Consider the following 57671-nt stretch of genomic DNA (forward strand, 5'->3'; position numbering starts at 1 on the left):
AAAAAAAAAAAAAAAAAAAAAAGCCTCTATGTTTGTATATAAACGTGTTTTTTTCATATTTTTCGATTCCATTTTTTCTTTAATTCTTAAAAAAAAGAGATCTCTTTTCAAAAAATTTTAAGTTTCAGCTACAAAAAAGTGTGAAAACCTCATTTTTATTTTTTGGGCAAAAAAATTTTTTTTGGTGAAATCGATTTATTTGTTTTTTTAAAATATTGATTTTCCCTACACTGTGAGGGTATTTTTAAAATTTTTTTCTTTTTAAAAAAACAAGGCCTTTTGGTCTCAAATAATTTTTATTACAAAAAAATGTTGCACAATATATTCAAAGTCAAATATTGAGTAAATTGTCATGAATCTCTAACACCTTGGAGGAATATAGACATGGCTTTAAAAGATACGATTAAATCATTAAGAGGTTTGCTTGATCAAATCACAGCAGATCTTCCAAAGGCTGAAAATGGCAATAAAGCTGCTTCTCAAAGAGTACGTACTGGTACAGTAAGACTTGAAAAAGTAGCTAAGCTTTATCGCAAAGAGTCTATCAAAAACGAAAAAGGCACTAAAACAACAAAAAGAAAAGCGAGCTCTCCTAAAAAAGCAGCTTCTGCAAAAAAACATGCGGCTCCAAAAGCTCACGCTGCACCTGCAGCTCATGCTAAAAAAGCTACAAAATCCGCTGCTAAAAAACCTGCTGCAAAGAAAAGCGCCGCTAAGAAAGGCTCTTCTCATAAAGCAAAAAAGCACACAACGGCTCATCATCCTAGCGCATTAAGCGTAAGAAAAAGCACAGCCGGAAAGCGTCCAACAGCAAAACTTTCTAGAAAGTCAGCTCGTTAGTCAAGAGATGCGGCAGCTCTTCTTGATAGGTAAGAGCTGCCCTATCTTTCTCTCCTTCCTCTCAAAGCTTCCCTAAAAATTTTGAATAATAAATGAAAGAAAGAAATTCTTTATTCCGAGATGGGCATTAAACGGATAAAAAATTCGGGCAAGCAAAAGTTTATCCACTAGAAGAGAATTCAAATTTTCGATTTGAGAATTAAGATTTTTTAAGCTAACCTAGTTAAGTCCATCTTTTTTTTGTGAATGTTTATGAAAGAAAAAACTTTGCGCCTCGCGTCTGTCTCTATAGATTCTATTGATAAAAAAGGCAATGGAGTCGGGTCCTCTCTTTTAGACGATACAAGAGAAATCGAGGTTGTCGTTCCTTTTGCTATTCCGGGAGATATCATTAGGGCTAAACTTGGAAAAAAGAGGAAGGGCGCTTTTTTTGGCAGCATCGATGAGATTGAAAAAGCTTCCTCAAAAAGACAAGAAGCTCGGTGCAAACATTTTGGCGTTTGCGGTGGATGCAGATGGCAACAGATGCCCTATAGTGAGCAGCTAAAAATAAAAGATGAGCTAGTAAAACAGATTTTTGAGCCTTTGATCAATGATAAAACATGCGTTCATTCGATCATTCCTTGCGACCCTAATTGGGGCTATCGTAATAAAATGGAGTATAGTTTCTCAGAAGATATTAAAGGAAACCGTTACTTAGGACTCATTCAAGATTCTTCTCGGGGAAAAGTATTAAATTTAACAGAGTGCCACTTAGTGCCGCCTTGGTTTACAAATTGCATGCAAGAGGTAAGAGAGTGGTGGAAGAACTCAAATCTTAAAGCTTATCACCCCTATTCAGATAAAGGCTCTCTTAGGACTCTCACCTTGCGAGAAGGTGTGAGACTTGGCGATCGGATGGCTATCTTGACTGTTTCCGGCAACCCTGAGTACGTCTTATCCTCGTCTGATATTGAAGATTTTGTCAATGTCATCATCAATTCTTCTCCTGTCGAAAAAAGAGGCGGCAATTGGAGCATATTCCTTAGAATCCAGCAAGTCGCTAAAGGGATGGCAACAAACTTTTATGAAATGCATCTTTATGGAGCAGACTATATCAGGGAAGTTTTATACCTGAAAGAAATACCCGAACCTTTTCTTTTCCATATTAGCCCAACCGCTTTTTTTCAACCGAGCCTTCTGCAAGCTGAAAAACTTTATAGCCGTGTGATAGAACTTGCAGACATTAAAAAAGATTCTATTGTCTATGATCTTTATTGCGGAACGGGAACTCTTGGAATTATTGCAGCCAAAAGAGCAAAACATGTAGTTGGAATTGAAGTTTGTCCGGAAGCTGCCCTCGATGCCAAAACAAATGCGAAATTAAATGAGATAGACAACACTACTATCTTTTCCGGTGCAGTACGGCATGTTCTTTCCCAAATTAAAGAGGAAGAAAAAATAGGACTGCCGGACATTATCCTAATTGATCCTCCAAGACCTGGCATTGACCCTGTAGCCATGCGGGAAATACTTACCTTGTCTACCGGTAAAATAGTTTATGTCTCATGCAATCCTTATACTCAATTTAATGATGTAAAAGAATTCCTTCAAAATGGATGGAAAATTGAGTCTTTGCAACCTGTTGACCAATTCGCTCAAACACCGCATGTCGAAAACATATGCGTATTATCAAAATAGATTTTTTTTATCTTAGGAGGCATACCCTCTTTTTTCAAATAATAATAAACAAAATAAGACTATGGAATTTACACTTTTAAAAGAAGATAGCTCTTCCAAGGCCCGGCTCGGAAAATTAAAAACAGCTCATAGCGAATTTGAAACTCCTATTTTTATGCCTGTTGGAACAAGAGCTGCTGTCAAAACTTTAACTTCAAAACAGCTTCATGCCCTAGAGGCTCAAATCATCCTTGGAAACACTTATCATCTTATGTTGAAGCCTGGGGCTGAAATTATTGAAAAAGCGGGCGGTCTCCATAAATTTATGAATTGGGATAAATCTATCCTTACCGACTCCGGAGGCTTCCAAGTTTTTTCACTCTCATCCTTAAACCGCGTCACAGATCAAGGCGTCCACTTCCAATCCCACATTGACGGTTCCTCTCATTTCCTAGGTCCAAGAGAAAGCATGGCGATTCAAAAGTCTTTGGGTTCAGATATTGTGATGGCTTTTGATGAGTGTCCCCCTTACCCTTGCAGCCGTATTCAGTTGGAGGAATCTCTTGTTAGGACAGAGAAATGGGCAAGAGTTTGCCGGGATTATACCCTACATCCAAATCAAAATCTTTTTGGAATAGTTCAAGGCGGAATTGAAGCTGATCTTAGACGAGAATCTGCAAAATCTCTAGTCAGTATGGACTTTGATGGGTATGCTATAGGGGGTGTGTCTGTTGGCGAACCTGAAGAATTGATGTACCAGGCAGTAGAAGCTTCCATTCCATTCCTGCCAAAGGAAAAACCGCGTTACTTAATGGGTGTTGGAACGCCTAAAAACATGATAGAGGCCGTGATGCGGGGCATTGATCTTTTTGATTGCGTCATGCCGACAAGAAATGCAAGGAACGGCATGGCCTTCACTTGGGATGGAAAAGTTCAAATTAAAGCTGCTCGATATAAGGAAGACTTTTCACCTCTTGATCCTCACTTGGATAATGAAGTTTCCAGCTATTCAAAGGCTTATATTCGGCATCTTCTTAATGTGGATGAAATCACAGGACTTACCCTTGTCACCATGCAAAACCTATCCTTTTATCTTGATTTGATGAAGAAGATTCGGCAAGCTATCGAGAACAATACCATCGATGAATTATACAAGAAAATCGTATCTCTCTATCCCAATTAAGAAGGTGACTTAAATGAAAAACTTAACTGTCTTTTTTCTCGCTTCCTTTTTTTCTTTTGCTAACTTATCGGCTGAGGATCTTGGCAGCCAACCTCCAACACAGTCGGTTGCCCCGATGATTGTAACTTTCACAATTATTGCTCTTTTCTTTTATTTTGTGGTTCTTAGACCTGAAAAAAAACGTCGAAAAATCATGGAAGATTTACGTAAAAGTTTGAAGAAAGGGGATAAAGTTATAGCGGTTGGCATTGTTGGCACTGTGGATAAAATTGAAGAGGAAACCGTTGTTTTAAAGATGGTTGACGGCTCAAAAATTGAAGTTGTCAAAGCAGCCATTTCAGAGATTCAAAGTCCAAATACAGGTGCTGAAGAAAAACAAGAAGGCTAATTGTGGCAGAAGATAGTGCTTTTTTTAAAAAGTTGCAAAACCATATGGTGGAGCATCAACTAAAGGCAAGAGGCATTAAAGATAGCCGAATTCTCTCTGCTATGGGAGCGATTCCAAGACATTTATTTGTTCCGGAGCCACTAAAAGAGCAGGCCTACGAGGATCATCCTCTTGCTATAGGGTATGGTCAAACTATAAGCCAACCCTATATTGTGGCAAGAATGGCGGAAGCTTCTTTAATAACCCCATCTTGCAAGCTTTTGGAAATCGGTACGGGATCCGGCTATAATGCCGCGGTTCTTTCCGAATTGGCAAAAGTTGTCTACACTATTGAAAGGATAGAGCCTCTTGCAGAAGATGCAAAAAGTCATTTAAAAGAGATTCAAAAATCAAATGTTTTCGTCTTTCTCGGAGATGGATCCTTAGGACTTATCGATAAAGCGCCTTTCGATGTTATTATAGTGACAGCCGCCTCTCCCGAAGCTCCTAAAAGTTTACTTAATCAGCTAGCAAAAGGGGGTAGGCTTGTGATTCCAGTTGGCGATGCTTTGACCCAAAAGCTTCTTCGGTACACAAAAAAAGCGGAAGGGGACTTTGAGGTCGCTGTATTAGATTTTGTTCGTTTTGTGCCCCTGATTGGCAAGGAAGGCTGGACTCTTTAGAGCAATCTTCAAGAGATATCTAACTCTTCTTTTCCAACACGTATCATCTCTTCTAAAATGTCGATAAATGTTTTTTGACCGCTGCCGACAAGCTCAATTGGATTGGTGTATAGGTCAATAAATAAAAGGGAGAGTCCTAAAATGCTTGTGATAATTCTTTTTTCCATTCCTTTTTTGGTGGTAAAAAGAACATGTCTAAAGTAGGCTTTTTCTTCGACCTCATCAAATTGGAAACCGGGTAAAGCAATCGTTCTATTAATAAAGTGAAGAAGGGAGGAAACATCAAAAAGAGCGTGTTCTTTCAACTTTATAGGTAGCTCGCACTCAAATTCTAGAATAAAAGCGAGATTTTCTTCTTCGCCTTTTTCAAGCAATTTTTCACCGAATTCTTGAACTTTCGCTTCAACTTTATAGATGCGCTGTCTGCCTTGAGCATCTTTTCCTAAATCAATTAATAGAAAAGGTTTTGGATGTTCAGGCGTGCTTTCATAAACTTTTGAAGGAAAAGTTTCTTCATCGGCAATCTTGGCCAGAGCCTGCAAAATAGTTAAGTTATTCATGAAAAAAGCTCCCTCACATTCACAAGTTAACATCCTTTAAACACTTCTTTTCTTAATGCCGCCTATAATAGCGCTAAGGTCTTCCCAATCTGCCCCAAAGAAGGATAATTCTTTTGATTCCACAAGATCGCTTAAATCTTTTTTCTCATCTTTACTTCTCTCAACAAGAGATTTAATGTTAAGCCCTGTTGTCTTATAGAGGACGCTGTCTGTCTCCTCATCTATCCCAGTCACTTGATGCAAAGACTTTCCTTCATGGATTTGCATGATGGCTTGAATAAGATTCGGTTTTGCTTGATTTTCCATCGAAGCATCTAATTCACTGAAAAGTAAATTGGCAGTTGGAACCTTGCTTGCAAAGTCTTTAGCTCCGCTTACTCCAAGGGCGACTCTATGCTCTTCTAAGTTTTTAGAAGCATAGGACAGGTTTTCATGTCTTTCTTTAAACTTCTTTTGAATCTCTTGCGCTCTTTTTTCCAGACTCTCTAATATGTCTACCAGCTCTTTTCTTTGTTCGGGTTTTTGACAATCTTTTTTGAGAAGTTCATAAACTTTGGAGCTAATATTAGGTCTTAGTTTTTCAAGATCTTCCGGTTTTAATGAACCGTTCACCTTTGCTGAAACGGCTGTTATTTCAAGCTCGTTTAAAACTTTTTGCAGTTTGATTCGATTAAATTTATAGCGTCTGAACTTATAAATCCCTGATCGGAAGCCTTTTCTTAAACCCCTTAATTTTAAGAATTCTTCCTTAAACCTATTAGGAGCTGTAAAGTAACCGTAAAGAGTTCCGGAAATCATGCTCCCATAGGAGATAGCGCCAAGGAAGATTCCGATGGCGGCGCTTGCGGCCCCCGGGATGCTTAAGACACCTGTCAACGTTAAAATCGTCCCCACAATTGAAAACATGGCACTAAAAAATCCAATGACCCCTGTGACAATAGATTTGGCGAAGTAAAAAAGCTGATAGCGCGATTCGATCTTTTGCTTTACCTCGCTCATGGTCTTAAGCCCATTTCGAATACTTGCAGATAGGGTATCTAAGTGCCGTGCATGCCCTTTTAATAAAGGAGTTCTAGTGGATAAGATCCTTTTAAGCTCGCCCATAGCTTCTTTCCATTCTGTAAGATCTAAATCCCGTCCTTCTAAAGCAATTCTAAGCAACCTCGCTCTTTCCCAATCCTCATCGGAAAGTGAGTTGTCGGCCAGCCTTTTGTCTAATTGATCGTGGATCGATTCCAGGAGGTCCAAATCTTCTAACTCTTCTTTAAAGAGCTCAAAATTATGGCGATAATCATTTTTGGTTAGCAGGTTTTGAGAGTGATCCACTTTTTCAGTTAAAGAAACAAGATCCCTTTCACTAGTTAAAATACTTAAAAGACCCGAATAAGCTTTGCCTAGAGCTATTTCATTTTCTTCATTGGTTCTATCAGTCTCGAAAGCTTTATCGACTTCATTTAAAAATTCTAACTCGGGATCCGGCCCATCAGGAGTTTCGTTTTTTCTCTTTATGCCTTCTTCTAAAACTTTTTGAAGAGCTTTTAAATTAGGGTCGTTTTGAGACCCTTGTTCGATTTTTTCTTGAAGGGATTCAAGAATCCCAAGCTCTCTTATTTTTAAAAGAAGCGCATCAAAATCCTTATAGGAGGTTTTGTCTTTAGCAAGGTCGTTTTCTATTTGATCCGTAAGTCCTTTTAAGGCCGTCTCAAAGCCTTGCCTTGCTTGATCTTCTTTCGAAAGAGCCGCTTTTTTTCTCCTTTCAATCATCGCTTCGAGCTCAAAAACTCGAGCCATTTTTTGGATATAGGCATGATCGATGTCATCTTGAAAGGTTTTATCTTGGGTTAAGTGAGAGATGAGATCTTCCCGTCTATAAACAATGTAGGAGAGACACTCTTCTGTTAATAGGTCTTTTCTTTCACTAAGGACAGTTTCAAAAAGTTCGAAAGGACTTAGCCTATCTCTTCTTTCGATAAAAGATTCGAAAGTCTCTAGTTCTTCACCAAGAAGTGAAGGACTTTCCTCCGGAATCATATCATTGGAAGCTTTATCTAAAAGATCGATAAAGGTTAGAATTCTTTCCCTTTCATCAGCGCTTAAAGCGGGTTTTTTCGCTTCCATATACCCTAGAAGTTGAGCTTTAGGCGGTATTAATTGAATTTCGACCTTTTCAAAATTTGCCACTACTTCTTCTAAGGGAACTCCTGATCTAAGTTCTTCTAGCCGCTTATTTCTAAATTGTTCGCCAACATGATGCACATACTTAAGCCATAGAGCGTCATTAAATTTCTCATTGGAAAGTTTTTTTAATAATTCTTCTTTAAGAGGGTCTCCTTTCATATGCTTAAGGTCTAAATCCTCAATGGAAATCCCTCTTTCCTTTAAATAATCAGAAATATCTTTATCGTCCGTTCCCTCTATTCTTACGAATTCTTTTAAGCCTTCTATAAACTTAAGTTTATGCTGAGTTTCAAGAGAAGGCGATCTAAAGGCTTCAATGCTGCCGCCAATTAAAGAACGCTTTTGCCATTGGCTATAGATCGATTGTGGAATAAATATAAGGTCCATTGCAGATGAAACAACCCCTAAACTTGATTCGACCAAAGGTAGTTTCTTAAAATAATCTAAACCTTTAGCTGTATAGTCTAAGCCCGTTTGAATCATGGAGGGGATTTCTGAAATAAAATTACTAAATGTTTTCAATTCTGTTAACCGAACCTTGTTTCTTAAGCGATCGGCTTCTGCATCCAAGGTGGAAAATTCATCAAGGAGGTCTATTTCCTCGTTAACAAAAGCCTCCTTATCATTTTCATACAAATCAACGGAAGAAAAACTTGTTATCTTACCGGGAGCTAAGTCAACAGGGGTTGGAAAAACAAGGCTTTCAGGCTTTCCCTCTCTAACAGTTTCCACAATGGATTGAGAAGAAGGGGGAGGAATAAACCCATAGTCAGGAAAATCACTTGCTGGTTTTATATTTCCTTTTTCAAGAGGACCGGGATTATTAGTCTGCATTTGTACCCTTTGTTTACCGCCGATTTTTATTATTTTATTTTAGGGAAGGTTCTTTCCTTCGAAGTTCAATTATTTTTGCCTTCCAATAAGCAAGATAAGCAATAAATCCCTCTATTTCAGATTCCAGGGTTTTTAAATTGAAAGTCTCGTTTTCCAGACGTAAAAATAATACAAGTGATTTAGTATGAGGATCATATCCAAATGTGGCTTTACCGGTTTCATTTCCGAACAAATTGCCTTCGAGGGCTGATACCAAAAGATCCTCCCCTTCTTTACCTTTAGGGATGACCTGGACTATGGAGTAGATAAAGATAAAACGTTGATCCAGGGATTCTTCAAAAGAGATGATGAATTCATCGTTTACTCTAAGCGTTGTGATGCCAAGATCATTTTTTGAGAGAGTTTCGCCATACTTTTTACCGTATTCAAAAAGCACATCTCCAAGTTTCATAAACAATCCTTGTTTATTTACACCTTAACATTATTTTAAATTGTTTAGTTTATACAAGTCAAATTTATTGTTGGTTAAAAAATAATTAAGATTAATTAAATATTAACAAACATAAATTGACTGTTTGAAAGGGTTTTACTCTTGATTTGAAGATTTAGCGACTCTAAAGCCTGTAAATTGATCGGTGTATTCGGGAAAAAGCGGCATCCTTTCAGCAACTCTCACCCCGTCCTGGAAACTTGCATAACACCCGCCCTTTGCCACTTTATACATGCCTTTAGCTTTCCCTTTAGGGTTGATTTCACCTTCTTTGGGCGGGTTTTCACTATACCAATCTGCTGTCCATTCCCAAACATTGCCGCTCATGTCATAAGCACCTGAAGGGCTTTTAGCAAGCGTTGTTTTAACTTGCTCCAAATCGTTTGGATTAAGGGGCAGAAGATTTAAGCCATTGTAAAAGCCGACAGGCGTCGTTAATACGCTGCTCTCGTTTTTGAAAGGAGTATTAGAGTAGTTATAATTGCCAAGGCTTCGGTCGATATTATTTTTTTCAAAGCCGAATCGGTATTTTACGACAAAATCTTGATTGTAAGTGACGCTTGCAGCTTTCTCCCATTCAGCCTCTGTTGGCAGCCTTGTTTGATTGTCCTTTGCATAAAAATTTGCTCCAAACCAGGAAACATGAATTACGGGGTAAGAACTTTTTCCTGGAATAGGCTGAAAGGGTGCGTCTTGATTTTTTGAGAAGGTTATTTGGCTTGTAGGCTCGCTTTCAAGGGTTTTGAAAAGCAATTTCGCTTCTTTGTCAAAGATTAAACCATTTTCAATGGTAATGGCATTTTCTTTAAAAGCCTTATTCAAAAAAGCGGCGTACTCGCCGTTTGTAACTTCAAAGACGTTAATCAAAAATGAGTCCACTTCGACAAGTGTCGGCGGCCAAGTATTGCCTTTATTATCGTTAAAGGTGTCTCCAAGCTGAAAAGTTCCCCCTTGAACCTCAACAAATTTGGGGGAGTTTATAGCAATGGCTTCTTGGGCAGCCGGAAGCTCTTTTTTCGCTTCCTGGCGTTTGGACAATCTATTTATAGCTTCTTCACCATATTCTCCGCGGATTTCTTCGGTGGAATTTGCCCTAATGGACACCTCTTTAATAGAAGGCGATTCTTTAGGGTTTGAGCCTTCAAGCGGCAAAAATAAAACCCTCCAGTTACCCTCAGGCAAGAAAATCGTTTTAATTCCATTGTTGACCCATTCTTCACGCGACCCTTGACCGCTTTTCAAAGGATCGAGATGAACCTTAAAGCTCGGCGCATTAGAGGATAAGGTCAGTTTTCCGGCAAGCTCGTATTCCTTATGTATATTTTCTTCTTGTGTCCTAAAGCGAGAGAGGGAAAAACGTTCGGGATTCGGAGGAATATAGGCATTTTTGTCATTGGATGAAAATGTAAGGAGGTAGTTGCCAGGCAAGAGCTCTTGGAATTGGAATGAGGCCCCTTTTCCGAAAAAAGTTTTGCCGGAATCCTCATTTTTTAAGGCATATTCCGCATCATTTATATTTGTGGATACATTGACTTGATGAGCCCCTTTAAGGACCGGCCTAAGTGTCGGGTTGTTATTCGCCTGAAGCTCCACTTGAATTGGGGGAATGGGTTTAATATAAGGAGGCGCTCGAAAATTTACAGTATAAGACCCAAGAGGGAGCGCCGGGCTTACATAGTGAACCAAACCATCTTTTGGTGTAATGTGTTGGATGGTTGGGGATTTTGTTTCATTGCCTTCAATAAAAAGAGTCACCCCATCCCCTTTAGGTATTTCTAATTCTACTGAAATAGTCCCCAAAATTTTCCTGTAAATAAGATCAAAAGTAGAGGTATCTCCTCCTTGAAGGTTAATAGGGTTTTTAGGAAATACTTTTAGCTCATAAGTTGGGAAATCCTGAGCCCTTATTATAAACCCCGGCCCGCTTGGAACCTGAATGTCTGTTACGCTTCCCTGCCCTGAATAAATTCTTTGGCCTTCTTGAAAAATGGTCCAGCGAGCTTCTTCTAAATTGCTTCTCACATTCAGAAAAGAGGGCTCTTGATAAAAAGCATCTCTAAAAGGGTAGTAGTAAATGGTATTTTCCTGGCGTCCCGGAATAAAAATTTGAGCGATTTCTTTATTTTCATTCTCTTTTTCTGTCGGATTGTTTTCAGTGAATGCCATCTCCCGTTGTTTGATTTCTTGTTCTATTTTAACAATCCCGTTTGGAGGAAGTGAAAGAGTTCTTTTGGGGACTTCTTCAAAAAAATGATCTGAATTCGGGTAGAGAAATTCCAGATGATAGCGGCCAGGAGGGAGGTTTTCAATTAATACGATTCTTTTTCCCTTTTCGGGATCATCGACAAAGCTTTGGTTTCTTGGAAATAGTTTTCTTTCGTAGAGTTCATTGACAAGCCAAAAGCGAACCCGATCTATTCTTGATCCCTCTTTTCCGGTGCCATAAGAGACGACAACTGTCCCGCCTCTATTTTCATCGACGGTATTAAAACTTTCCGAAAAAAGCGGTGATATTAATAGAAGCCAATAAACAAGGTGTTTTAGAAAGTTGCCCAAGAACATCTGAAATTCCGAAAAAAAAGTGTAAGATCTTTTTATAGCAAATCTTATAAATAAGATTACAAATTCATTTTCGTTTTGGGATAATTTTTTTTTAAATAGGGAGTTTTCTAAGCTTTTAAACCTCTGATTGAGAAGAAATCTACGGATGGTTTTGTCTTGCGCTTAAGATGCTTTCAACTAAGCTTTAGCAATCTAACTTACGTTAAGCTCCATTAACCTGCAGGCGAGATTTGGAAGTCTAAGGTTAACGCTTTGCAATGAAAATTGAATAGAGTTTCGAAAGAAGTCTAATATTTAAAAATTATCTTGTGACTTCATCAAAGATAACCCCGTCAGAGTTAATGCCTTTGTAGTTTCTTACACATCCTTTCAAGGTCACTAAGAAAAAATGTCTTTCGGGAAGGGATTTTGCAATCCACCAACGAGGCTCTTTTGTTTTGGGAAGCCTCGGTTTTTTTACTCCCCAAGCACCATCTCCAAGATAAATGACGCCTTTATTTTGATCGATTTGGCCTTCATAAATCGGATGAGATCTTTTATAGCCATGGTCATGGTGTTCAAAAGCTGCATTTAGATGGTATTTTTCAAAGAGAGGAACCCAATTCGCTCTAATTTCCTTACTGACCTTATATTCGAATTTTCGAATAGAGGGCCATGCCGGAACGTGGTAAACGGCAAATTTATGGGGGACGCAAATTCGATCTTTTAAGGATTGCTCAAGCCATTCGGTTTGTTCGCCTGAGATATCAAAGGTGTGGCCTGAATCCAGAATGATTAAGCTTAAATAATTGCCGAAATCAAGGGTATAATTTGTTGATCCATTGGGTGTGGCAAAAAAGGCATAGTAAAAAACAGCCTCAGCTTTTGATTGACCATATCGACCGATGACCTCGTGGTTTCCAATGGCTGTAACCATAGGAATAAGGTACCCTTCTTTTGTGATCATCGTTTCTTTCCAGGCTTTTAAGAAATCGACCCATTTTTCGAATTCTTCCTTGAAATGACCGACTTTTGGGGCAGAATAAGCCAAATCTCCGCCTAAAATAGCAAAAGATGGGGAGTTTGAAGCGGCCGCTCTTTGAGTTTCTCTTACAACTTCGATATCGTCATGGTACATATCCCCCCCGACGACAAACTTTATCGGAGTTGCAAGCGAGTTCGGGAGGGTTTTAAAAAGGTAGGTCTCTTTATCATCGATGGTGAACTCATAAACCGTATTGGGTGTAAGCCCTTTAATTTCAACATAATGAATAACATACGGAAGATCGTAGGGCATCTTTATTTCTTGAACAAGAGCCCCTTTCCAAATAAGTTTATTGACTTCCCTATATTCTAGATGGCTATTTCTATCTTCTTTTTTTGTAAGCCATTTGATGTTCATAGTCGTTGATGGATCTTTATGCCAGGAAAGCCAAAGCCCTATCGGGGTGTCGCTTTCGTTTGCAAACGAAAAAGCATTACCCCAAAAGAAAGAGAGACTTACTAAAAAAATTACCAATTTTGACTTGAACATCATGAAATTAGAGCCTCTTTACCTTGCCTTTTCTTCTTTTAGTATTTTAAGAGAGAGACTTTCCAGTAAATGAGTCGTGTTTTCAATAAAAGAGTTAAATTGTTTAGGCGGCATCTCTTTTTGTGAAACAAGTGAAAGCTCAAAAATTTGTTTAGCAATTGCTTTAGCGAGCTCCGGCTCTTTTTCGCTTAATTGATCAACCGTCAGAACAAGCGGGTTATTAGTGTTAATAACAAAGGTTCGCTTTTGCATCAAAGAATCAATTTTATCCTCAAAAGCGCCATTATTAAAGGTGGCCATATAGTCTCTAAGACGTCTTTCTTCCTCACTCATCACAAGAAAGCCCGGGAGTTTGTCGCCCGCTAAACTTGTGGCTACCACTTCTAATTTATCGTCTTCTCCTAAAAGATTTTTAAATAGGGAAGAGAGCTTTGTCGATTGGGAGACACCGCTTTCGTCTAGAATCGATTTTTCACGGGAGCGATCGATTAAATCTTCATGGATCAAGGCGTCGACTCTTTCAAACTTAACCCCTGAATTTTTTCGCTCTAGCGTTTGCATTAAGGGTAAATCAAGGGGGCTTGATGAAATTAGGACTTCGATGCCTTTTTCACGATATAAATCGACAAGATGCGAAGAGGCTTCTTCGCCGCGTAAATAGAAGACTTTATTTTTATAAGTTTCTTTATATCTGGATAGATAATCATCAAAGGTTATCCACTCGTTTTTAAGGGTTTTAAAAATTAAAGCCTCTTTAACTCTATCATAAAATTTATCGTCTTCCAGGATCCCGAGTTTGAGCATAATTGAGATATCATCCCAGGCCGATATAAACTTATCTTTCTTATTCTTAAAGAGCTGTATTAGACTGTCGGCCACTTTCTTTGAAATATGAGCTCCGAGTTGCTTTACGGTTCGGTCAATTTGAAGAGAGCTTCTTGAAACGTTTAAAGGAATGTCCGGGCTGTCAATCACCCCTTTTAAGGTCATAAGATAGTTTGGCAAAATGTCCTTGCAACTATCGGCTACAAAAACCCTATTGCAGTAGAGGGCAATATGACTTTTTGTGAGATCACTGTCTCTTTTAAAACGTGGAAAGTAAAGGATTCCTTTTAAATGAAAGGGATAATCCACATTAAGGTGAAGCCAGAATAAAGGCTCTTCTTCAAAAGGGTACAGGTAACGGAAGAAGTCGAGATAATCGGAATCACTTAATGAAGAAGCAGACTTAATCCAGAGAGGTTCCTTCTCGTTGGTTCTCTTGCCATCTAAGTAAATAGCATAAGGAAGAAACCGACAGTAGCGGTCTAAAACTTCGCTAAAAAAAGTCTCCTCCAGGAATTCAAGATGCTCTTCATCAAGATAAAGGGTGATCTCAGTCCCGCGGTCCTTTTTTTCACTTTGCTTAAGTTCATATTGCGAGGAGCCATCGCATTCCCAAAAAGCACCTAAACTGCCAGGTAAATAAGAAAGAGTATTGATTTCTACTTTTTTCGCGACCATATATGAAGAGTAAAAGCCAAGTCCAAAGTGGCCGATAATCGCTTCGCTTTCTTGATTTGCTTCATATTGTTTTACAAAATCTTCCGCGCCTGAAAAAGCAATTTGCGAGATATAGCGGTCTACTTCATCCAGAGTCATCCCAATGCCATTATCTTTAAAGGTAATGGTTTTATTTTCTTTGTTAAGGACGATTTCAATTTTAAGCTCATCTGATCCCGATAGATCAGCTTTTCCCTGATCTTTCAAAATCTTTAATTTTTGCAGCGCATCGCAAGCGTTGGACACAAGCTCCCGCACAAAAATATCACGGCTTGAATAAAGCCAGCGTTTGATGATGGGTAGTATATTTTCGCTATGAATCTGAAGATTTTTCTTTGTCATTTTGGAGGCCATTTTTAAGTTAATACTGTCCATGAGTTGAAAAAATTAGTATCTAATTATAACCTGTTTGCCCAATAAAATCATACACCAAATGGAAAGAGCAAGTCATAGTGGAAAATGGAACCGCTTCCAAGTTCAAGTAAAACAACCTCTCTGTCACCGGCTGACCTTTGAGGGACAAAAGGAATTTTTAAAATCTCTGTTTGACCCTCTTTTGATACGACTTTATAAATTGAAACATAGAGACCCATATTTATAATGATGTCTTTAAGAGCTTCAATGCTTAAGTCATTCCGCGTATTTTTTTGAAGAAGATCAAAAAGAAGTTTATCTACAGCTGGGTGGGCTTTTTTTAAGTCATAAAGGGAAGTTCTTGCCGTTAGCCCAATTCCGCTTAAGTGAGGCAAAGCTTGGCTAACCTCTAAAATAGGAGCATTTACAAGTCTCATACCAGCTTGAAGGGCTTTTTCAAGGTTATGGCAAAAAGCCGGTTTTTCTCTTATTTCGCCTTCCTCTTCCTCCTCCAATGGTTTAGGGTTGAGCACTTCCCCATGAACGCATAACGGAAGAATCCACCATTTTTTTCTCTCAAAAGGAAGGGTTGTTTCAATAATTGAGTCTCTTATAATTTCAGAATTAAGATGAGACTTTAAAAGGAAATTTTCTATTTTCTTTTGTTCTTTCTCTTCTAAAGCTCTCTCTTCTGCAAGCTCGTTTAAAGATTTTCCAACTTTTTCTTTCCCTTTTGCTGGTCTGCTTGGAGCGGCTCCCTCATTTAGGGTGCTTTCAGAATCGCTTTCATTTAATCCGAAAAGGCTTTCTTCCAGGGGATCACTGATAGAAACTCTATCAAAGGTCGGCTCGTAATCATCTTGTTGTCTTTGAGGGAAAAAACTCTCCCGTCTGACTTGGCCTAACGTCATAAGAGCTTCTTGAGCTTCCAGCTCTAAATCTTCTTGAGGGTTTTCCTCAAGCGCGAGGTCTTCCTCAACCCCTTCGCTTGGCTCGACCAAAAGAGGGTTTTTTTCCTGGATTTTTTTAAGGTAAAGATTTTTGCCGGATTCTATTTCCTTGTTAAAGAAGGCTTTAAGATTTTGTCTGACTCTTTTTTTAGTTCCCTTGTAGAAAGGAAAATTTAATGATTTGTAAAGCCCATGATATAATTTCATGAAAAGTTCGGGAAGGTTTTCACTTGTAAGCTCGTTCAAATAATAGCCTTCAAAGGTTTCTTTTTTGGAACGATGCCATAAGATTCTTTTACCGACAGGAGGGATATCAAATTCATAAAGTACGATAAATTCTTTAAGGGAATTCAAACGGTTGATTCGGGACATGCTTTGCTCTACTTCGGCACTTCTAAAATCCCCACAAAAAAAGTAGGCAAAGGAGCCATTTTTGGAAATATTATAGGCAAGACCCGAGGATTGTATTAGAAGAATAAGGGCACGCCTTTCTCCTTTTTTCATCTCTCTTTCAAAACCATCTATAATGATTTTTCGGTATTCGGCCTCATCCTCGCCTGTGATAATGTGGGCTTCTGCATCAAATAAGCCTGAAACCAAGTTTTTAAAAGCATAACCTATGGCTTTCTCATCTACAAAGAAAACCACCCCCTTTTCAAGCTTTTTTGAAAACTCTCCATTATAATAGTCTTCATTAGCAAGATCAAAAATTTCTGTAAGAAGGGCGCTTTCTTTTGCGAATTCTAAGAGCTCTCCTTGCGATTTCCTTGAAAGATTGGCCGATAATCGATTCCTTTCTTCCAGCTCAACTTTCATTTTTGGATGAAAGGCCACTCGCCAAATTCTTTTCACATAGGCAATAAAAAACTTAAGAGAGCCATCTATGGATTTAACTTTTGATTTGAGCTTTTCGTGATAAGTTTTTTCGATTTCATTGATGCAGTTTTTTTGCTCTTCAAAGTGTTCCAATGAGGGGGTAATCATAGACGGTATGATTTTTGGAAGTTTTTCTTCATAGCGTTTGACTACTTCTTCTCTTGTCACTCGAATAGACACAGCGTTTAGAGTCGTTTTGAAAGATTCGGAAAGAGAAAACAGGGCGAGAAGTTCTTTAAAGAGATCTTCTTTGGCATCTTTCTTTTTACTAGGCTTTTCAAAATAAGACGAAAGCTTAGTTAGAAATCTGCGTTTCTTAATTTCCAATTGGTTTGCGATAGCCACCATGCTCAAAATTTCAGGGCTTTGGTTTCTTTGCCTTTGGGGCGCAAAAAGATTTAAGTAAGTCGTTAATTCGGAAACGTCATTGATAAATGGCGTCCCTGTAGAGAGCAGCACGAAAGGTCTTGAAAACTTCTCTTTCGTTGAAAGAATTAATTCGTTTACCAATTTGTAGTGTTTGGTTGTTGCGTTGGCAATTTTTTGGGCCTCATCGACTCCAATGGCTTGCCAAGGCATATCAGCAAGTCCAAGCTCTTTTTTATCAAGAGTTTCAAGATTTAAGAACACAATGCAGCTTTTTTCAGAAAGCTCAGCGCGCTTTTTTGAAAAGCAATAATTTTTTTCCCAAGTCGGTTTATCTATAAAATCATTGAAAATATCAAAAGAGATTAGCGTATAGCACTTATTCCCAAAGCATTTTTCAAAAATATCAGGGTCGTTATCCAATTGAAGATTAGATGGCTCCAAAATATGGCTGTAATGGTTATCTCTTGAAAGTTTTAAAATGGAATTTTTATAAGCTTCCAGTTTATCCAAACTCGACCCAATTAATGCGAGAGTCTCTTTTAATGCGACTAGTTTATAATCTAGAACTTGCTTCTCTTTTTTTGTTTTTTCTGAAAGAGCGACTCGCAAAGACTCGATAAGGGCAACTCTTTCTTCCCCCTCTTTAATCTCTTTTTCAATTTGAACTTTTTTTAGGCTATAGGAAGAAATTTGTTTTTGAACACAAGAGAAGAAGACTTTCGAGGATAAAAAGCCATCGAGAGCTAACTCTTCAAATGTAAAAGAAGGCAAGGTTTTAATGATCTCATCTAATAAATCAAGGATTGATTCAGAGAAGCTTCTTTGAAATTCCTGGATAGATTGCAAAACAGTGGCAATCGGTCCTAAATAAAGAATAGGGCCTGGTGTCTCCTTTAAAAGGTACATGAAAAACTCCGCCATCATACGGGTTTTCCCAAGGCCGGGTTGAGGAGCTAAAAGGACGCCCGGAATACCCCTTTGATGCAGATCAATCATTTTCGAAACGCAAATCTGCTGATAAAGCTTTAAGCATCTTTGAAAGTAGGATACTTCCCCTAAATCGCTTGGGCTTAATCTTAAAATTTCAGAAAGCGTATTGTGGAGGGGGCTTGGAAGATTAGATCCTGAGACGGCTTCTCTAAACTGTTGTTTATGGATTATCTTTCTAGTGTCTTGGATGACGGGAAAATTCAAAAAATCTAAAAGTTCGCATTTAAACTTGTCTTTAAAAGTATCTATATCCGTGTAATTCATAAAAAGCAATTTGGTTCGCCCTTTTTTGCTTCTTTTTGTCTGAGGCTCATAATCAGTTTCGCAAGTTCTGTCAGATTCACTTGCAGCGCCAAGACCATTCTCTTTGGATCTTAAAACAATAAAAGGGATAACGTTACCGTCTTCTTGGAATTTAAACTGCGATCGATCTAAGGCAAGTTTAAATTGAACTTTTTGCTCAAGGTTGAGAAACCCGCTTTGTACGTCAACTATGGAAGCATCCTCACATAAATGGGAAAGAATTTTCTGAGAAAGATCATTTTGAGAAATGAAGGAGACAGGCCAAAAACCGTTTTGAAAATAAAGGGTGCTTGCTACACATTCCATGCCGTTCTTATTTGATTTTAATAGAATTACCGGCTGTTTTTTTTGGAACCCTTGTTTTAAATTTATAAATTTCAAAGGATTTTCCTGAATCCAGGATAAGATATTCCTTCTTAGGCCATGAAGCATTTCAATATTTGATTTAGAGACCAATCTGTCTTCAAGGTCTTCATCTATGGCTTCCTCTTCACTTTCTTCTTCATCAATACCGCTAAGAAGGGCTTTAAATTTTCTTGAATTGATGAATTCTAAATTATCTCTTGCGGAAACTTTAACCCAGGGTATTGCCTTTGTTATAAAATGCATGAAGCAGCTTTCAATTATTTTAAAAGCCCCTTCTTCATAGCTTGCGAAGCACTCTTCCAGTCTCGAAAATAAAGTTTGCACCACTTTTTGATCTAAGCTAAAGGGGGCAACCTTAAACTCACCGCTTTCAAAGTTGTCTCTAAAGCATATTTGAATGGCTTCTTTTTCTTCTTCAAACCATGTTAAAGTCAGGCCGACAAGCTCTTTATAACAAGATTGAATGGTATCGAGGGTGATTTCAGAGGCTTGCTTTAATAATTTTGTTAACGCGATAGGTTTTGTTCTTCCACTCAATACCTCTAAGCCAGAATATCTAGTGGCAGGTATTCTTTTGGTACGCTTTCTTTTTCTTGTAAGAGCTGCCGGAATAAGCTGAACAGGATCGCTGTTTGTTAGAGAAGTGCCAATAGAATCAAGGGTTTCAAGCTCCCATTTTAATATGGAAGCAATCATCTCTTCTTCAGTACCCTCTCTTTTAAAATAGGTAGAGAGCTCAAGGGCAAGAGATGAAGCAAAAACATTGGTAGCATCGTAGAGTTTAAGAGAACAGATTGAACTATCTGCAGAGTCTAAGCTTTCTCTAAAAACCGAAGTCATATTTTTTAGAATTTTAATTAATTCTATTTGGTGCGAATTTTTGACAGGCTGTTCATCCAAGCGCTCAATTTTTGAAACCATTTCTTTGAGCTGTATTAGAATCGATCCGTAGTGTGTTCCGTTTTTTAAGCCAAGAATAAGATTGGACAAGGATTTGGAAATATAATTTAATGCTACAAGATTGCTATCCAAAGAGAGATTTGCATGAAAAATTGCAGATCCGAAAAAAGAAAATTGCGAATGATTATTTATGTTTTGAAGGATAAAACCATAGATCGCTCTTACAAAATTTTGTTTTAATATGATGTCCCCGCTATAGGGCACTTTTGTAAAGCAAAGGCCGTAAAAGATAAGAATTTCTAATGGAGGGGAGGGTTCCTGGCTAACTATTTCATTTAGCGTATAAAGCGCTTCAATAAAGGAGTGTGTTGCCATTAAAGAGTGGGCTTTAAGTAATTTTATGTACTTGCTATGCCCAAAGGATTCAAGGTTATGCAAGATCGCAAATCCTTTATGAACTTTATTATTTAAAAAATAGGCGATGCCAAGGCTTGCAAGAATTTCCAAATCAGATGAATTTGAGCTATCTTTAAATGTTTTGATGTAATCAAGAGCATTTTTGTACTGAAACTTGACAAGAAAATTATTGAATTTTTGAGAGCTGAACTGAGGCCTTGTTCTCTCAATATCCATAGGGGTTGAAAGAGTGTCTGGAACAAATTGTTCAGGATAAATTTGAGGTAAGGGGTCACCTGAGGGGAAAGTGCATTGCATAGGATTAGCGCCTTTTTAGGGAATAATTAAATTACATGAAAACTCAACCTATAGTAACTATAGGTTGAGTAAAGGTTATTTTTATGATTCTGGGTAAAGCAAATCAAAGTGATAAGTGCCATCATTTAATTTGGTTTGAAGAAGCCTGATTGTTCTTGTAGACTGCATGTCGTGTCCCGGAATCGTGATAGGCTCATAAGGCTCACCTTTAGAACGAGCTAAAGCGACATCTTCAGTTCTAAAAATTTTAATAACAAAACCCTTGTTTTTAAGAGCTTCAAGAAGGGGGCCGTCAATCAGTAAATCGGTATACCCTGGAAGAATGTGATTTTTTTGTTGCAATCCTTTCCAAAGCCATCTGTAAACGTAGTAAAATACCCCGCCTGAGGTATTGTGCGTTCCCTCTTCTTGCAGATTCGAAACCTGAATGGATTGGGTTTTAAATCGAATTTTGTTTAAAGACTGATCAGGACTCAATCTTGCGATCATGTGAGGGGCGGGTTGGCTATAAGTCCGCATGTCTTTTTGATTTAGCAAGTCCAATTTATCATTCGCTTCACGTACGTTTCTTTTTATAAAACTTCTAGCTTGTTCCGAATTTTTTGGAAGAGTCGGGTTTTTTTTATCGGGTACACCCCGCATTTCCGTTTTTCTTGGCTGAATGAAAAACTCATCCAAATTAAACCCTGCAATCAAAGATTCACAGAAGTTTGATTTATCTCCCTGCCAATCTACCGGATATAGCTTTATACTTCGCCATTTTAAGGGGACTATACGATAAGAAACATTCTGAATAACATCTTTAGATAAAAGCTTAGGAATGCCTATACGACAAGTCATTAAAGATTCTTCTGACAATCCGTTACTTAGAAGAGACTTGGTTAAAAAATCCGCCCCTGACCTTAAAGTTGGAAAAATATCGGCAGGTGTTTTTGGATCTTTTCTCTCAATCATTTGAGAACTCTCTGAAGATGAGACGCTTCCCGCATCCAATTGTTTTTCTTGGTGGGCAACACTTAACGATCCCACTTCTTCATCTCTTGATATGGGTCGCTCATCCTTGTTTGTATGGCTTGCCAATCTTCTTTTTTTGCGCGACAATTCATCTTCTGAATAAGGCCTTGGCTTTTGAAACTCTTTTTCTCTGATAGATTTTTCATCTTTAGAGTCTTCTTTCGATCGATATGAGCTGCTTGATTCATATCTTGAGCTATAAGATCCGCGAGAACTTGGAGAGGAGGATCTGTCGTTTGATCTTTCACCTCTGAAGTAAGAACTATCTTCGTAAGAATTGCTAGATCTAGAGTAATGACTGTCTCTTGAATGATCTGATCTTGAAGTTGATGAATCTCTTAAGCTTTCAGATGATCTTTTCCTTGAGCTTCTTGATTCTTTTTCTCTAGAGGAACTTTGAGAATTTCTTTCATGATCCCTGTCCCTGCTTGAAGAATGCGAGGATCTTTTGTCTTCTTCCCGCTCATTTCTAGAGGATCTCGAGTCTCTTCTCGATTCTTGGGAAGATTCTTTTTCTCTTGATGAACGTTTTTGTCTAGAAGAGGAAGCCTCTTCATTTTTTTTAGATGAACTTGAAGAGCTTCCGATACCCATATTTTTTTCGTGCGAGCATAAAGGAGAGACTCTATCTTTTAAAAAAGAAGTTGTAGGAAGAACTTCCTCAGGAGAGGATTCTTCTTTTTCTTGAGGAGCTGGGGTTGGAAGAATAGAGTTTAGGGGGCTGCTTAAATTATCTTCAAGCTCGCTTGAGCTTAAAGGAGTGATTCTGCCTTGTAAAGAAGGAGTTTCATGAAGAACCGCTTCCCCGGAAGATTCTTCTTTTTCTTGAGGAGCTGGGGTTGAAACTTTATCTTCTAAAAGGTTTTTTTCAGGGCGATCCGATTCTTCTTCTTCTGCAGCTTCCTCTGATGAAATAGAACTTAAATTAGACTTTGGGCCTGAAGTACTGATTTCCGGTTCTTCTCTTGCAATTTCTGCTCTTTTGGCGGCGAGCTTGTTTTGTTCTTCTTTCGCCTCTCTTTTACGTTTCCTGCAAGATACAAGGAGTTCTCTTGCCATTTCATTCGGGTTTCCGATCTCCTTTAAGTAGTGGATAGCTAATTTATTTAGACCTTGCGCAAAAAGGGTTTTAGCATAGAGATAATAAGGGGTATCATCAAAAATATTTTTTGAAAAAGCCTGGCAAAGAAGGTCTTTTGCCTTCACATACTCTCCGGCTTCGATATGAGATTCAATCTGACGGATAAGATCTACAGGAGTTTCTGGAGTATTGTCTCCTATTTCGCCTTCTTCAAGCTCAAAGGATTTAGGAATTATTAGATCAGTGGGAGGATACTGGGTCATCCCAAGGAAAAGACAAGGACTTAATGGTTGTTGCTGCATTTTGTATTCCTAATTTTATTACATGATAATATAATTATTTCTAGTAATGATAAAGAATTGTTAAAATTTAAAAAAGAGTTAATTTTTACTAAAAAAATTATTCTAATCATTATTAAAAAATGTTTAACATCTATTTTTCTTTAATTAAAAAAAGATCTTCGGGTTTAATTACAATTTCGCCTAAAAGTGATTTATTAGAAATTTTTTTTGACTCGGGGGCATCTTTTTTTCTCTTCTTAGACAAAGTTGCGATTTTCTGAGATAAGTTTTCTAAATAGTTTGTATCTGAAAGTGTTTGATTTGGAATAGGTCCAACATGCATTCTTTTCTTGCTTCCGCTGCCTTTAAAATCAGAGGGCAATGCATAATTTGGTTTTTTTAAATCTAAAATTAATTGTTTTGCATCTTCTTTTATAAATGAATGTAAAATAAAGATGGTTTCTTCAAAAAAGATAATACGGGGTTTTTCTGATTTTAGAAAATATTGATTGATTTGTTCTAATAAATTTTTGAAGCGCACCTGCACTCTCTCTTCCTCATCCCTGTATTCGATTTCTTTTAAGCCATCAGATTCTTCTGTAAATTTTTGTTTCTCTCTTAAATAAGTCTCATTCATTAAAAAGAGCACCTTCAATAAAGAATAAGTGATTTTTAAATCATAATTGTTACTGACGGTATCGACAACATTATTTAAAATTTCTTCGAAAGTGGATTTGAAAGATCTGAATATAGGGGGGGAGGCCCAGGAGATCTCCCTGAATGTCAGCTTTTCGATCAGAAAAAGCTCCTCCAAAATAAATTCTGTTTTTTCCTGTAAGTAGAGAGTTGGATAATGAAAATTATTTTTATTAACTTGCCATTCATTGAATCCCAAAATAATGACTTTTGTTTCCGTAGAGTCATTCGGACATGGGGAAAAACTTTTTAGAAAAGCAGTAAAGGTAGGGATGGGCTCGTCAAGCTGGGTTGGAAACATAAATAAATTTAAATTTGAAGCCCTTTCCTCGATAATTATTTTAACTCGGCTTAAGAGATCAATTAAATCTTTCAATTCTTGAAATTTAGCTTCTCTTTGTTCTTTTTCTTCCAAAGTTAAATTTATATTTTGAAAACTTTGTTTATATTCAATAAGCTCTTCTTTAAAAAAGGCCCTAATACTTTTATAATCAGAATTAAAAACATTTATTTTATAAGAATTTAAATCAGTTAAAGTACTCCATGTATTCAAGAAATGAAGTATCGCTTGTTTTTTTAATTCTTTAAGGAAAGCGCCTTTGATGTTTTCATCAAGGACAAGCAAAAAAGGGCTTTTTAACGAATCGGTTTGATTTATTAAAATCGAAAATAAGTTTGCGGCTCCTGTTCTAAGGTTCGATTTTAGAAAAAGAGGCCTGCTTTTAAAAGTTTGTTCCAAAAGAGGGGGAAGACTTGGTAATTTTGGGAAGGAAAGGAACGAAGTTTCAGCAAAAGTTCGATTTAGGGCGGAAAAAGCTTGGGCATTAACAAGGTTGAAAGAGTTTTCTTCCACTTTGAAAGTAAAGTCATTTACTTCCTCAATTAATGTAACGCCTTGCAATCTCACAAAGACTTGATTTTTTTTTTGAGATATAAAATTTAAAAGGCATGAAAGCCCTTTTCGATTAATTCCTAGTAGTTCATGAAGCTCTCCCAAACAAACGTCTGGTAAAGCAGTTTTCTTTATTTCAATATTTGATTCTTTAATCGAGATCGCAAAAGGAGAAATAAAAACCACATTTTTTGGGGTAATTTTTAGGGAGATATAGAAAATTGAAGGAGGCAGAAGGTCTTCAAATGGCGTTCCGAATTGGATATGTCTTAAAGTCACATAGTAAACAAAGTCTAAGAGTTCGTTTATAGGAAAGATGGGGTGGCAGGCCTCTAATCGGCTAACAAGTACTGAAAACCGAGAGGTTTTAAAAATAGGGATTAGCTCCGGGTATTTTTCGTAGATGCTATAAAAGCTTTCACCTATTTGAGGTGAAAGGGGGAGAAAATTTGAGATCAAGAGCTTTGAAAAATAAAGCGATTCAGATTTTCTTTGCGGATTAGTCATTACAAAATTATAGAGCTTTTCTAAGTATTCATCACTTTTTTCGCTTGGAAAAGGAATGCCGAAAATCCCATACTTTTTAAAAGTTTCCTCTAAGAGGCTTCTAAGATCAGGGTCAAAAAAAAGATTCTTTACTAATAGACCTGCAGATTTTTTAAATTCTAAAATTTCCTCTTCTTTTGATAAATTTAAAGGAATCTGAGGGGATAAAAAAGGAAGATTTGCGCTTCGAGGCATAATAGAGCCGATCTCAAGTTCTTCCTCCTCCTCTTCATCATCTTTAAATTTTTTTTCACTTAGGGTGGGTTCAGAAACAGTCGACATAAGTCTTTCGTTATAATATTTAAACTTCCCGCCATATTCTTTTTTTTCAAAGTCTGAAAATAGTTCACTTCGATTCAACATCATTAAAGCAAGTTCTGAATATCCTAAACTGCCGAATGCATCAAAGATAAAAAGACACTCTTGCTTATTTAAAAGATTTCGAGAAAGCATTTTAGAAAAAATAATCGAGGCTTCTAGCGGCATGGCTTTTTTTAAAGCAGAAAATCCCCAAGCCATTAAAACTTCCTTTGATTCGCATTTGGTGTAATCTAACCCTCTAGACGCTTCAAAACATTGGTTAAAATTTTTTTCTGCATAATAGGCAAGGATAAGGCAATACTTAGCAAAAGTTGGGTCCAAGAAAGGCAATCTATCTAACATCTTTTTAGAAAGTTCGATGACAATTTTATATCGTTCAATCCTTCCAAGATACCGCAGAACTTGCCTGTAAGGTTCTAAGAGTTGGACTCTCTTTCTGATCAAATAATTGAAACAGGCCTTTAGAGGTTTAATTGTATCTTCCTTGCAATAGAACTGAATAATATCTAAAACATGAAAACCAGCTTCCGGCAGGTCATTAGGGTATAGTAATTCCCCATAGGTGAAGGCATCTGCTATTTTTTCAAGTTTAAGGCTAAGAAAGTAGAGTTTTTCCAAAGCTTCTTTTCTTTCATTCTTATCGGCATCTCGATGAAAGTAAGCGCGAAAGTAACATTTAAGACTCTCATCAAAGCTATTTCTTGAAAATTGCAACCCTGCAATTTGTAATAAAATAGAAACCTTAGGGCTGCTAATATGTTGAAAAGCCTCTATCGCAAAATCAGCCATATTTGTTTGAAGGTAAAGAAACCCTAAATTTTCATAGGCTTCTTCTCTCGTAGAAGGGTGTGATGCCGCCGCAAGCAGGGCATTTTTCGAAAGGGTGCAATAATCAGCCTCTTTATCTTCTAGCTGAATTTCTTTTGCAATTATGCCAGTCAAAAGAATGGCTTCAGGAGAATCCGTCTGATTTGTTTGAGCCTTAAGTAAAATCTGCAAGGCTTCTTTTTTCTTCCCTTCCTGAAACAAACGTTTTGCTTTCGTAAGCATAAAACTTGGTAGATCGTAGTACAGCTCTACTTCTTCTTGACTTTGCAAAGTGAAACTTTCGCTTAAAACCCTTTGGTAGGTGTGGGTTGTTTCCATAGTTGGTCTTGCAGTTGGTTCAACAGTACTTCGTCCAACAGTGTCTACTACAGGACTTTGTATATTTAATTCTGTGATAAATGTTTTTTTAAAATCGTATTGATTATGCATACCGACCTTTAGATAAAATCAAGGATAGGGTTTTTTCTAAAAAAACATTAAAGAAAGATTAAATTCCAATCAACACGCTAATAATAGGAAAAGTCATTAATTAAAAATTAATGTATAAGTTCTAATCATCTTGGGTTATAATTTTAAAATTAGTTTGAATAAATTCTCGGAACTCATTCAATGTTTTTGCTAACTTCTCATTCCCTTGGGCCTCTTTTAGAAGTCCATCATGGAAATATTGTAATTCTTTTTGTAAACTAATTAGATGGCTCTTTGCTAAGTCGCCTTGACTTGCAGATACAATGTTGTATGGATTTGTCAAAGTTATTTCGTTATATGTTTTTAAATGTTCCATCTTTTTAGTTATGGCGATTCTTAGTTCTTTCATAAGATAAAGTTTAAAATTTATTTTAAGATCTGATCTTTTTCCCGTTTCGGATGCTAAAAGGGGTGAAAAGTTTGAGTAAAAGTGAGCTACTAGCTTTGAGATTTCACGGTTTTGATTTCTTAATTCCTTTACTTTTCCCTCAGGTTGGGTCAAGTTACTTAGAGCCCATTGTTCCAAAGAGTAAAATTCATCGAAGATCTTTTGGCAATTAAGATAAAACTTATTTTTCAAAGAAACAGTTGAGGTTTTGTCTTTGCCATTTCTTCCATGTTCAATCAACTCAAGATTTTTTTGATTTAATTCCAAAAAACAGTGATTTAAGAAAGCTTCTTTTATTCTACAGAAATCCTTTTTAAGATTATAAACAGTTTCATGGTAAATTTTTGTTTTAGAATCGTTAATGGAATTGAATTTAAGCCAATTGTGATGCGAGGTAAGACAGTCGTTAAATTCATTTAATAATTTAAAGGCTCCCGATGAAGATTCAAAATCGCTGAAAACGTTAAGGCTTGGGGTTGCAAGCTTTTCTTCTAATATTTTGGCATAGCTTTTAATTACAAGATCCATTCCTTGGCTGACACCGCGACCTAAGTTATTTGCATAATCTTTATAGTATAAATAGTGCTCATGAATGGATAGAACTTTCTCTTTTATTTTCTCATCTGAAAGCTTAGAGGGATACTTTTGCAGTTCAGCATATTTCCTATCGCGTTCCTGGGCAAAGCCAAAAGGCATTGTCCTTTTTCGGTTATAGAAGAGCGCGATCAAAGCCGACTTGGCATTTTCATTTAATTGAGAGCTAGAAGTTTTAAGCCACTCATCACATTTTTTATAAAGTTCTAGTCTTGCATTCCTTATTTCAACTGAAGCTGTATACTGCATATTGAGATAGAACAATTTCGTTCTAAGAAGATGTAAGTTTTTCTCGGCATGAGTGGCATCTGGCATCTCGAAAGCAGCCTCTTCCTTCCGCCAAGTTTTTTTGTACCTGATAGATTCTACAGGATACATCTTAGTCCAGTTAAAAGCCCTTTTCAGCATCTTTTTTTGAAGGAGCGGTGGGATTTTTGATGTTCTATTAATTTTTACAAGCTTTTGAGACTCTTCTATGAAAAAGGTAGCCCCACCCGCTTCATGAGGGTTTGTTATAGAGTTGAAAGAAATGGCTTCAAGATTGCCCGATAATTCGCTTTCAGACATGAATTCCTTGAAAGCAGCAAGCTCTTGAGCTTCGCATATTTTTTTTTCTTCAAGTTCTGTCTCTCTTTCTTTGCGCCGCCTTAAACGTTCTTCCAAAAGGGGTTCTTGACTCATAATAGGAATAGGGGGCGTAAAATCAGTAAGAGGGCGGCTTGATCTTTCAGTCTCATCTAATCCACTCCTAACCTCCTTTTCAAACTTGTCACGCCAAAATGAGATAGAAGATCGATTAGTGGCATATTCTTCTAAAAACCGTCTGAATAAAGCCACAGCCTGTTTTTTATCGATTTTGTTATTATCGTATTTTATATAGGTATCAAAAAATGACTTCGATAGATTAATAGAGCAGTGAGAGCTTCTAAGTTTATTTGCGAATTCAACCAATATAGAAAAGTAAGCTTTTAAAGCTTCAAACTCATTTTCAAGAAGCTTTTGATCAGTAGAGATTGGATTTTGCAGAATCGTTTCTATTTTTTTTCTCAATGTATGAAAAGCAATGCGCGATCTAGAACGTAGAGCAGGATCGGTTGAGGGTAAAAAGTTCCATAGCTTGGACAAAGAATTAGAAAGCCTATCTTCGTCCATATCCACAATCATTAAAGGCAAGGCGTCAATTCGAAAGCGTTCATCTAGATCTCTTGGGGGGTAGAAAATGGTTGAGACTTCTAAACTCGAGAGTTGTAATTTACTTTCAATTCCTGTTTTTTCATCTTCAGCTGCAAGAACAATAAGCTTTCCAACCTTTAAGTCTTGAGAAATTAAAGAACTAACAGGGGATGCTAGAAAAGTAAAAAAAGATGAATTTAATTTTGCTTTAATGTGGGGGCAGTTTTCGAGATTATTGAAGGTTGAAGATAGGTTGATGCTCCCTTTTCTATCCAATTCTTGAAGTTCGGTTTCAAGGGATAGAAGACTTGCTTTAAAGTCATTTTCGGAAGGAGCGCTTTCTTTCGCTTTTTTTATGAGGAAAAGAAGCGTTTGCATAAGCTTTACATTATTTCTTAGATAGTTTCTTTCCAAATTTTTCTTAATGTTTTTCAGCCGCTCTTTTATTAGATTTATTTTTTTATCTAAAATTATTTTTTTAAATTTTAAGATTACTTCAGATAAAGAAGACTTGGGAGCAAAGTAAATAACTTTTCTAGGATCGTTTATAAGGTATTCAAAGAGAAGGCATGCTTCCGAGTTACCTTTGAAAATAAAGTCCGAATTTTCAACCCTTGAGATAAAGACAACAGGAAAATTTCCCATCATTTGCGATTCTAAATACTCTTTAAGTCGATAGTCGACAAGATCGCCAAGAAAAAGCCCTCTGTTATCTATTTTTGAAATGAGATCATATACATATGAGACTTCTTGATTCAGATCGTAAGTTGCGAGAGGACTTGCTTCTACAATTGCGCTTGCAGGTGCATCCTCTTCGATTTTTTTAAGTAAATCATCTAGAAAATTCTGATCCTCAAAATGTTTCAAGTACTCTCCTAAAGCAGGCTTAAGGGGAATCTCTGATTCCAGTTTTCTTTTTCTTGAAAGCTCTATTGGACAAGATTCAGGTGCTTTTTCAAACTCTTTAAGCAAAGCAACTCTTCCTTGTTCCTCTAGAATGCTTGAAGCAGTGATCTCATTTTCCAAAGTTTCAACTGACTCTTGAGCCGCATCATTTGAGGAAGTTCTTATTTTTTTGCTTTTGGGGATGTTTTCCAAATGGGTATTTCTTTGATTCTCTCTCTCGTGTGAAAGCGTGCTTATTTCAAGAGGTGATTCTCTTGGGAATTCTTCATTGACGGCTTGAACATCGGATTCGTGCAAGTTATGAGATGGATCGGAAGGCTTTTCTCTATCATTTACTTCTTGTGCAGTCGGAACCGCATAAGCTTGTGACTTGGACGCTACATCAAGGGATCTTTTTTCAAGATAAGCGTGGCCTATGGATTGGGCCGGTAATTGGGAGGGGCGCGGTTCGGTTCGAGTAAATAAAAGAGGTGTCAAACCCTGAGTTTTTTGAGCTTGAAGTGGATAGGCGGCATGCGTCATAGGAGGAATTGAAAAAAACTGTTGGGGGACCGGTTGAGCTAGCTTTCGGATTGTCTCTCTTTCTGATTGAAAGACCCTTTTTTGCTTAAGAGAACTACTTTGACTTATAGGAAGCGTTTGACCTACTACTTGTGCACCTAAGGGAACAGTTCTTTGCAAAAGGGGATATGTTTGATTGCTAGAATGAGGCAAAGCTTGCGCAGTTTGCCCGATAGTTGGACTTTGACTTTGGTTTAGCTGAGGAGGCGGCTTTATTTGCAAAAGCGGGTAGATGCGAGGGACAGGAAGCATCAGAGGTAAATAAGGGATCGGTTTTGTCACTTGAGGAACCGGCCGAGGGAATTGAGTGACTTGTTGATTTAGAGCTAATGCAGCCTTAGGTTTTGGAGCAGTGGCAGCTCTTTGGGCCATCGCTATGTTTTGAAGGCTTGCTTGCAAAGGTTCATTTAAGGCTTTTGGAGGTGTTACTTGTTTTGGCGGTATAGGGTTCGCTGTTATTTTTTGGTTAACTGCCGGGGCGTAAAGGGGGAGAGCTTGCAAGAGGGAGCTTGAGGCGGCAACTTTAGAAATCGGTTGATTTCCGTCTTTTGGTTTGGGCAATATTGGTGCTTGAGCCTTGGTTATTTGTGGAACAATTGTTCGAACATAAGAGACAGGTTTTGAAATAGGGAGTGCAAGTTCGATAGGTTGCAGCTTGGTTCCCGGGCTTTGAATTGAGCCTAAACCTTTTAATCTTTCATTGTAGAGTTCAAGGATCGAGGCATCACTTCTTTTAAAAAGTTTTTTAAGCATCGATTGAGTTCGATTAGTATCTATATTTTCGTACGGAAAGCCCGTCCGAAAAGAGAATAATTTTGCGAAGTGAGTATTTAATTCAGCGCTATCTCCTTCTTTCTCTATAATTGATTTGAGAGTCTCAATATAGAGTTCAAATATCTTGAATTTCTTTTCTGAGTGATTGAGTCCGAGATCAAGAATAAAAAGAGACAAATGTCTATTTTGAGCACTTATTATGCCGGCAGCCAAAATGGCAAGAGAAGGTTGTAAGAAACCGCAAGATTTGCAAAATCTCTGAATAAAAGGGAAGATGCTTTCTAAAAAATCAAGTTCTTTTAAAAAATGAAGGTAAGAAAGGGCATAAAGAAGCTCGTTTGTCTTAAAAACTTCTGCTTCGTAAGAAGCTGAGAGTTTTTGTTTATCCAAGGTGCTCTGCACACTGTCTAAATTACTCCAAAAGCTAATTATTTTTTTCGAAGGACCCTCGGGAAAAGAGAGGACTAGAGCTTCTGCTTCTTTGACTCTTTTGGTTAATACAAGCAATATGGCAACCACAGGGGATGGAAATTTGATTCGTATTAAAGGTTCTATGGCATGGGCTGCAAAAGAAAGGTCTCCTTCAAAAAATAGTGCCTTAGCTCTATGGATCGTAATAGCTTCTGAAAATCTAGGGTTTTTAGTCTTTTCGGGATAATGTTTTGTAATAAGATCCAGGATCATTTTAATACGTTCTGGATCCTCTTTAGTCGAATAAAATTGCAACTGATAACAGAGATTAAAAAATTTGGGATGCTGTTCTACGTGGGATCGAATTTTGGAAACATAATCCGCTTGCGATCTGCCTTGGCAGATATTGGCGAAAAAATAAACTTCGGTGATGTGCAATGTAACCAAGGGAGTCTCCTTAGCAGCAAAATCCCCGTTTCCGTCCATTAATTTTTCATAAGCGAGAACATCCTCTATTGCTTTATCATACCTACCTTTGCTTTGATAATAGCGGGCCCTTAAGTAAAGAATCGTAGAGCTCTTTGGTAAAATTTTTGAAATTATCTCTATTGCAGCAGGTGCTTCACCTTGCAATTTTAAATAGTTTGAAAAGAAAAGTTCGTGGGCTTCGATTTGCTGGGATTCTTGAACTTGACTTGAATTAATTTGATTAATAAAAGTACTCAAATCTAGAAGAATACTTGGATCCGCATGATTGGCTCCAATTTTAGCTTTGGCTCGTCCAAGATAATGTTTGGCTTCATGAATTGGCCCATCACCCGGAAAACAGTTTTCGTAGTAGCTTAGGGCTAAAGAATACTCTTTATTTAGGAGGGCAATCTCAGCTCCAAGTAAAAACCCCGGTAAGTTTGGAAAAAGCCGAATGGCTTTTTTGATGGATTCAAGCGCTTGAGGCAGTTTTCTTAAACCTTTTTCCGCAATGGCTTTCTCTCTTAAAATCAAAGCGGATTCTTCCGGTATCTCATTAGAAAGCGGGCATTGTTCCGATAGCTTTAAAGCTTCTTCGTACTTGCTTTGACTTATAAGAGATCGAATAAGACTGCCTGTTTTCCTAACCGTGCAACTCAATTTTTCTTTAAAGGAAAGAATGTGGGACACACGTGAAGAAGTGATTGACGCAATAAAACTTTTTACAGATTCCCGCTCATGGTCTTTAGCCTTGCTACTTAATAATTTAAGGTAAAGATCCTCTTTAGGCATAAGCTCAGCAGACTCTTTAAAAGATTTTTTCGCCAAAAATGTTTTGGAGAGCTCAAGAAGAAGAAAGAGATACCGTTTTATGTGGAATTGATCTTTGTCTTCTCTCTCGTTTATGGGTACCGGAACTAAGAAAACATGGCTAAAATTATCGGTTATCTCTAGAAAGTAGGTTTTATAGGTTTCGAGACAATCTTCCAAGATCGCTTCTTTGTAATAAAGACTTGTGGCTGCAAGATATAGTTTAATAAAGGCAGCTTTTAAGCAGGGGTTATAGGCGGCTTTATTTGTATCATATAGTCTAGAAAGCTCTTTTGGAATAAAGTAGTTTAAATTAGATCCATTTAATAGCAGCTCATCGATGGCTTGCCCTATGGATTCATCAGGAAGAGTTCTTAGGCTTAGGATGCGGTAAAAAGAGTTTGTTTTATCTCCCTCTATCAGTTTTTCAGAAATTGAGACAGCTTCCTCTCTTTTAGCACCAAATCTATACGAATAGCTCTCAAGAAATAACAAATAAGCGAGCAAGCAGAAGTCAGAGTCTTCAATTGAGAGCAAGGTATTTAAATTAGCGAAAGTTTTAGCGCTTGGCTTGTAACCCCCTCTGGATAGACTTGAAAAACGACGAAATAACACATCCAAAAAAGAGTTATTTTTGTTGCTGCCCCGGTTGATTTCCGCATATTGATATCGATGAGTGGAAAAACAAAGAAGCGTAAAGAGGTCTCTATCAAAGGGGGCTTCAGGATGCTCTTTTGCAATTGGGGCAAGGGCTAAAAACCCTTCTTCCAGATGTCCTCTATAAAGAAAAATTTCAGCTTTGATAGAATTTCTTAAGCAATTATTGGGAAGGCTATCATCTAATGAATCCAAACATTGAAGCAAGGCTTCAAAATTATTTTGAAAACGGTAAAAACCGGCTCGGAAAATAGTTTTTAATTTCTCATCATGTAAAGTTTCAAAAGCTGATTTGAAGAAAGATTCACAATTATTGAGAAGCAATTGATTTGCTTTAAAAAGAAGATAGTTAAATTTATAAAAGTATAGAGGTTCAATTTGAAGAGAAAGCTCTTTTATGCTACTGAAAATCTTATTAATTGTTTCATATTTTTTTTTCTTGTACAAATTTTTGGCTAAAAAATAAAAAAAACGACTAAAATTTTCGGTTCTTTCAAAAGCTGCTTTTAAAATGAATAAAAATTGGACTTCTTGCGAGGGATCGGTAGCTAAAAATTTCAGATAGTTAAAATATAGGTCCCCTTTATCGGCCCATAACCCGGCAATTTTTTCAAATTCTGACTTAACAATCTCTTTATCCGCATTGATATGAGTGAGCGCATAAAATTTGCAATAGTAAATATGCTGTAGGCAGCCTTTATAAATTTGAATAGGGTCTTCTCTTGAAGGGTCATGCGCTTCTAAAAACTTATTGCTTTTTAAGAGATAGGATTCGAAATCTTTCTTATGAAAATCTAAACGAGAAGCTTTATAGAAGAAAAAAATGCTTTTAGGATATCTTTCGAGCCATTTATCATAATTTGTAAGTTTTTTAGCTTGGACAAGAAGTGCTTGATAACCTTCCGCATAGGGCATTAAACTAATATCCAAGGTCTCCCAGCATTCAATGGATAGCCCTTTAATAATCGCTTCAAGCTCATCAAATTTTTTATTTTTAAATAAATTTATTAAGTCGGAACATTTTGTTTTTAAAAACTCTTTAAATATATTTAGATATAAAGGAAACGACTCATTTGACTGTTCTGATAAAGTTTTAAGGAAAGAAGCGGCTTTTTGATAAAAGCCTTGATTTAAGCAACTATTAAAGTCTTCTTCTGAATATTCAATTTCTTGTTCAATGACAGGACCTAGCGAGTATTCTTGAAAGCTTACGGGAGGATAATCTGCCGTTTGATTAGTTACAGATTCCTCTTGAGCATCCGATTGAAGCAAATGATCGAAATGATCATCATTTGGATTGTTTCCGCTAGATTGACTCTCATAAGAGGTTCTTGGAGGTGAAAAATAAGATCTGTCAGTATTCATATATAAAATAGGGGTCTTAAAAAATGAGGGATTTTAAATAAAATAGAGTATTAATTTGAGTTAATACCCCGTAAATAACGCCTTCATTGCTTCTTGAGCTTTATCAAAATAAACTTGAATCTCATTAAGCTTTTCAGGTTCTTCTTTATAGAGTCTTTTCCAACGAGCGAAGTAAAAATCTAATTCCTTAAAGTTTGCTGCACAAAGAGCTTTTCTTATTTCTATTTGACCCACTAAGAAAATCTTTGCCGGATCTTTTTCTTCACATTTATTTTCTTGTTCTCTAAGTTGATTTAATTTTTCAAAGTGGCGAAGTAAAGAATCTGTCAAAGTGTCTATGAAAAATAAATAATAAGAAGTATTCAGGGGGGGGATGTCTCTTTCTTCATAGGCGAGACTTGAGGGAAAAATGGAAAAAAGATCCATTACGGATTCTCTAAAAGCCAGTTTTTGATTTTCAAAAGAAAGTTGAAGTTCAGGATAAGAAAGGCTTGGCTTATCGTCAGGCGATCTTTGATAAACATTATAGTGATGGATCTGAAGCCAGGAATACTGGTTTGAAAGGTAGATGAAGCACTCGTTAATTGTATCGATAATTTTTTCTTTTAGTGACTTTAACTCAGGAATCCCTAAAGATTCTTCTCTTAAAAAAGAGTTAAATTTTAAAATGCGGCAGTTTAAATTAAAAAGAGAGAGATCGGCTTTTAGAGTGTACAAAGAAAATTTAACCTCCTCCACAGTTTTTGTGAGAAGGTAGATTTCCTCGGCAGTATCTTTTAAATTATCAAATATTGATTTTAGAAGATTTGCTGACTCCGCTTCTTTTTCCGTGAGTTCAATAGTCTCGCCTCCCTCTTTAGGCGAATTTGACTTATGCGAACTTTGACTCTCTTTTTTTTCTTTTTCTTCCAGCAAATGCCTATATTTTTCCTTTTTAGCTTGAAGCTCTTCTTCTGCCAAACGAAGAAATTCTGTCGTATTAAATATTTCTTGGTTTTTCTGATAAAAAATAGGGTTTTCGAGTCCTTCAGTAGAACTTTGAAAACTGTTTTGAGACCATGTAGGAAAAAAGCCGCTTGAAGGAAAGATTGGAGGCTCTTCATCCGCATCTCTTCTAAAAAGCTTCGATTGTCTTTTTGTTCGCTTAGCTCGTTCTAATTCAGCAATTTCAGCGTAGCTTGCCGCTTTTATTCTGGAAGGACTTTCCCAATTTTTCTCGAAATAAGAGTCAAAGCCTGTATTATTTGAAAGTAAGAATTCTTTCAATCCTTCGTCTCGAATCGTTCTTATGGGAAGAGGTCTTTTTAGCCTTTCTTCTTCTTTTAAAAACCATCTTCCCGGAAAGCGGGGGCCTTCTAAAGGTTCTGACTCAATATGTTCTTTGAGAAGAGATTGGAACTCTTGATAGAAATTTGAATCTTTGTTCACTTCTTCTAAGAATGCAATTCCTGCGCCATTAGAGACTTTTTGCTCTCTTAAAAAGTTCTTGATTAGATTGAGAACGCTTTCTTGAGTTGCTTCCTCATTTATAAGCGAAAGGATTAAACTTGTAAAAGAGCGAGAGTCTTTATTAAAGTCGAAAAAAGAACTTCTAATTTTTAAAATAAATTCGCACTGCAAGAAAAACCACTGTTTTAAGCATTGGTAAGCTTGATTTTTTGTTTCTTCATGAGAGGAGTGTTCAATCTGTTTAGCGCTTAAGCAAACCTTTTGTCTCATCTCATTAAGTATTTTAGGAAGCTCTTTTGATGGCGGAAAAAGGGAGGTAAAATAAGCATTTTTGAAAAGCAAATCTATGAGGAAGTCTACTTGCAAACTCGTAGTGGATTGAAAGTAGAGCGTCTTATGTTTGTAGATGGTAAAATTATTAGCATTAAAGATAGCCATTAGGTCTTTCGCGTCGGAATGTAAAGCATGATTTTCTACATCCGAGACAAATAAAGGAGCTTTAGGATCTCTTGCTGATACTAAATCTTCCGGAGAGGTTAATAGAAAGACTTTTAAGGGTTTTATAAATTGACTTAAGAATGCTTTACGCTCTTCCGAAAAAAGATCATTAACATTGGATATATTATATAATTTAAAGCTATGCGTTTGACTAATTAAAGATAGTTTTTGTGAGATTCTCCTAACTTTATTAACAAAAATGCCCTCAAAACGAGTTTTAGCAGCTTTCATTCGGGCTTGATCCAGGATTACGCTCAGAATATAGTTTAGGGTGACACATCTTTTCCGGGCGGTCGTATGCTGATTATGTCGTATCTGTTTTTCAATGCTTGCAAAACTTGACTCGAAGTGCTCAAGCTTTTTAGCAAGAATAGCATCTTTAAAATAATCGGCGGTTTCCTGACAATTGGCAGACTCTGTGCGATACAGGATGCGCCACTTTTTCCCTCTGATGGGATGGATTAATAGGTCTAAGATGAGAGCATCTTCCGAGTCGGAACTTCTGGGATATAGAACTATCGGAAGATTGGAATCCATCTGATTTTCTATGTATTCCCGCAAGAGATAGGAAATATCACGAACTTTTTCAAATGAAATAAGGTTGTTTTTCTTTATACTTTTAAATAGTTTTTTAAATTCTAAAACACCTTCTTCTATACTTAAAAGATTAAGGGTTTCTTTTTCTTTCCCTTTTTGCAATGAAGCCGGTTTCTTTAGAGCTTCCGCTTTTCTTTTATGATTGTTTTCCAAAACATTGGAAGTTTTTAGAAGTTTTGCCTCAAGAGGCATTTCTGCAGTCGGCTCATATTTTTTTGATAAAGCGGTTTGGCTGACTTTTCTAATGTAACTTGTCGATGGTGCTTGCCTTTCGAGGGATATGCTTTTAGGGTTTTTTGGAGGGTTTTCCATGTAGCTTCTGTATTTTAGGTCGGTTAAAAGCCATCCTTTAGATTCGGCACTATATAGAAGAGATGCGACCTCTCTTGTGGTTTGTCCTGTGTTGCTTGAAAAACTCTCTAGGTACGGAAAACAGAGTCTTTCATCAATATAATTGGCGGCGGATGTCAAAGTTCGTTTATTTGAAAAAACAAAGAGAATTTTTGGAAAATCCCTTCCCGTAATCAAATAATCCGCAAGCTTGGAGAGCTGTCCTTTTTCAAACTGCGCTTTGCCAAGATGCGGAACGGGTAGCGAATAGTTTGAAAAACTGCTAAAGTTTAGTTTTGAAGGACCAAAGGTGGATAGCGGAAATCCATTAGAATCAAATAAAAAACATGAATAATAGGCATATATCCCGTCTTTTTGTTTATAGATAAAAGAGACATCTATTCCCCTTGAATGAAGAACACTCGAGTCGTAAGATTCGGTACTAAAAAAAGATTTAATATTACTTGTAAAGTGAGAAAGAAGTTCACTTAGCAAATTTTTATAAGTTAAAGCAATAACTGCGAGGATCCTTTTTTCTTTTGGAGGGAATCGAGAGGCATTTATTTCTCCTGCTTTCTCAATCAACGACCATAATTTTGGATTTAGACCTTGAATAGCTTTTTTATTATTCACTCCGTAGCAATAGCCATTTGAGGCTTTAGTTACCCTTAAAATATGGGAAATAAAATAGAAAAAAGTACGTTCTATAATGGCGTTATTAGCTTCAACTTGATTTTTATTTAATTCTAAAACTATCGCATAGAGAAGCTCACCGATAGGTTTTGAGTGATAAGAAAAAGCAAATACTCCATTTTGCTTCTCAAGAGAAGATTTTATGAAGGGAACCCTATCATTTTCTAGCCAGCTATTAAATTGTTGGCAGGTCATTTTTAAAGTGGATGCAAGACAAGCTTTACCTTCATTAGACAAGCTCTCATATAAGCGGTAGAGCTCGATGCGGGAATTTGGGAAGCTGTTATCTTCTTCACTACTTATTGAGAGATGCTTAAAAGAATGGATTTCAAGCAAGCCTGCTAACTCTTTATCGCTTTCACTTAAAGAATCAAAGAGTTCAAGATTCGGGTAGACTTCTTGCTTAGGAAGAAAGGACTTTTCTTCTGGCATATCACTTGCCCTTGAGATTCGTTCTTGCCCTTCAGCTAAAAGGCCGCTCCCTAAGGTTTCGAGCTCAAAGTCATCTAAATTATATAATTCTATTTTAGCGCCTTCACTTGTCGCATCAAATGACGTTTGGAAAAGTTCTTCAGGTATATCTAATGACTTTTCATTTGTTTCATCAGGTCCCGTTTCCATCGGCTGGGCCCCCTGGATAGATGAGGGGATAATTACATTTTGAGTGGATAGCGAAAAGGACTCTGAATAAGTAGCCGTTTCCATCGGCTGGGCCCCTTGGATAGACGAGGGGATAATTACATTTTGAGTGGATAGCGAAAAGGACTCTGAATAAGTAGCCGTTTCCATCGGCTGGGCCCCTTGGATAGACGAGGGGATAATTACATTTTGAGTGGATAGCGAAAAGGACTCTGAATAGGTGGCTCTTCCAACAGGTTGGAAAATGGGTGGGTTAGGTTGGAACGCTGGGTTTGGAATCGTAAACCCAATCGGTATGTGAGTGGGCTCGAGGGGCGCATTTCTAATTTCTTGCTGTCTAGCTGAATGAGTTTCTGCGATGAATGGCCCTCCTATAGGAGGCATAGAAGCTGCCTTTTTCTCCATTTCCCTCATAAAAGCACTTGTAGAAACAGTTATAGGGTTGCTTGGCTTCGAAGCTAGTTTGGAGTCTGCGTCCTCGATGGTTAGGTCTAGAAAAACAGGGGCTTTTGCATCTTGAGGGTTTCTTGGATAGGAAGCAGGTTCAATGGTGGTTGGTATTCCATTTCCGCCTGTGAATTGAGGCGCTAAAGAATTCGGAAGCAAAAAAGGTGGCTGCGATGCTGGATTTTTAAGTGACGCTAATCGAAGCTCTGCCCTTTTTTGAGAGTAATTTTCGGCCGGAAAGCCTAAATTATATTTAAAGATATTTTTTATATAAGGGTCGAGTGAAAATCTTAACTGGCGGCTTTGAAGCATTCCAATGATAGTGACTATTTTTTTAAAAATAAGTTCCTTTTTTGGACACTTTTCTAAAAAGTAGAAGCCCAACCTAAGACTTCCTTCAAGGTTCCATAAGATGAGACAATCAATTACGTTGATCAAGAAAAAGACATCTTTCGGCTCTTTGACCCTTTGAGAGCGGGCGAGATAATCTTTAACGGATTCAAAAATAAGATTAGTTGGATTAAGTTTTTTTAAAAAAGAGATGAATAGATAATGATGTTCAATAGTATCCATCGAAGGATCGGAAAGGATTATTTTTTTATAGTTTTCAACTAGCTTGTGAGGTTCTTGCATGGTTGTAAAGGCTTTCGAATCTGCTTGAGTTTTCCAAAAAGTTAGAATCAGTTTTTTGGGGTCAACATAAGGATGGGCGCTTTGCAAACGCATTGCTTTATCAAAATCCGAAGAAAGAAGAGACATCATGAAATTAAAAAGAGCAGACCACTCATTTGAAATCTTTTCTAAAGCCTTTTGCGCCTTGGTAATTTGGCCAGCAAAAAAGCAGCATTTTGCAATAACAATATTGAAAAGCTCCATTAAGAATTGGTTGCGGCAAGTTAGCGGGTTCTTTTGCTTGTAAACCCTTATAATTTCTAGGACATTATCTCCCTTATCTAAATTGAGCCAGTAATGAAGTTCAAAAAAGGGGTCGAGGTTTTTAGGGGTATAAGGAGCTTTCTCCTTTCTCTCTTCAAAAATCTCGTTAACCTTGTCAAGCTTGACAAGCGACTTGTAATAAAATTCTCCGATTAAAAAGGCGTAATGCTCCTTTCCGGCTATATTTTCAACCATTGATTCAAATTCGAGGGAATGCCTAACTACTTCTTGGTAATCTTTTTTTAAAGCATAGAAAGTAATTGCGGCATAATAATATTCATGGGTTCTCGGCACTCTTGCTATAACATCCACAACTTCTGCTTTATTATTTGCTTCTAAAAACGTCCTTAGCAAATCATAAGCTGGGAGATGAGAGTTATCCTTTAGAATGACTTTAAGCAAATCTTCGGCGATAGTGGGGTCGCTCGGACGAGACTTCAATTTTGAATGAGCGATTTTGAATAAACTATTTGCTTCTAAATATGATTGATATTTTAAAAGACGGTCATAGTGATGAAGGGCGTCTTCAAATTTCCCTTCCTGATAATAGAGATCGCCAGATAGTAAATGATAAGAGGTGTCTAGAGATTTACAGTCTTTATGGGAGATCTCTTCACCGAGTAAATGAAAGTTCGACAAGGTTTCAAGGTCCCTTAAGGTTTTAAGACTTCTTCTCGCATTATCAAAGTGCATAAGACTTATTTGCGCGGCAATCTTTAAAGACAAAGCTTTTACAGAGTAGTCTTTAAAGTTAGTGAAGAAGGGGAGTTCTTCTGCAATGGATATTAAATGAAGCGGGTTATTTTCATTATGTTTAATCAAAAGTTCCTTAAGTTTATTTTCAAGAAACTGTTCTGAGCGATTATTTAAATATAATAAACTTTGCTCTACTTCCGAAGGAACCTGAAAGGGGAATTTTTTTGGAATTAGGAGAGTGCTTTGGATAAAATTGTTGGCCGTTAAAAATTGATATGAAAATTTAGCCAAACCTGTCAGGTATTGCACATGATTCCATTCGTAGCATGTTTTTTCCGTAAAGTCGACCTCTTTGGTGCTTAAGTTGAAGTGATACGGCTTAGAAAGAAGATTTTGAGTAAGTTTCGAGTAAGTTGCTACAAGATCATAGGCTCGTTTTGGCATCGGGTCAAAGCTGTAGGCTGCGAGCAACATTTTAAAGATACAAGTGCGGATAGCAGGACTTGGGTAATGGCTTTGACTTTGATGTTTGTAAAGGAGGTTTAAGCATTTACTTATGAAGGTTAATTTATCTGAGACGAAATAGAGAGCTTCTTCGACAATATCAGGTAAAAAATCAATGTAATTTCCTAAATAATTAATCATTAATAAGAAATAAATTTCTTGGGATGATGGGTATTCTCTCAAGAGCTTTCTTGCTAGAGCGATGGCTCTTTGCGATATCTCAGATTTTAATTCTTTGTCTTCGTCATTACTTAGAAAGCCGCCAATTATGGTTAAGGCATTTAAATAAACAAGGCTTGTTCCATAATCATAAGATTCATCGGCATAAAAAAGCTTGTCTAGATGTTCCAAGTTCAAACGAGATTCTTTGCGGGTTTTCGAAAAGTTAATAAGGGTAACAGACAGTTGATATAGAAAACTTGCAGGAGGCAATTTTAAAACAGCCCATAGAAGATTTGAGTTACGCACATGGTTTAGGAGACCCAAGATTACAAAAGTTTTTGGTGATAATAGTTTACCGGAAAGATGTCTCTTTTCCATCTCCTCAAAAGCGATTCCAACTTTGCCAAGAGCAAGCAATCTCCTGTAGAGAAAGTCATACGCAAAGGCTTCAAAATTTTGACCTTTTTCAAAATCTAGTAGGCTTAAAGTCCCGGCAAAGCTAATAAGCTTCTCTTCCATTTTTTGCATGGAGGCATCATTTCTATCATAAACAGTAATAGCAGCTTCTGCGATCAAAGCTAAGATTGGATTGTCTAAAATAGAGGGGTCAAAGGGTATATTGTTGCTTAATTTTTGATGGGCGATGTTTAATAGATAATAAAATTTATATAACAATGAGGGAGAGTAATCAATTAAATCAGATTGATAGTCATTGTGAAGGGTTAAAAAAACATCCCACCGTTTATGAAGGTAGAGGGTATTTAATATATCTGGAAGTTGATCCTCTTTTATTTTTTTTTCTTTAAACTGTGTTAGCAATTTTTCAATCAAATTATGTTCAATTAAAAAAGAGTAGTAGTGACTCGTAAACAGGGGGAATCTAACAATATTAAGGTGAGAGGAATATTCTTTTTCCAATTCTATGACTTCTTCATTAGTAAAAGAATTTTTTGTTCGATGAGCGCAGATGATTTTAAGGGCGATAAGTCTATTTTTAGAGATATGATTTAAATTTAGAGGGTCTTCTCTTGTTTCAGAAAAACTATCTAAAAAAAGTTGAATTTCATTTTGAATGCCATTGAAATTATTAACTAAAACCCGTTTTTTCAAAATTTCAAAAAGAAAATAAGCATGACTCTTATACTTTTCCGCAAGTTCTGCCGGTATTTGTTTTTTTTTAATAGTGCAATCCAAAACTTGAAAACATTCCGCAAAGGGAAGAAGGGATGGATTTAGATCCTCCCAGGTTTGCCAATTTGCAACTGAAAAAAGTTCAGAGTATTTTGAAACGTCTTTTGCCTCAATTCTTTCATACAATTCTGTGATATGTTTCTTTAATTCAAAAACGAACTGTTTAATCAAAGCATCTTCATCAAAGCCTGGAAGTTCTCGTCTAAGAAAAGTAATTAATTCTGAAGCTTTTGCATACTCGCGGTTATTAATTATATTTGAAAAATTAGTTTCATAATTGAACAAAGAAAGGTAACTTTTTGAGGCTTCGCTTTTTGCGTTCAAGTCCTGACATTCTTTTAATAATCTATCCAGATCATTTTCATCAGAATCTTCAAAGAGCGAGGTTGCGAGATGGTTTGTAATTTCGTATGTGGGAACTCGATTTCGTGATCCTCCTAAGCTGCCGGCTTCTTCTCCTTCTATTGAAAAAATAGTTAAATTTTCAAATCCCGCCTTACTTGCTATAGGAGAATTTAAAGAGGCTTCCATAATACTTGCTCAACATAAAATTTAAAAAAATAGTAAACAAAAATTATAAATTTTTTATAAAAAAAGTCAAATATAACAACTGAATAAAAAAAATAATTTTTAATTTTTTAGTAATTAATATTACTATCGATGTAAAAGTTTGGTAAAAACAATTTAATTTAGTTGATTGAATAGTTATTCTTCATAGCATTTGATAAATTGCTCTCGAATAAATAATTTCATTTTAGTTAATTTTCCATCTTCAAAACATTTGATAGTTTCAACTATTTCGAGGAGTTTTTGGAGTTCTTTTAGAATTTGGAAATTATTGTTTTCTGCTTCTTTTTCACCAAAAATAACGCTTTTTTTAAGAACTTTATAAAGCAACTTATAAAATTCACTTGATCCATGTTTGATGATGCCGTGCCCGGATAGATAGCGAGGCAGTTCCTTATAAAAGTCTAAAAGGCACAATTTGGCTTGCCGTTGCAATTCTTTCAGAAGAGGAAAAATAGTTTCTTCTTGATTACTTTTCAGAGCCCATTTCTTATGCTCTTTAAGACAAATTAAAAAATCGTTAAATGAGTTAAGGTAGAGAGCTTTTTTATGTAACAAATAGTTTTGACCTCGAGCGGAATAATAAATATCTGATTTAAAGTCCGCTGTACTTTCAAGAAGATACTGAGTGAATTTTTTTAGCAGAGCTTCTCTTAAGGAGGCACATTCCTTTTCACCTTCTAATATCTCTTTTTCAAGAGTAGACATCTCTTTTTCAAAGGAAGATTTAAGGCTCTTTAGTTTTTCTTTTAAGGATAGGAGATCTATTTTTTCATCTCCCTGTGTTTCATTTTCTTGACTTTCGTGAAGCTCTTTTTCAAGATCGGCTATTTCTTTTGCGGCAGCTGAAGAGACTCTATTAGAATTACGCTTTTCTTTTAGAGCAACAACTGCTGCAACTTTAGAGAATATCTCTCCTTTAAGATGTTCAAGCTCATTTGAGCTATCAAATAATAATCCGCTTGTTGATCTAATATCTGTAGGCTCCCAGCTTTCGAAAGCAGAGCCATAAGCAAAATCCACAATCTTTTTTTGGGAGTCAAAGGGTTCCCATCTGTTGAATATTTCATCGGATGAGAGATCTTTAACTTCACTATAGGTCCATTGGATATTTGGTGAGAGCAGGCTCATGCGCTTTTCTGTATCCAGGGAAAGCCGTTTTAAGCGTTCCTTGAAGTTATTTGGAGACATGGCAGCTTCATTTAGATCAAGTGCTTGAGGCGGTGTTAATTTTTCGATGATTTCCTGACCTTCTAACTTAATGTGATTCTGCCTATCCATATTTGGAGGAGTTGGGCTTCTTAAGTTATCAATCGATTGAGGCGGCGTTGGAATCTCGCTTTCGTTTAAGCCTTTTAATTTTTTTGGAGGCTTTCCACTTTTTAACCCGGCTTTATCTTGAGGCGGTGTTGGCGGCGATTTTCTTTTTCCAGGGAATAGGGAAACCGAAGTGGTTATTTGATTTCCGGAAGACTGGTTATTTAAGTCAGTAAGAGGGGCTTTTGCAGCGTCCTGGATTTTTGGTTTTGGACTTTCAATCTTTTGAATTTGTACAAAGGTTCCGTCTTCTAAAATTTCTTCATTTAAGATAGTTGCCTCTTGAGCCTTGGGTTCGAATTCTGCAAGGTCTCTCGCTCTATCCTCTTTTTGATCGCTTTCACCTTTAAGAAGTTCTTTTGAAACAGCATCTAAAGAGGGGGAAGCCCTTTTCTTTGAAGGCCTTTCTTTTTCCTGAGATAAAAGCGTTTTTTCTTCCGCAGGTCTTTTTTTAGTTGGATGGGTTAAAAGGTTATTAGGGGTTAATGGCTTATCTTCTCCAAGAAGCAATGAAGAATTTTGAGACTGCAGGATAGGGGCATGGGCCGGGATGATTGGCTTTTGTTCCACTGGGGAAGGTTTCGCAAGCGAGGCTCTTGGCTGCAGGATAGGGGCATGGGCCGGGATGATTGGCTTTTGTTCCACTGGGGAAGGTTTCGCAAGCGAGGCTCTTGGCTGCAGGATAGGGGCATGGGCCGGGATGATTGTAGGATAGGGGCATCGGCCGGGATGATTGGCTTTTGTTCCACTGGGGAAGGTTTCGCAAGCGAGGCTCTTGGCTGCAGGATAGGGGCATGGGCCGGGATGATTGGCTTTTGTTCCACTGGGGAAGGTTTCGCAAGCGAGGCTCTTGGCTGCAGGATAGGGGCATGGGCCGGGATGATTGGCTTTTGTTCCACTGGGGAAGGTTTCGCAAGCGAGGCTCTTGGCTGCAGGATAGGGGCATGGGCCGGGATGATTGGCTTTTGTTCCATTGGGGAAGGTTTCGCAAGCAAGGCTCTTGGCTGTTGAATAGGGGCATGGGCCGGGATGATTGGCTTTTTTTCCATTTGGGAAGGGGGTGAAACCCTTTTTCTTGGTTGTAGAACTTTCGGAATATCATTTTGGCCTCTTGATTCACCAAACACCTGATGGGAAACCTCCGGCTGCGAAGGCGCTATTTCAGAGACCGCTTTTTTTACCGGTAGAGTTGGAACAAAAGGCGTCTTGTTTACATTCGTGTAAGATGTTTGTAAAGGCAATATATTCCTTTGAGCCTGGGGACTCTGGATTCCAAGCTTAGCTGATAGTAGCCTAATGTTAGCTGATACCTGTTGATTAAAGAGAGAAAGCCTCTCTCCCATTTGTTGGAATGGATCGATTGGATCCGGTTGTTTTCCTTCCGGTATGGTAATTGGCGCCGCTTGAGAACCAACTGTTGGCTTCCTAAGGGATTCTGAGCCAGGAGAAGGATGCTGCAAGCTAGAGGGTGTTACCTGCGGCGATATTCGAGCCTGTAGGCTAGTTGAGGGTTGCTGTGTTTGAAGGGAGCTTATAGGGTTTGAGATTGGCTTTATTGCAGTTTGTGAAATTATAGCATGCTCTATCTGCTTTAGCTTTAAATCTGTAATTACTTGCTGGACATGCCAAGCCGAAAAATTTTCCAGGGGCAATCCCTTTTCTTTAAAGTTAGAAAGTTCGTTGCAATAGAAACAAAAGGTTTCGTATTCTAAAATAGAAAGATTTTCCATCAATAAAGAGACCATCTTAAGAAAAAGAATTTTTTTGTCGGGAGAGTGTTTAAGACCCTCAGATAGATAAAACAAAGCTGATTTGAGATCGGATTTTTTTACATAGGCTTCTGAAGAAATCAAATATAGGAAGCTACTTGAGGTAGGCTTGGTAATTTTGACAGATGTTTTTAAAAAATTAAAAAGCCTTGTCAACTCATTTACTTCTAAAAGAAAATGGGCATAAACAATGTGATACTCTAGATGTCTTTGCTCCAAAAGAGCCTTTTCTAAACGTTCAAAGCAATCTTCCGGTAAAACCTTAAACTGAGAATCCTCAAATAAGCGGCACAAGAGATGTAAAAAAGTATTCTCTGGGATTTTTTGAAGTTCTTGCTTTGCAGCTTTAAAATTTTTCCTCATTAAATAAACGATGACTTTAAATGGAGTGACGGCATTTTTTTTGGAAATTAATAGATGTTTTTCTGCATCGTTTAGCTTTCCCATAAAGAAGGAGGCTTTAGCATATAAATAGTTTAGGTTGGACTTTATTTCTTTTGTAAGATAAGGCGTTTTACTGAAAACCGTCATGAACTTCTCAATAGCTGCCATTATTAAAAGAGGATCTTCTTTTATATTTGCAAACTGAAGTTCAAATAAAATGGATTTAAGAGAATTGGGGTCTTTTTTGTTTTCCTCTATCCAATAACGAACCGTCTGAGAATATACATGAACTTCTAACGAAGAGCGTAAATAAGTCCAAGCAAGCGTGGATAGAAGATCAGGGTCTATTATACCGGGAACCCACTCGGCCCATGCCTGAGCACACGCTCGATAGGCTTCGCTATAATTCCGGTTTTTGTAATGGTAGTTCGCTAAAAAGAAAGTAGTTAAAAAGCACTCAGGTAATTTTTGTATGATTTCTGTCTCAGCTCCCTTTACTTTATCGAGAATATTGTTAAAAAGAAAAGCATAAGAGAGAAGGGAGGCGCTAGGATTTTTTTCAATGGCTTTAAGTAACGCCTCCGCCACCTCGAAAGGGGGCTTGCCTTGATGATTTATTGCTAAGGCAAGTTCATAATAGGTTGTATGAGTATGAGTCTTAGGGTCTGAATTCCTTAGGTAAAATTCATAATGGTATTGAGATTTTTTGAATTCTTTTTTAACCAAATAAATGTGAGCTAGTCTTAGATTAAAGAATGAACTTGATGGGTTCCTTGCAATTCCCAATATACAAGATTTTAAAGCTTCACCATAATTTTTAAGCTTGAGATGTATAGAAATCTTTTGTTCTAAGATGGTTTCATAAGTTTTTCCAAAAGAAGGATCGCAAGGGCAATGGGCAATAAGTTTTAAAGCTTCAGAGTACAAATTCTTTGCAATATATTGGTCGGCTTCACTAGAGGATTTTTTAGATGCCTTATCTATTTCTTCACGAACGGTATTAAAATATTGAAGATGTTCTTTTGTAATCACATCTCTTAAAAGCCTAATTTCATACTCGGTTGGAAGTAAATGAAATACATAAGTAAAGGTCATGTAGTCACTGGAATGGCTTCTAATCGAATTGATTAAAAATCCAAGATATTTCGACTTGTCATAGGGTACTTCTTCAAAGGGTTTCCTCTTGGCAATAGAAGGTAGCGGGCTTAAATTTATTACAAACCCATAAGGTTCAATTGCTTTTTTAGCTTTTAAAATAGTGGCTGCTAAATTTTCTTCAATGCTTGGAAGAGATAAAGCTAAAAACAAAAATTTAACAATCGTCATCATCGAATCTTGTATTGGCAAGCATAATAAATCTTCAAGTCCCTCAAATGCTAATTGAGAAGGATTTTTTACTTTATGAATGCCGGACAGCCACGCTTTTGCTCTCACAAGGGGGGTTGAGAGAGAGGTGTTTTTGGCAGCCAGGATGGTAAGATAGGTATTTGTCGGATCATTTATCAAAATTTTATTAAGATAACTGAGGTATAAAGCTTGCTGGCCTGTTTCTCTTAAAAAATAAGCCATGGCCAGTTCTTCAACCGGAGTTAGAATCGATTTCTCTAAGGCCGCATTCACTTGAGGCAATTGCTCTTTTTTGATCAAGCCCGATTGATAGCGTTTCATTGCGCCCACTATGTTTTTAAGGACGCTTGAGGATTCCTTGGAAAGAATGCATTTTTCAGCAAGAACGAAATTTGAAATTCCAAGCATGAAAGTGCTGAAGATTTCAGAATCTAGATTGTTTAACGATTTTCCTGTGTTTTTAAAAATTGCTTGGTTAGTCCAAAATTTATTAGAGAGGATTTTATCAAAACCCGAGAGAAGAAGGCTTTCGCATTCGATAATTTCTAGCGTATTTGCAAGGGTATTGTTTTGCTTCCCAGTTGCAGCCGCTTTAAAAGGGGGAAGCGCTTTGTCTAAAAGGTAAAAGTACCTTTTATTCTCAAGGCAGTGGGTTAGGCCTAGGACGATTTCAGTTGGGGTTGAGGTAAGATTCACGGTGGTTATATCTAAAGAAAAAATATCTTTGGCTTCAGATTTTTTTAAACAAAGTCTTAAAAGTTTATAAAGGATGGTGAGATGCTCTGTGTTGAGTATGGCTTCCTTATACTTTTTTAGAAAAGCGTACAAAGGCTCAAGTTTTTCTAGAGACATTAACTTTCGTGCAATTTCGTAAGCTGTTCCAATGCAATTTGTTTGCATTACGGGGGCGATACGTTCAAGGAATGCTGCCGGCTCCCGCGTTATCCGAATAGTAAAATCAATGTAATTTTTTCGGTTGAAGGGATCGTTAGGATGATATTCTAACATTGCCTTAAAGTGCTCATGAAGCTTTGGAATTTGAATCTCCAAGTCTTCCAAGTTATGATTTAAACGTAATTTGGATTTACCGATCATCATATGAGCATGGGAGAGACAATCTCGGGTTTGTTTATCGGGATTATCTTCGGATGAATAGTGTGAAAGTATGTTCTCAGCAGCTTCGATTGTCTTTTCGTAAAGACTATTTTTGTATAAAACATTGCATAAATAGGATTGAAGATAAAGAATGTTAGGGAACTGTTTAATTTTTTCTTCAATGCTTTTTTGAGCTTCTTCAAAGCGCTCAAGACCTATGAGAGACTCAATTTTAATTTTGTAATTTTTTAGAATTAGAAAATAAAGCCACGGTTCCAGCTCATTCCATTTTAAATTTTCAAAAGAAGGAAGAGAATCTATCGCAGAATTAAAATTTTTTCTATAATAATGGTTTTTTGCTTGAGAATGTGACTTGCTAAGCTCTTGGAAAAAAAAGTTCACGCTTGCAGGGTAGTTTTCAGAACTATTTTTCTTCAAGGTCTGAAGATGTAAATAGGCTTTCTCGAATTCAGATAGACTGATTAGCAAAGATAAATCGAAATCTATTTGACCGATAGGCCCTTTTTCTTCCGGTACAAAAGAGATGTCAAGTCCTTCCGGTAAATCGATGGGATCTGATTCAATAAAATCAAGATTGTAAGTTATTTCGTTTTCATCTGTTTTTTCTTTTTCCTTTTCTCCTTTTTCCACACTTTGCAATTCTTCCATGATGCTTTCCAATTCATTTACCGGGATGAATTGATTTGAAGGTTTGCTTATATTGGCAATTGTTGTTTCCTGACTCATCAAAATTTGTAAAGAAGCATCATCGACTTTTACTCCTGTCTCCACATAAGGCGTCGTCTTCAAGGAAGGAGCGCTTGTTGAACTTTGGTCCAAAGCTCCTACACTTAGAGAGTTGTTTTGAAAAATAGGAGAATCAAACTCTTTTGATGGGAAATTCATAAAATATACACTTTTGATTATTAATGAACAAAAATAATAAAGTAATTAAAGACTTAAGTCAAAAAAAAATATAGTTTAATATAAATATTTGAAATTTTAGTATAAATAAAAATTGATGTTTTTTGCAGTGATTAAGAAAAGATTTTTTTAAAATTATGGTTAAAAAAAAATTTAATTCTACGGTTTGCCTTTTTTTATAGAGAAGAAATTTGTTAAAAGTTGAAGTGAAATGCAAGAACCACTATAAATCAGGAACTATCTCGAGATTGAAAGAGAGTGCGCCTATGTTGTTTTTCCCTTTAGCATTATTTGGAATTGACCCTGTTCTAACTCTTTTTGCTATTGCCGCTTTTCTAGTTATAGGGGTCTTACTGACTTCAATTATTTTGTTTACAAAGGCTAAGTTCGTTTCACAAGATGCTTGTACGATACGCATTAACCATGACGATTCCTTAACCAAAGTAACTAAAGGCGGACAAACCCTTCTTAATGCTTTAACTTCGTCCGGCATCCCTATTCCATCTCCCTGCGGAGGCAAGGCTACTTGCAAACAATGCCGTGTCCAAATTATCAAGGGCGCAGGTGAGCCTATAGAAACAGATAAAGGGACTTTTACAAAAAAACAATTAAAAGAAGGTTGGCGGCTTTCTTGCCAAACTAAGATGCATGGGGATCTAGACATTTTAGTCGAACCTAGCTGTCTTAGCATTAGTGAAATTGAAGCCACCGTGGTTAGTAATGAAAATGTAGCGACTTTTATCAAAGAATTAATTGTCGAAGTGCCAAAAACAATTGATGTTTCCTATAAGTCAGGGGAGTATTTCCAGTTCAAAGTCCCTCCTTTCAAAACCAATACCGAGGATTGGAAGCAGACTATGGAGAAGAAATATTGGCCTGATTGGGAAAAATTCAAATTATTTGGAATTCCAATTGATTTTTCCTCTCTTCCGACAGGAGACGCTTCTGTTATTAGAGCCTATTCCATGGCCTCTTACCCGGAGGAAGGAAATATTCTTAAATTCAACATAAGGATTGCAACGCCTCCTTTTGTTCAAGGAAAAATTAATGAAGCGATCCCTTGGGGAATTTGTTCCACCTGGACTTTTTCTTTAAAGCCCGGGGATAAAATTAACCTGCTCGGTCCATTTGGCGAGTCTCTTATGAAAAATGATGATCGGGAACTTATCTTTTTAATAGGCGGCGCCGGTTCATCTTTTGGAAGAAGCCATATCATGCATCTTTTTAGAACCGAGAAGACAAAAAGGAAACTCTCTTTATGGTACGGAGCGAGATCTTTAAAAGAGAACATCTATGAGGAAGATTACCGCAAATTAGCTCAGGATTTCCCGAATTTCCAATACAATCTTGTTCTTTCAGAACCTTTGGCTGAAGATATAGAAGCCGGATGGCCGAAAGAAGATCCCATAAGAACAAATTTCTTGTTCAGAGCTTTCGAACAGGGTCAATTAAAGAAAATGGAAGCTCCTGAAGACTGTTTATATTACGTTTGCGGTCCTCCGCTTCATAACTCGAGTGTCATGAAACTGCTTGACGACTATGGGGTTTCAAGAGAAAATATTGTCCTTGATGATTTTGGAAGCTAAATCTGAATAAAAGCTTCATTTTTTTAGTTTTTTAGCGGAAAAGGACGTATGCGTATTTCTCTTTGTCAAATGAATCCGACAGTTGGAGCTCTAAAAGAGAATCGAAATAAAATCTTAGCCGGAATTAAAAAAGCAAAAGATGCTAAGGCCGATATTGTTTTATTCCCGGAAATGGCTTTGACAGGCTACCCGCCGGCTGATTTCTTATCCCTCGCACATTTTATAAAAAAAGTAAAAGAAGGCCTTGAAAGCATTGTAGCGCATACAAAAGGGATTGCAGCGATTATTGGAGTTGTAAGGGAAAGTCCCTATTCAACCGGTAAGATGCTTGTAAATAGCGCTTGTATATGTGTCGATGGGGAAATCCTCGGTTTTCAAGACAAAACCCTTTTACCAACCTATGATGTGTTTGATGAGCTAAGGTATTTTGAGCCTGCAAGAGAGAGAAAGGTATGGTTAATAAGCGGAAAGAAAATAGCCGTAACTATCTGCGAAGACATTTGGCAAAATGCGGGGTGTATGGATTTTTCCTACCCGGTAGATCCAATCCTTGACTACAAAAAAGAAAAGATCGATTACCACCTCAATCTTTCGGCCTCTCCTTTTAGCTTAATGAAATTTAAAAAGAGACTTGATGTCTTGCGAAAATCGGCTCTTGCTTTAAAGGCCCCTTCTTATCTTTGCAATCAGGTGGGCGGCAATGATAGCTTGATTTTTGAAGGCAGAAGCCTTGCTGTTAATGCAAAAGGCGAGCTAATTGGCATGGCAAAAGGGTTTCAAGAAGACCTTGCCACTTTTGATAGTCAAGAAAATCAGATTATAGAGGTTAAAGAACCCCCTAAGCTTGAGGATCTCTATCAGGCTTTAGTACTTGGCTTAAGAGATTATTTTACAAAATCGGGCTTTAAAAAAGCAGTTTTAGGGTTATCGGGGGGGATTGACTCAGCCCTTGTGGCTTGCATTGCCAAAGAAGCTCTAGGCGAAGAAAATGTCCTCGGCGTTTTTATGCCTTCAAGATATTCATCCAAGGCTTCCAAAGAAGATTCTGAAGCTCTTGCAAAAAACTTGAATATTAGCTACCAGGTTATTTCAATTGAAGAGCCCTTTCAATCCTTTCTAAAGCTTCTTCATCCTTTCTTTGAGGGAAAGCCGGCAGATGTGACAGAAGAGAATTTACAAGCTAGAATCCGTGGCAATATATTAATGGCGCTTTCTAATAAGTTTGGCTTGATTCTGCTAAGCACAGGTAATAAAAGCGAGCTTGCCCTTGGATATTCGACTCTTTACGGCGATCTTTGCGGAGGGATCGCTGTCCTCTCGGATGTCAGTAAAAGAGAAGTTTATGAGCTTTCCTTTTTTATAAATAAACATGGCCCTATTATCCCGATCAGGACTTTAACAAGACCCCCTTCTGCCGAACTTAAAGAGAATCAGAAAGATAGCGATAGCCTTCCTGATTATGAGATCATAGACAATATTTTGGAAGCTTATGTAGAGCATCATAAAAGCGAAGAGGATATAGCAATAATGTATGGCTATCCTTTGGAGCTTGTTATGGACTTAACCACTCGAATACATAGAAATGAATATAAAAGGCGTCAAAGCCCTCCAGGCTTAAGGGTCAGCGAAAAAGCTTTTTCAGTTGGGCGAGAGTTTCCAATCGTTCAAAAATGGCGATAATTCCTTAGGCTTCATGCCAAGCAAAGGGTAGGATGTCTTTAATGGAATGAGTGCTATGCCGAATCATCATTAATCTATCAAAGCCGCAAGCCACACCTGAACATGGGGGAAGCCCTTTCTTTAAAGCCTGAATCAATTTCAAATCATAGGGTAGCGGCTCCAATCCTTTTTCTTGCCTTTCTTTATTCTCAAGGATGAAACGCTCTTCTTGTTCTATAGGGTTTGATAGTTCTTGATAGCCGTTTGCAAGCTCTAGGTTTCCATAATAAATTTCAAATCTTTTTGAAACCGAATATCCGTCTTGAGTGAATTTTTGCGAAAGAGCAGCTTGAGAGGAAGGGAAGTGAATTAAAGCGGTTAGCTTATTTTCTTCAAATTGGGGCTCAATTAAGGTTAGGACAGCAAACTGCAAAAGGGTGTCAGAGCCGGCGGATTCCATGCCTTCAAACTCGGCATTTCTGCTTTTTAAGATTGACTTAAGCTTTTCTAACGAATCTGTTTTGGGATCGAAATTAACTAACCTTATGAAAGCTTCACGATAGCCTATTTTAGTTAAGGGTAAGTCTCCTAAAAAAATCCTAATAAAGTCGGCAGTTTCATCGATCATTTCTTCCATAAGAAAAGATTGGCGATACCATTCTGCCATCATGAATTCAGGATTATGCCGGCTTCCCATCTCTCCTTTACGAAAGACATGGGAAAGCTGGAAAATATCGCCAATTCCTTCGGTTAGAAGACGTTTCATTCCATATTCCGGAGAGCTATGAAGAAAACGCAACTCTTCTGTCCGCATTAAATCAATATTGGAATCAAGCGCTGCAAACTCGGTTAAAATAGGGCAGTCCACTTCAACAATATTTCTTTGATAAAAAAAATCGCGGGCTGCTCTTAGCATTTTCCCGCGATCATATAAAGCTTCTATTTTTTTATTCGTTGACACGGGAAACGTATTCATTTGTTCTTGTGTCCACTTTTATTTTTTCGCCTTGTTCGATAAAAATAGGAACTTGAATTTTTGCGCCTGTTTCTAAAAGTGCCGGTTTCAAGACTCTCCCCGAGGCTGTGTTGCCACGGATGCCCGGATCTGTTTCTGTAATGACAAGCTCCATAAAAGTGGGCGGCTCAACAGCTACCGGAGTTCCTTTGTAGATTAGGACGCTATAGGCTACATCTTCTTTTAGCCATTGCTTGTTGTCGCCGATATTTTCATTTGAAATAGTGACTTGTTCATAAGAATCGTCATCCATAAAAACAATGCCATCAGCTTCTTCATAAAGCATTCGCATTTTCTTTTCTTCAACGTCTGCAAGATCTGCTTTATCACCTGATTTGAAGGTAAGTTCAACTACACGGGCCGTTAAAAGATTTTTTAATCTTACGCGGTTGAATGCTTGACCTTTACCGGGTTTGACAAACTCATTTGTGATGACGACGTAAGGTTGATTGTCAATTTCGAGTTTAACGCCGCTTCGAAATTCACTAGTTGAAATTTGAGGCATGGGAAAACCTGTTGTTTAGGAATTAAAAAATAATTACGGTTGATCATAACATAAGGTTATCTTTTTCTAAAGAAAAGATAGATAGAGGAGAAACTTTGTTTTCAAAAGAATGTTTGATTGTTTGATTAAAAATAAAAAATCATCTATTTACAACCTAAGTTTTAAAGGTGACTCCTTTCGAAATTAAGCTCCTTTTAAAAAAAGACAAAAAATATGTGGCCCAAGGCTTATAAAGACTACCCAAAAGACACTAAGCTAAAAAAAGATCAAGTCGAACCAAGCCATGGCATCATAGGTTGTGAAATGCATGACATCAATGGCTGGGGGGAGTCCCACCATCAAACACCTAAACCGAAAAAGCAAGGTTTTTTCAGAACCCTTTGGAATCAACTTTTTTCAAATCGAAAGAGAGTTTCATGAAAAAAGGGGATCATACTTTTAAAATACAAATTTCTTATGAAAAGTGCCCTTTTTGCGGATTTATTAACGAAAACCGAGACCCGTTTTCATACCATAATGGTTTTTATACAAAAGAAGTTGAATGCTTTCGCTGTGGAAAACATTTTGAAAAACAAAAGCTGTTAACAAGAATTGGACCTATTTTTGGGGAAGCCGAGAGCGCCGAAGTCGATTGGGAAGATTAAAAAGGTTTAAGTGATGGAAGAGTTTAACGAATATAAGCCTACTGAAGAAGAGGAAAAAATAGCTCGAGATACACTTGAGCGTTATTCAGGATCTGCTGTTAAAGATTTTCAGCCCTTTCTTCTTCTTACAAATTTTCCGAAGTACGTTCACTATTTTTCTGAAACAAGAGGGGTTCCAGTGATTGAAGGAAGCATGTTCTCTGTGGCTCACTCTCCAAGCGAACATGTGACCATATTAGACTTTAAAATTGGATCTCCGGCAGCAGCTCTTGTTATTGACCTTGTCTCTTTTCTTCCTGTTAAAGCAGCTTTGCTTCTTGGCATGTGCGGGGGGTTAAGAAGGCAATATGAAATCGGAGATTATTTTGTGCCGATTGCCGCTATTCGCGCAGAAGGAACAAGTGATTTTTATTTTCATCCGGAAGTTCCGGCTTTGGCAAACTTTCTTGTTCAAAAAATGGTGACAAATGTTTTAGAAAAAATGAATGTCCGCTACCATATCGGGATTACTCATACCACGAACAAAAGATTCTGGGAGTTTAACAAAGAATTTCGGGAACGTTTAAAGCTTACAAGACCTCAAGCGATAGAGATGGAATGCGCAACGCTTTTCACCTCTAGCTATTACCATAAGCTTCCTTGTGGAGCGCTTTTGCTTATTTCGGATCTGCCTTTAATGAGAGGCGGGATTAAAACAAAAGAGGGAAGCGAGAATCTTTTTTTAAAGTATACAGCAAATCATGTCGAAACGGGAGTCATGGTTATAAAAGAGCTGACCGAAGCCTTAAAGCATCAGGCAAAAGGGGTTTTCAGAGGGTTCAGAAGGCGGTTTGAGAAAGAAGAATAATTTTTACCAAGGATGTGTTATGACTTCTTTAGAGAAATTGAGTGTTTTTTTAAGCTATAATTTTTATGAGGATGCAAAAAAGGGCCTTTATTTAGCAGTAGAGAAAGAAAATGGCACCCTTGTAAAGCTAAACTGGAACAATCTTCCCTTAAGAGACAAATGGTTTACCTACGATGGCTCTCTAGAAACTATTGCGGGCGTGATTCAAGAAGCGTTAAGATCAGCTGCTTTAACTCCAACCAAAAGCCTGGAATTGCAAGTCGCTCTTTTAAGAAAAAAAGTTAAACATCATAACAAGCATCTTTTTCAAGATAGAATCCATTTTTTTAACCCTTTTAAAAAATCTATTGTAGTTGAAGTTGAATACCCTCATTACATAGAAGTTTTAGATCGGGTGGAACTTCGAAATTTTCAGATTAATGTCTCCTATTCAAAGCTGTCCCCAAGTAGAAAAATTTGGAAAAAAATCCAGAAAGAAATCCCTGTTTCGGCTGCTTGGAAAAGCGATCATGAACTTGTTCACAGCCTTAATAAGGCTGTGAAAGAGAATGAGACTTTGGATCAATTTATCACTAAATTTTCACTAAATATTATATCTCTTAAATTTAGCGGGTTTAACTTAAGCTTATTAGTCTCTTTTGCCGGGAAAGAGTTTTTTAAAATGGGTTATGATAGCGGATTTATTAAAGGGATATCATCAAAAAAAGACCCGAGAAGAGCGCTTTATCCGAAGCCGGACTATCAAAGCCTGGCTTCGAGGGTTTTATCTAGAAACCAATAAAATTTTTTTTATACATTCTTAATAATTTATTGTTATAATGGATGCTAAATTCTTTAATATTGGCATTTATGGAAAAAGTATTATTAAATCAATCCGCGCAACCCGTTGAACTTAAAAGAAAAGAAAAAAAACCTGTCTCTGATAAATATTCTGCCGTCAGATGGAAAGAGGCTTCTAAAGGTTCAACCAATGCCCCTGTGAGGCCCTCCCGTGAAAAAAAGGCCTCAACTCTTTTAGATGAAGAGGTTTATGCAACTTCTGAAGAATGGGATGGGGAGATAGAAGAAGAAGTCGGCTCGCCTTTAGATCTCTATAGCCGAATCGAAAATAAGCGAAAAAGACCTTCAAAGCCTAGCGAGAAAGTTTTTTTTAATAGTTCTCTTACAAAAATGAAAGACCCTGAGGATTTTGACGGATTTGAGCTTAGAGAAAAAGAAGATTCTCGTGATGAAGAAACGCAAGACAATTCTTCGAGTTTTTCAGGTTCTAATCAGCCGGGTCTTTCCTCGCTTGTCATTACACACCCTATTGCCGATAATCGTGTTTCATCGATCGCTAAGATTGCTTCCACTCCAAAATCTGCACTGCAAACGAAATTAGAGCTTCTAGCTGAAAAAATGGT

At 37.2% G+C, this 57671-nt stretch carries 25 protein-coding genes and 1 pseudogene (1 of these 26 running past the window's edge); 12 read left to right on the forward strand and 14 right to left on the reverse strand.

The annotated features are described in order from the left end of the window. Window positions 1-384 precede the first annotated feature (384 nt). The 5 genes and pseudogenes from hctA to CSEC_RS00250 all read left to right on the forward strand — a co-directional run. Window positions 385-744 (forward strand): annotated as a pseudogene (gene hctA / locus CSEC_RS00230) (histone H1-like protein HctA); the annotation flags it as partial. A gap of 348 nt (window positions 745-1092) precedes the next feature. Further along, the gene (gene rlmD, locus CSEC_RS00235) at window positions 1093-2520 is read left to right on the forward strand and encodes a 23S rRNA (uracil(1939)-C(5))-methyltransferase RlmD (protein ID WP_041016678.1); all 1428 of its coding nucleotides are present in this window, start codon (window positions 1093-1095) and stop codon (window positions 2518-2520) included. Between the two features lie 61 nt (window positions 2521-2581). Continuing rightward, window positions 2582-3682, forward strand: a complete 1101-nt coding sequence (gene tgt / locus CSEC_RS00240; RefSeq protein WP_041016417.1) for a tRNA guanosine(34) transglycosylase Tgt — start codon at window positions 2582-2584, stop codon at window positions 3680-3682. Window positions 3683-3695: 13 nt separating this feature from the next. Continuing rightward, entirely contained in the window at window positions 3696-4070 is a 375-nt protein-coding gene (yajC, locus tag CSEC_RS00245; protein ID WP_041016418.1) for a preprotein translocase subunit YajC, read from the forward strand. 2 nt (window positions 4071-4072) lie between these two features. After that, the gene (locus CSEC_RS00250) at window positions 4073-4732 is read left to right on the forward strand and encodes a protein-L-isoaspartate(D-aspartate) O-methyltransferase (protein WP_041016419.1); all 660 of its coding nucleotides are present in this window, start codon (window positions 4073-4075) and stop codon (window positions 4730-4732) included. A gap of 8 nt (window positions 4733-4740) precedes the next feature. On the opposite strand, the gene CSEC_RS00255 is transcribed toward CSEC_RS00250, so the two are convergent. The 12 genes from CSEC_RS00255 to CSEC_RS00315 form a co-directional block, all read right to left on the reverse strand. After that, on the reverse strand, window positions 4741-5292 hold the full coding sequence (locus CSEC_RS00255; protein ID WP_154017586.1) for a type III secretion system chaperone family protein: 552 nt from the start codon (window positions 5290-5292) through the stop codon (window positions 4741-4743). Window positions 5293-5328: 36 nt separating this feature from the next. Further along, window positions 5329-8304: a hypothetical protein gene (locus tag CSEC_RS00260; RefSeq protein ID WP_041016421.1), complete on the reverse strand. Its 2976-nt coding sequence runs from the start codon at window positions 8302-8304 to the stop codon at window positions 5329-5331. A gap of 34 nt (window positions 8305-8338) precedes the next feature. Further along, window positions 8339-8755, reverse strand: coding sequence for a type III secretion system chaperone (locus CSEC_RS00265; protein ID WP_041016679.1), 417 nt, complete (start codon window positions 8753-8755; stop codon window positions 8339-8341). Window positions 8756-8890: 135 nt separating this feature from the next. Further along, complete coding sequence (locus CSEC_RS00270; protein WP_041016422.1) at window positions 8891-11356, reverse strand: formylglycine-generating enzyme family protein; 2466 nt, start codon at window positions 11354-11356, stop codon at window positions 8891-8893. A 301-nt stretch (window positions 11357-11657) separates the two neighbouring features. Further along, on the reverse strand, window positions 11658-12872 hold the full coding sequence (locus CSEC_RS00275; protein WP_079977912.1) for a purple acid phosphatase family protein: 1215 nt from the start codon (window positions 12870-12872) through the stop codon (window positions 11658-11660). A 15-nt stretch (window positions 12873-12887) separates the two neighbouring features. Beyond that, window positions 12888-14753: a molecular chaperone HtpG gene (gene htpG, locus CSEC_RS00280; protein WP_041016681.1), complete on the reverse strand. Its 1866-nt coding sequence runs from the start codon at window positions 14751-14753 to the stop codon at window positions 12888-12890. Window positions 14754-14833: 80 nt separating this feature from the next. Beyond that, a complete protein-coding gene (locus CSEC_RS00285) occupies window positions 14834-20233 on the reverse strand; it encodes an SNF2-related protein (RefSeq protein WP_041016423.1) in 5400 nt (1799 codons plus the stop codon). A gap of 81 nt (window positions 20234-20314) precedes the next feature. Further along, window positions 20315-22630, reverse strand: a complete 2316-nt coding sequence (locus tag CSEC_RS00290) for a hypothetical protein (RefSeq protein ID WP_041016424.1) — start codon at window positions 22628-22630, stop codon at window positions 20315-20317. 130 nt (window positions 22631-22760) lie between these two features. Beyond that, window positions 22761-26321, reverse strand: a complete 3561-nt coding sequence (locus CSEC_RS00295) for a tetratricopeptide repeat protein (RefSeq protein ID WP_154017587.1) — start codon at window positions 26319-26321, stop codon at window positions 22761-22763. A gap of 121 nt (window positions 26322-26442) precedes the next feature. Further along, window positions 26443-34467: a hypothetical protein gene (locus CSEC_RS00300; RefSeq protein WP_041016426.1), complete on the reverse strand. Its 8025-nt coding sequence runs from the start codon at window positions 34465-34467 to the stop codon at window positions 26443-26445. Window positions 34468-34527: 60 nt separating this feature from the next. Beyond that, complete coding sequence (locus CSEC_RS00305; RefSeq protein ID WP_041016427.1) at window positions 34528-43140, reverse strand: hypothetical protein; 8613 nt, start codon at window positions 43138-43140, stop codon at window positions 34528-34530. Window positions 43141-44975: 1835 nt separating this feature from the next. Beyond that, entirely contained in the window at window positions 44976-49994 is a 5019-nt protein-coding gene (locus CSEC_RS00315) for a YML083C domain-containing protein (protein WP_041016429.1), read from the reverse strand. Window positions 49995-50278: 284 nt separating this feature from the next. Here CSEC_RS00315 and nqrF point away from each other — a divergent pair, with 284 nt between their 5' ends. Further along, window positions 50279-51598 (forward strand): NADH:ubiquinone reductase (Na(+)-transporting) subunit F, encoded by a 1320-nt coding sequence (gene nqrF, locus CSEC_RS00320; protein WP_079977913.1) that lies wholly within the window; start codon window positions 50279-50281, stop codon window positions 51596-51598. Between the two features lie 48 nt (window positions 51599-51646). Next, complete coding sequence (locus CSEC_RS00325; RefSeq protein ID WP_041016430.1) at window positions 51647-53278, forward strand: NAD+ synthase; 1632 nt, start codon at window positions 51647-51649, stop codon at window positions 53276-53278. 4 nt (window positions 53279-53282) lie between these two features. On the opposite strand, the gene epmA is transcribed toward CSEC_RS00325, so the two are convergent. Together epmA and efp are read right to left on the reverse strand one after the other, a co-directional pair. Further along, on the reverse strand, window positions 53283-54233 hold the full coding sequence (epmA, locus tag CSEC_RS00330) for an EF-P lysine aminoacylase EpmA (RefSeq protein WP_041016431.1): 951 nt from the start codon (window positions 54231-54233) through the stop codon (window positions 53283-53285). Further along, a complete protein-coding gene (efp, locus tag CSEC_RS00335; protein ID WP_041016432.1) occupies window positions 54205-54777 on the reverse strand; it encodes an elongation factor P in 573 nt (190 codons plus the stop codon). Before efp ends, epmA begins: the two co-directional genes overlap by 29 nt. A gap of 213 nt (window positions 54778-54990) precedes the next feature. Between efp and CSEC_RS00340 the strand changes: the two genes are divergently transcribed. From CSEC_RS00340 to CSEC_RS00360, 5 genes are all read left to right on the forward strand, one after another. Continuing rightward, window positions 54991-55197, forward strand: coding sequence for a hypothetical protein (locus CSEC_RS00340; RefSeq protein ID WP_041016433.1), 207 nt, complete (start codon window positions 54991-54993; stop codon window positions 55195-55197). Next, window positions 55194-55421, forward strand: a complete 228-nt coding sequence (locus tag CSEC_RS00345; RefSeq protein ID WP_041016434.1) for a hypothetical protein — start codon at window positions 55194-55196, stop codon at window positions 55419-55421. The genes CSEC_RS00340 and CSEC_RS00345 overlap by 4 nt, the downstream gene beginning before the upstream one ends. Window positions 55422-55434: 13 nt before the next feature. Next, window positions 55435-56268: an AMP nucleosidase gene (locus CSEC_RS00350; RefSeq protein WP_041016435.1), complete on the forward strand. Its 834-nt coding sequence runs from the start codon at window positions 55435-55437 to the stop codon at window positions 56266-56268. Between the two features lie 19 nt (window positions 56269-56287). Further along, entirely contained in the window at window positions 56288-57049 is a 762-nt protein-coding gene (locus tag CSEC_RS00355; protein WP_041016436.1) for a hypothetical protein, read from the forward strand. 68 nt (window positions 57050-57117) lie between these two features. Continuing rightward, window positions 57118-57671, forward strand: partial view of a hypothetical protein gene (locus CSEC_RS00360; RefSeq protein ID WP_041016437.1) — the 5' portion only. The gene runs 349 nt beyond the window's last position; 554 of the gene's 903 nt are visible here — the first part of the coding sequence; the start codon lies at window positions 57118-57120; its stop codon lies off the right edge, out of view.

Origin of the sequence: Criblamydia sequanensis CRIB-18, from assembly GCF_000750955.1 — a bacterium.
GTDB classification, from domain to species: Bacteria; Chlamydiota; Chlamydiia; order Chlamydiales; family Criblamydiaceae; genus Criblamydia; species Criblamydia sequanensis.

Coding starts and splice junctions, on each gene's coding strand:
- CSEC_RS00270 (WP_041016422.1), bottom strand. CDS start 11,356: ATGTTCTTGGGCAACTTTCTAAAACACCTTGTTTATTGGCTTCTATTA.
- CSEC_RS00325 (WP_041016430.1), top strand. CDS start 51,647: ATGCGTATTTCTCTTTGTCAAATGAATCCGACAGTTGGAGCTCTAAAA.
- nqrF (WP_079977913.1), top strand. CDS start 50,279: ATGTTGTTTTTCCCTTTAGCATTATTTGGAATTGACCCTGTTCTAACT.
- CSEC_RS00285 (WP_041016423.1), bottom strand. CDS start 20,233: ATGCAATGCACTTTCCCCTCAGGTGACCCCTTACCTCAAATTTATCCT.
- efp (WP_041016432.1), bottom strand. CDS start 54,777: ATGCCTCAAATTTCAACTAGTGAATTTCGAAGCGGCGTTAAACTCGAA.
- tgt (WP_041016417.1), top strand. CDS start 2,582: ATGGAATTTACACTTTTAAAAGAAGATAGCTCTTCCAAGGCCCGGCTC.
- CSEC_RS00255 (WP_154017586.1), bottom strand. CDS start 5,292: ATGAATAACTTAACTATTTTGCAGGCTCTGGCCAAGATTGCCGATGAA.
- CSEC_RS00295 (WP_154017587.1), bottom strand. CDS start 26,321: ATGCATAATCAATACGATTTTAAAAAAACATTTATCACAGAATTAAAT.
- CSEC_RS00315 (WP_041016429.1), bottom strand. CDS start 49,994: ATGAATTTCCCATCAAAAGAGTTTGATTCTCCTATTTTTCAAAACAAC.
- CSEC_RS00275 (WP_079977912.1), bottom strand. CDS start 12,872: ATGATGTTCAAGTCAAAATTGGTAATTTTTTTAGTAAGTCTCTCTTTC.
- CSEC_RS00340 (WP_041016433.1), top strand. CDS start 54,991: ATGTGGCCCAAGGCTTATAAAGACTACCCAAAAGACACTAAGCTAAAA.
- epmA (WP_041016431.1), bottom strand. CDS start 54,233: ATGAATACGTTTCCCGTGTCAACGAATAAAAAAATAGAAGCTTTATAT.
- CSEC_RS00260 (WP_041016421.1), bottom strand. CDS start 8,304: ATGCAGACTAATAATCCCGGTCCTCTTGAAAAAGGAAATATAAAACCA.
- CSEC_RS00345 (WP_041016434.1), top strand. CDS start 55,194: ATGAAAAAAGGGGATCATACTTTTAAAATACAAATTTCTTATGAAAAG.
- CSEC_RS00350 (WP_041016435.1), top strand. CDS start 55,435: ATGGAAGAGTTTAACGAATATAAGCCTACTGAAGAAGAGGAAAAAATA.
- htpG (WP_041016681.1), bottom strand. CDS start 14,753: ATGACAAAGAAAAATCTTCAGATTCATAGCGAAAATATACTACCCATC.
- CSEC_RS00305 (WP_041016427.1), bottom strand. CDS start 43,140: ATGGAAGCCTCTTTAAATTCTCCTATAGCAAGTAAGGCGGGATTTGAA.
- yajC (WP_041016418.1), top strand. CDS start 3,696: ATGAAAAACTTAACTGTCTTTTTTCTCGCTTCCTTTTTTTCTTTTGCT.
- CSEC_RS00300 (WP_041016426.1), bottom strand. CDS start 34,467: ATGAATACTGACAGATCTTATTTTTCACCTCCAAGAACCTCTTATGAG.
- rlmD (WP_041016678.1), top strand. CDS start 1,093: ATGAAAGAAAAAACTTTGCGCCTCGCGTCTGTCTCTATAGATTCTATT.
- CSEC_RS00355 (WP_041016436.1), top strand. CDS start 56,288: ATGACTTCTTTAGAGAAATTGAGTGTTTTTTTAAGCTATAATTTTTAT.
- CSEC_RS00290 (WP_041016424.1), bottom strand. CDS start 22,630: ATGCAGCAACAACCATTAAGTCCTTGTCTTTTCCTTGGGATGACCCAG.
- CSEC_RS00265 (WP_041016679.1), bottom strand. CDS start 8,755: ATGAAACTTGGAGATGTGCTTTTTGAATACGGTAAAAAGTATGGCGAA.